Consider the following 57,671-nt stretch of genomic DNA (forward strand, 5'->3'; position numbering starts at 1 on the left):
CCGAGCGGAACGGCCGCTCACCTCGGCGGGTACGGTCGGCGCCATGCCCGAAGACCGCCGTGCGTCCGACGCCGCCGCGCCGGCTGCGACGACGGCCGGCCCGGGTGCGGTGCCGGCCGACCCTCGGGCGGTACTCGAACGCCCAGCGCCGCCCCCCGACGCCCTGCTGCGGTACGGCGACGACCCGGAGCACGTCGCCGACCTGCGGCTGCCCGCCGATCGACCCACCGGTCCGGCCCGCCCGCTGGTGATCGTCGTGCACGGCGGGTTCTGGCGGGCCGAGTACGACCGCCGGCACACCGGCCCGCTGGCGGCAGAGCTGGCCGACCGTGGCTACCCGGTGGTCCAACTGGAGTACCGCCGGACGGGGCAGCCGGGCGGTGGCTGGCCGGGCACCCTCGACGACGTGGCCACCGGGGTCACTGCGCTGCCCGCACTGGCCGAGCAGGCGTTGCCGGCCGGACGGACGGCACCGGGGCCGCCGATCCTGCTCGGGCACTCCGCCGGCGGGCACCTCGCGCTCTGGGCCGCGCTGCGCGCTCCGGAACGGGTACGCGGGGTGCTCGCCCTGGCGCCGGTGCTGGACCTCGCCGAGGCGTACCGGCTCGACCTGGACGGCGGCGCGGTCGCCGCGCTGCTCGGCGGCGGCCCCGAGGACGTCCCGGAGCGGTACGCGACCGCCGACCCGGCCCGCTCGGCGGCACCCGCGACCCGGATCTCGATCGTGCACGGCACCCTGGACCGGCAGGTACCGGTGCAGCCGAGCCGCCGGTACGCCGCCGAGGCCCGCCGGACCGGCGCTGACCTGCGCTTCGTCGAGTTGCCCGAGTGCGAGCATTTCGGGGTGATAGATCCGCTGTCCCGCGCGTGGCCGACGGTGTCGGCCGAGTTACATTGGCTAGCTGGATGATCAGGCGGCATTGACGCAGCATCGCGTTCCCGGTAGAACCCCGGGAGGACTGCGGCGCCCCAGGCCGCTCCGGGAGGGATCCGTGTCGCAGATGGACCGCAGACGAGCGCTCAAGTTGCTGGGCTCGCTCGGCGCGCTCGGCGCCACCGGGCTGACCGCCGCGTGCGGCGGGCAGGACGGCGTCGAGACCGAGGAGCCGATCAGCGACGAGCCGGTTCGGATCGGCATGATCGTCGCCCAGTCCGGCGTCTACAAGCCGATCGGCGACGAGATGCTGCGGGGCTTCCAGCTCTATCTCGACCTGAACGACCAGCGGCTCGGCGGGCACCCGGTCGACCTGGTCGTCGCCGACGAGGGCGAGACGCCCGAGTCGGGGCGGGCCGCCCTGGACGAGCTGGTCAAGCAGCGGGTGCTGGCGCTCACCGGAGTGGTCAACTCGTCCGTCATGCTCGGCATGCGGGACGCCGTCGAGCAGGCCAAGATCCCGCTGATCGGCTCCAACTCGTCCCCGTCGACGTTGCAGAGCGTCGTCTACATCTGGCGTACGTCGTACATCAACGACGAGCCGGGGCGGGCCCTGGCGCCGTACGTCAAGGACGCGGTCGGTGCGAACGGCAAGGTGGCGATCATCGCGCCGGACTACGACGCCGGCCGGGACTCGGTGCAGGGCTTCCGGCAGAGCTTCGGGGAGTCCGACGACCGGATCTCCGACCCGGTGATCTGGACGAAGTACTTCCCCGGCAAGCCGGACCGGAACGGCTTCGCCCCGTACATCGAGCAACTGGTCGAGCGGGACCCGGACGCGATCTACTGCTTCTACTCCGGTGAGGCGGCGATCGAGTTCCTGAAGAAGCTGCGTCAGGCCGGCTACCGCAACCGGATCTACGCGCCGGGCTTCCTCACCGAGGGACCGGTGCTCGGGCAGCTCAGGCAGCGCGACGCCGAGGGAATCGTCACCTCGCTGAACTACTCCGCCGACCTCAACAACGCGGCCAACCGCCGGTTCGCCTCGGCCTTCCGCAAGGCGCACGGCTCGACCCCCACCACCTACGCGATGGCCTCGTACGACGCCGCGCAGGTGCTCAGCAAGGGGATCCGGATCGCCGGCAACGACCTCAACCCGTTGCAGCTCAACCTGGCGCTCGGCCGGGTGGGGCAGATCGACAGCCCGCGCGGCCCGTGGCAGTTCAACCAGCCGCGTACGCCGCAGCAGAAGTGGTACCTGCGCGAGGTGAAGCTGGACGGGCAGGTGCTCTCCAACGTGCTGATCAACGAACTGGCGACGCTGGGCTGACCGGGAAACTGGACACGGGCCGATCGAGGGCTGGACGCGGGACTGACCGGGAGGCTGGACGGTGGGCTGGCCGGGAGAGTGGACGCGGGACTGACCGGGAGAGTGACGGTGCGGCCCCCGGCCGGGACAGACCGGGGGCCAGCGCAGGGCCGGAAACGGCTCAGTCGCGCAGTTCGGCGACGCAGCACTTGACGCTGCCGCCGCCCTTCTTCAGCTCGGCCAGTTCGACCGGTACCGGAAGATAGCCGGCGGCGGCGACCTTGGCCGCCATCCCACTGGCCTCGCTGTTCAGCACCACGTGCCGACCGTCGCTGACCAGGTTCAGCCCGAAGGCGAAGGCGTCCACCTCGTCGGCCCGGACCGCGTCCGGGAAGAGCTGGGCCAGTACCCGCTGGGCGGCCGTCGAGAACGCCTCCGGGAAGTACGCGATGTTGCCGTCGTCGAGCGGGGCGAGCGCGGTGTCCAGGTGGTAGAAGCGCGGGTCCACCAGCCGTAGCGAGACGACCGGGCGGCCGAGCACCTCCTGCGCCTCGGCGTGCGCGGCCGGCTCGGTGCGGAAGCCGTACCCGGCCAGGATCAGGCCGCCGTGCGCCTCCGGCAGGTAGGTGAAGTCGCCCTCACCCTCGTTGGTCTCGGCCGGCGCGACGAAGCGGGCGCCGTACGCCTCGTAGAAGGCCCGGTGCGCCGCCGCCTCGGCGGTGCGCTGCGGGTGCTTGAACCGGGCGCCGTAGACGGTGCCGTCCACCACGAAGGCGCCGTTGGCCGCGTAGACCATGTCCGGCAGCCCGGGTACCGGGTCGAGTTCGTGCACGGTGTGACCGAGGCCGAGCAGCGTCTCGCGCAGTCCGTGCCACTGCTTGACCGCCAGTTCCCGGTCGACCGGGGTGGCGGTGTCCATCCACGGGTTGATCGCGTACTCCACGGTGAAGTACTCCGGCGGGCACAGGAGATATGTCCGCTTTCTTGGGATCCTCGGCTGGTTCACGGATCCAAGGGTAGGTACCGTGCAGGTTTACTAACAGCCAGAACTGTTGCCTGGGAGAGGCGGAACGTTGCAGATCGACGACGTGGACCAGCGAATCATTGCGTCGCTCGTCGCCGACGCCCGAGCGTCGTACGCGGAGATCGGATCGCGGGTCTCGCTCTCCGCCCCGGCGGTGAAGCGCCGGGTCGACCGGCTGCGGGCGGCCGGGGTGATCCGGGGATTCACCACCGTCATCGACCCGGCGGCGGTCGGCTGGAACACCGAGGCGTTCGTGGAGCTGTTCTGCACCGGCCGGACCACCCCGACCCAGATCACCGTGGCAACCCGGCGACACCCCGAGGTGGTCGCCGCCTACACGGTCTCCGGCGAGGCCGACGCGCTGGTACACCTCCGGGCGGCCGACATCGCCCACCTGGAGCAGGCCCTCGAACGGCTACGCGCCGAGCCCTTCGTCACCTCGACCCGCAGCATGATCGTGCTGTCCCGGCTGGTCGACTCGCCGACCGTGGTCGCCGCCCCGGACTGACCGGCCTCACCGTGATCGCCGCCCCGGACTGACCGGCCTCACCGTGATCGCCGCCTCGGACCGACCGGCGTTACCGGGCATCGCCGGGCCGACCGCTCTCCGGGCACTGTGCGGCATCGGGAACCCGGCCGGGAACGCGGGCGCGGGCCGGCGCGTCGAACCGCGCATGACACGCGAACGGGGAACTCGATCCGCCGACCGGGCGTCCCGGTCCGGCGCAGGCGTTCGTACCGCGCTGGTCGCCGGTCTGGCGCTGACCGGCACCCTGCTCACCGGCTGCACCTCCGACCCGGATCCCACGCCGACGCCGCCGCAGCGCGACACCGGGGTACCGGCCAGCGGGCTCCGGCTCGTCTCCTTCGACTCCTGCGCGAGCGCGCTGGCCGGGCTCAGGTCCGCCGCCAGGGCGTACGTCGGACCGTACGGCTTCGTCGGCGGCGGCTGGGGCCGCCCCGAGTTCCAGGCCACCGACGGCGGGGCCCAGCGGGCCGCCGGTGCCGACGCGGCAGCGGCGCGCGAGAACGCGGCGGCGCCCGGGGCCGGGCCCGGATACTCGGGCACCAACACGCACGAGGCCGGCGTCGACGAGCCGGACCTGGTGAAGACCGACGGCCGGCGGATCGTCACCGTCGACCGGGGAACGCTGCGGGTGGTGGATCCGGCGAGCCGACGGTTGACCGGCACGTTGAAGCTCGACGCCGACCCGAACGTCGGCTGGGCCGAAAGCAACCTGCTGCTGCACGGCGACCGGGCCCTGGTGCTGGTCCGGGACCACGGCGTGGTCGAGCAGGGGGTGGCCCGGCGGCCCGCGCCCGGCGTACCGCCGATCGACGAGCAGGTCATCGTCGGGCCCCGGCTGATCCTGGTCGACCTGGCCGGCGCCCCGAAGGTCGTCGGCAACTACCGGATCGACGGCTCGCTGGTCGACGCCCGCCAGGTCGGCGGGACCGCCCGGGTGGTGGTCCGGTCCGGGCCCCGGCTCGACTTCCCGCTGAACAAGGGGGAGGGCCCGGTCAACGAGAAGAAGAACCTGGCCGCCAACCGGAAGATCGTCGACCAGGCTCCGATCGACGCCTGGCTGCCCCGCTACCAGACCAGCAGCGGCGGGCAGAGCAGCACCGGACGGGTCGGCTGCGACCGGCTGAGCCGCCCTGCGGTCTACTCCGGCACCTCGCTGGTCACCCTGCTCAGCTTCGACCTCGGCGCCGCCGCCCTCGGTGACGGCGACCCGGTGACCGTGGCCGCCGACGGCGACACCGTCTACAGCAACGGGCCCCGGCTCTATCTCGCCAGCGACCAGCGCTGGCGGGTGCTGCCGGCGCTGACCGCCGCCGACCGGGCGCCCGACCCGAAGGACGAGCAGACCGACATCTACCAGTTCGACACCTCCGGCCCCGGCCGGCCCCGCTACGTCACCGCCGCCACCCTGCCCGGCTGGCTGGTCAACCAGTACGCGATCTCGGAGTGGGACGGGCACCTGCGGGTGGCCACCACCAGCGGGCGTACCTGGGGACAGAACCCGAAGTCCAGTTCCGCGGTGTACGTGCTGCGTGCCGACGGCCGTACGCTGACCGAGACCGGCCGGGTCACCGGGCTGGGCAAGGGCGAACGCATCTACAGCGTGCGGTTCGCCGAGGGCATCGGCTACGTGGTGACCTTCCGGCAGACCGATCCGCTCTACACCGTGGACCTGCGCGATCCCGGCAAGCCGAAGGTCACCGGCGAGCTGAAGATCACCGGGTACTCGTCGTACCTGCACCCGGTCGGGAACGGGCGGTTGATCGGGGTCGGCCAGGAGGCGGACCGGCAGGGGCGGACCGAGGGCAGTCAGGTCTCCCTCTTCGACGTCTCCGACCTGGCCAAGCCGACCCGGATCGCCCAGCACCACGTCCGGTACGGCCACTCCGAGGCCGAGTTCGACCCGCACGCGTTCCTCTACTGGCCGGCCACCAACACGCTGGTGGTGCCCCTGACGACGTACGGGCCGACGGGGATCGACGGCAAGGGCACGCCCGGCGGCGGTGCGCTGGTGCTCCGGGTGGCCGACGGCGGCTTCACCGAGGCCGGTCTGGTCGAGCACGCCGAGGCGCGGACCGCCGAGACGAGCGGGATGATCCGCCGCTCGCTGGTGGTCGACGGGGTGCTCTGGACCGTCTCCGACGGCGCCATCAAGGCAACCGACCTGGGCACGCTCGGCACGCTGGGCGTGATCCGGATCTGACCCGGGCGGGCGGCGAACAGGCCGCACAGCAGGATCCGCGCACCGGGCCGGGCGTGCCGGTGACCCTCCGGCAGGGTTACAGGTACATCCCGGTCCGGTGCTCGCCCGGCTCACGGTGCTGCGGCTTGTCGCCCTCGCCGAAGAAGCGCCGGCCGCCGAACTCGCCGTGCAGCCGGTCGTCCAGCTCGTCGGCGAGCCCGGTCATCACCTGCACGGCGAGCATCAGGTGGGTGGCCTGGAAGTTGCGGCCGAAGACCGGGATCGAGGCCCAGACGGTGTCGTTGGTGCAGTAGAGCCGGCCGATCGGCATCCGGTTGGTCAGCTCGGAGAGCTTGACGTACAACTGCTCGGTCGGCTCGACCTCGGTGAGCACCGGGGAGAAGACGTCGACCAGCGGGGGGTTGTCCCGGACCCGGACGAAGACCATCGCCGAACCGGCCCGGATGCCGATGTCGCCGTCGGAGTCGACCTGGAGCTGGTCCGCCGACGACTTCAGCATCGCCGAGACCACCGTCCGGACCCGGTCCTCCAGGGCCAGCGCGTCGTTGCCGCTCTGCGCGGCCCGGGCCGCCGCCAGCGCCTCGTCGAGGTCGAGGTCGGCACCCGGATCGGCGCTGTCCTCGGGCCGGGCGGTGCCGAGCGGTTCGACCGCGACCGGCTCGTCGGACTCGTCGTGCACCAGGAAGACCAGGAACGCCGGATGGGGTGCGCCGTACACGTCCCGCAGGGTGCGCGAGACCGTGGTGGCGAGCCGGACCGCCTCGGACGTGTTCGCCCGCATTCCGAAGTGCCCGCCGGAGCCCTCGACCACACCGGGCGGCGACCAGCCGAGCGCGATCATGTCGGCGATCGCGGCCCGGTCCAGCCGGTACCCCTGCGGCAGTGCGCTGTTGCCCACCGCCCGCAGGTCGACCTGGCCGTCCTCGCCGACCTCGATGCTCACCGAGTAGACCGCGTCGCCGGTGCCGGAGGCGGTGGGGTCGAGGGTCAGCGCGATCTGCGTACCGATCGGCAGGCTGCGCAGTTGGGCGGCGAGCGCCCGGGCGAACTCCTGCCACGCCTCGGTCACCTTCACCCGGAGATCCGCCGTGGTGGGTTCGTCGAGCAGGATCGACTCGTAGTGTTCGGCCGAGTTCCCCCCGGTCTTCCCGTCCGCCGGCGCCGCAGAGTTGTCAACCGCCATAATCGCCTCCGTCCGTCAGGGCACCGCACACCCTACCCAGCGGACCGGTTGGCCGGGATAGTGCGGACCCCGATCAGACACTAGAGGGCCGTGCCGACCGGGGTTCCGGCCGCCGCCCCTACCGGCGGGGGTTCGCGGCGAAGAACTCCCACATCGCGGCGGTGGCGTCGACGGCGGCCCGGTAGCCGCTCGCCGACGGCCAGGCGTGGCCCATCCCGTTCACCGTGTAGTCGACGATCCGGCTGCCGTCCGGGCAGGTGCTGGCCGTACGGTTCACCGTTCGGGCCTGGTCGACCCAGACCGGCTTCCCGACGGTGCAGCCCAGGTTCTTCTGCCAGCGCCCCAGTCCGCTGTACATCCGGGCGGAGTTGCGGTCGTCCCGGCCGATGAAGGTGATCAACGAAACCGGCCGGCCCGGCTTGTAGTTCGGGTCACTGGCGGCCGGACCGCTGGCGAAGGCGCCGCTGACCGGCGCGATCGCCGCGAACACCTCGGCCGCCTCGACCCCGAGGGCGTACGTCATCTCCGCGCCGGAGGAGAAGCCGGTGGCGTAGACCCGGGCCGGGTCGACTGACCACTCCTGCACCATCCGCTCGACCAGGGCCCGGACGAAGTTGACGTCGTCACCCTGCTCGGCCAGCCGGCTGAACTGCCGGTTCAGCGCCTGCGGATAGGCGACCAGGAAGCCCTCCCGGTCGGCGAGGGCGTCGAGCCCGCTGTCCTCGCGTACCGCTTCGGGACTCTGGTCGGTGCCGTGCAGCGCGACCACCAGCGGGATCGGCGTACCGGGGCGGTAGCCGGGCGGGGCGTGCACCGCCCAGGTCCGTTCGGTGCCGGCCCGGTCGAGGGCCAGGGTGTGGTTCCCGGGTGCCGGCGAGACCGCCGGCCGGGCGGCCCGGGACGGGCTCGGCGCGGTCTCCGGGCCGGCGGCGTCGTCCGCCGCGCCGCAGGCCGTGGTCGTGCCGACGACCGCCGTCAACGCGATCGCTGCCAGGATGGATCGTCCGACACTGCGCATCAGTTCCCCGTTCGATGTGCGGCTGCTGGTCGGGAGACTATGTCAAAATTGACATAGCAAGGCCGCTCCGGGAGATAACAGTTTGGCTACCGTCAGTGCGCTGGGATACGCCCTGCTCTGCGCCCTCCATCGCGGTCCGCTGACCGGTTACGAACTGGTCCAGCGGATGCGCAAGCCGATCGGCTACTACTGGACGGCCCAGCAGAGCCAGATCTATCCGGAGCTGGCCCGGCTCTCCGCGAACGGGCTCATCGAGCACGACGCCGAGGCCGGCCCCGGGCCACGACAGCGCAAGACGCACCGGCTCACCGCCGCCGGCCGGGAGGCGCTGGCCGGCTGGCTGGTCGAGCCGCCCGCACCCCGGGCCTTCCGGGACGAGACGCTGCTCAGGACGTACGCGCTGGCCGCCGCCGATCCGGAGGGGATGCGCGAGTTCTACCTCGCCGAGGCCGAGACGTACCAGCGCCGGCTCGACGCCTTCCAGGAACAGCACGCCGACCTGCTCAGCCGGCACGCGGACGATCCGTCGCATCCGCAGTTCGGCGCGTACGCAACCCTGGAGCTGGCGCTGGCCGGCACGCCGCCCCGGATCCGGTGGTGCCGGTGGATGGCCGAGCAGATGGCCGAACTCGCCCGCCGCCGCGAGCCGTCCGGCTAGCGCGTCGTCTTCGCGAGTCATCCGGCTAGCGCGCGTCGCCGCGAGTTGTCCGGCTCACTGCGCGTCGCCGCGAGTCGTCGGGGGAGCGGTTCGCCGCGAGTCGTCCGGATCGCGCGTCGCTGTGGTCGGCGGGAACGGCGGTGGGGCCGATCCGGACGGGCCGGCCCCACCGCGCCCGGGGCTACGGCTTGATCTGGTACGCCCGAATCACCGTCTGCCGCACCGAGTTGCCGGCCCGGTCGGTGGCGGTGGCCCGGAACGAGACGAAGCCCGGCCCCTCGGGATGCGTGACGGTCACCTGCCGGTCGGCACCGCTGCCGGCGACGGTCGCCCTGTGCCAGGTCACGCCGTCGTCGTACGAGACGTCGACGGTCACCGACCGAATCGGCGCGGTCACCGAGCCCGGCTGTGCCTGCACCGACACCGGTACGGTGAACCGCCGCCCGGCCGGCGCCACGTTGTACCCGTCCAGCGCGGGGCTGAACCGCAGCACGTGCAACGGCAGCCGTACCGGGGTGTCACCCGGCACGTGCCCGGACCGGAACATCCAGGCCGCCTCCACCCGGGTCGACAGGGTCGTCGGGGCACCACGGGTCGCGATCGCCTCGACCCGGTAGTCCGCCGTCGCCGGCGGCACCTCGAAGTCGCCACTGGTCCGGTCGGACTCGGCATGCTTGACACCGTTGCGGTACAGCGTCAGCTTCGCCGACTCGGTCCGCGCGAACCCGGGCCGGCCGTCACCATCGCCGAACATCGTCGACGACAGGCTCAGGGTGTCGCCGAGGCGGGTGTCCCAGGTCTCGGGGATTCGTGGACTGGCCAGGGTCGGCCCGAACACCGCGTGGTTCCAGTTCGCCCGGACCACCTTGCCGGCCCGGTGCCGGACCGGTGGCGGCCGCAGACCGGAAAGCTCCTCCTCACCGAACTCACCGTCCTGCAACTCCGCGAACTCGTGCTCCCACAGCACACCGCCCTCGGTGTTGTAGTACTCGGTCCGCTCGAAGGGCAGGTCGAACCGCATGATCTGCGCCCAGCTGTGCTCGGTGAGCCCGGGCACGCTCGGGAAGTCCATCGACCAGCCCCGGATGCCCGCACCGGACGCGTTCCGGGCATAGCGCGTCGGCACGGTGGCCAGCTCCGAATGCCGTACGTTCCGGGTGAAGCCGGCCGGCAGGGTGCCGTCGACGGCCCAGGCCAGGTTGTACTGGAACGGACTGTTGTAGTCGTCGCCCTCCGCGTCCGTCTTCGCCCAGAGGCTGCTCACCTCCCCGGCAAAGCCGGCCACCGGTGCACTCCCGTCGATCCTGCCGGTGTAGAGGCCGGTGAAGCTGCTGCTGAGTACGTCGATCGGAATGCGTTCACCCGTGTCGTCGACCATTTCGAGGCCCACCGTCGCGAACAGCAGGGTGGCGTCCGGGTTCGGCACCGTGACCGAGACCGGCCCGGCCCGCCGGGCGTCCACACCGACCGTGACCGGCCGACTGAGATCCAGCAGAGGTTGGGCCAGCAGGCTCATCTCCGGGTTCTCCGGGTCGGCGCCGCGTACGAAGCTCGACAGCAGATACCGGCCCTTCGGCAGCCGGATGGTGGCGGTGCCGTCGGCGTCGTACAGGTTGTAGCGGTCGGGCGGGCCGTCGAGGCGGTCGAGCGTCGTCCGGTAGTTGCCGGTCGCCGCGCCGCTGCGGTCCAGGTGCGAGACCGTCATCTCGTACGCCTCCGACTCGCGTTCCACCCCGAACGGGGTCCGTACCACCAGTTGTCCGGCGGTGCCGACCAGTTGTCCGGAGTAGCGGCCGTCCGGCCCGTCGAACCGGGTGTCGGCGGTGACGGTCACCCGCGCGGTGCCGCCCGCCGGCACGGTCACCGTCGACGGGCTGACCGTGAACGCCCCGGCCGGAGCCGCCGCCCCACCCGGGCCGGTGGCCTGCACCGTCAACGCCAGCGTCACCGGCTCGGTGCCGCCGTTGCGGTACGTCACCTCCTTGGCGATCGGCACGTCGTCGTCGTGCGGCCACAGCTGGCGGCCGAACCCGACGCTCGGCGGGTCTGCCGAGACCGTCTGGCCGATCGCCCGCGCCACGTCCACCCGGCCCGCACCCTGGGCGTACGCGTCCAGCCCGGGATTGGGTGCGGCGCTGCCCATCAGGGTCGACTTCAACTCGGCGGACCGCCACTGCGGATGTCGCTGCGCCAGGATCGCCGCCGCACCGGCCACGTGCGGCGCCGCCATCGAGGTCCCTTCCATCGTCACGTACGGCTCGCCCGGCTGACCCACGAGACCGTCCGGGCTCCGCGCCGCCACGATGTCGACGCCCGGCGCGGTGACGTCCGGCTTGAGGCCGCCGTCGCCGACCCGTGGTCCCCGGCTGGAGAACGGGGCGAGGTTGTCAGAGCCGTCCACCGCACCGACCGCCAGCGCCGCGTCGACGCCGGCCGGCGACGAGATCGACTCGTCCCGGCCACGGTTGCCGGCGGAGACCACGAAGAGCGTGCCGTGCTGTTCGGTCAGGGTCTGCACCGCCTGCTCGACCGGGTCGATCTCCGGGCCGTCCGGGGCGCCGAAACTCATGTTCACCACCGCGGCGCCCTGCTCGACGGCCCACTGCATGCCGGCCAGGATCCCGGAGTCGTAACACCCGTCCTGCGCGCACACCTTGCCGTCCAGCAGGTCCGCACCGGGCGCGCCGCCCCGGTACCTTCCGGCCGAGGCGGCGCCGGTACCCGCGATCGTCGAGGCTACGTGCGTACCGTGCCCGACCCGATCCTTGTCGTCCTCCGCGCCCTCGGTGAAGTTGGCCCGGGCGACGACCTGGCCGGCCAGGTCCGGGTGGCTGGCGTCGACGCCGGTGTCCAGCACCGCGACCTTCACCCCGGTCCCGTCCAGCCCCGCCTGCCAGGCGGCCGGCGCGCCGATCTGCGGCACGCTGCGGTCCAACACCGGCTGGCGCAGTCCGTCCAGCCACACCGTCGAGATCCCGCCGCGCAGGCCGCTGGCACCGGCCCCCTCGGCGATGCCCTGCCACAGGCCGGACAGCTCGGACCGCTCGGCCCGGACCGCGAGACCGCCGACAGCGGGCAGTTCCCGGACCACCTCGGCACCCTTACCCAGCACCGTGCTCCGGGCCGTGGCCCGACTTCCGTTCGTGGCCTGGTTTCCGTCCGTGGTCACGATCAGCGGAAGATCCTTGCGGCGGTCGTCGTAGCCGAGCTGGATCAGCCCGGTCACGTCGAAGAGCCGGGCGTCGACCCGGCCGGCCCGCACCAGCGGCTCCGCGTCCATGGGCAGTACGTGCAGGTGTCCGCCCGCCCGGCTGGTGAACGCCCGGATCCCGGAGCGCCCCGGGCCGGGCTCGAACGCGGCCGAACCGTCGGCCCGCACCTCCACCCGGTCTCCGGTAATCAACGTAACCGACCTGGCCGGGTCCGGCTGCCGCGCCGTACCGCCGGCCGGTGCGGCGGGCTTCGCCGGAGGAGCCCCGCTCGCCGGCCCGCCCGTCACAGCCGAAGAGACGACGAGAGCGGTGATCAACAGACCACCGCCCCATCGACCGATTCTTCGTCGCACGTGTCCTCCCCTGTCGCGAGAATGTCGCTGGACATTGAGGAAGACCGCTACGGGCGCGGGAAAGTCGCGCACCTACACCGGAAATCTGCCGACGGCCGATCCGCCGCCAACCGCTGCCCCGGTTCAGCGTCCCGGCGTCGGAGCGTCGGACGTGGCTCCGGCCCCGGATCCAGTCTCGCGGCCGGCTCCGGACTCGGCTTCGGCTTGGTCCGTCGGCCACTTGTCGGCGAGGGCGGCGAGGCCGGCCGCCGCGACCGCCGGGTCCGCGCCGCGACCGACCGCAACCCCGAGCAGGTACGCGGTGACCGGCGCACCGGGCCGGAGCACGTTGTGCGCCACGTCGCGAGCCAGATCGAGTACCTGTCGCACGTCGACCTCGGCCGGGTCGAGGCGCAGCTCAGCACAGGCTGCCGCCAGCCAGCGATCCATCACGTTCATCGAATCCACTCCTCGGCCCGGCGTACGTCGTCGTCAGTGTCGCAGTCGAACCAGGGCGGCGGACCCGACCCGGGCCACGCCACCTCGGTCACGGTCAGCTCGGCGATCAGGGCGCGCATCGACGTACCGGTGAGGACGCCGTCGCGCTCGGCGGCCAGCCGGGCCAGCGCGGCCCGCAGTGGCGCGACCCGCCAGATCCCGCAGAGGAACTGCCGGCGTCCGGCGTCGTCGACGTACACGACACCGTCGGCGGTGCCGACCCGCCGCAACTCGGTACGAAGTTGGCGTACCGCCTCGGCGGTCAGCAGCGGCAGGTCGGCGGCGAGCAGAGCGACGGTGCCCGCGCCTCCGGTCCCGGCGCCTCCGGTCCCGGCGCCTTCCGTCCCGACGCTCGCGTCGGCGTTGGCGTCTGCGGCCTCGTCGGCGTCGACGTTCACGTTGGCGGCCTCGTCGGCGTTCACGTTGGCGGCCTCGTCGGCGTCGGCGTCGGCGAGCAGGGTCAGGCCGGCGGCGGCTGCTGCGACCGGTCCGCCACCGGGCGGTTGCTCACGGGTGCCCCGTACCCCGGCCGGCAGGTCGTCGGTGCTGCCGACCACGATCCGGGGATCGGCGTCGGCGACCGCCGCGAGCACCCGGTCCCGCATCGGGCGGCCTCCGACCGGCAGCGCCGGCTTGTCCGCACCGCCCATCCGGCGGGCAGCCCCACCGGTCAGCACCACCGCCGCAAACCCGACCGGGTCCGGCTCGGCCGGCAGCCTGACCCCGTCGGCCGAATGGGTTCCGGCCGGCAGCCCGAATCCGTCGGCCGGCTGGGTTCCGACAGGCGGCCCGATTCCGGTCATCCGGTAACGGTAACCGGCACCCGGCGGCCCGGCCTCCTCGGAACTCTCAGACGACCGCGGCACATGCGGCGGTACGCCCGGTCGGCCTACCTCAGAGGTAATCGCCTACCGGCACAGGGACTGGCAAGCTCGACAGCGCAAAGCCTGGTCAGCACTGGAGGCACCCGATGGACACCCGAGTCACCGTCGAAGAACTGCTGCGCCGAATCGGTGCCGGCGACCCCGAGCGGGCCGCCGCGCTCTATGCAGAGACGGTCGACTGGCAGGTCAACTGGCCGGAGCCGACCCACCCGGCGGTGCCCTGGATCCGGCCCCGGTCCAGCCGGGCGGACGTCCTCGACCACCACCGGACCCTGGCCGCGAACAGCGTGCCCGGACAGGGCTCGGCCGCGATCGACCGAATCCTGGTGGACGGCCCGCACGCGGTGGTCACCGGCGAGACCGCGCAGACCGTACGGGCCACCGGAAAGCGGTTCAGCACCCGCTTCGCGCTGCACCTCACGGTCGAGGACGGGCTGATCGTCCGGCACCACGTCTACGAGGACAGCCTGGCCGTCGCCCTGGCCTTCGACGCCACCCCCACCGGGAGCACTGCCGAAGCGACCCCGACCGAGAGCGCTGCCCCCACCTCGACCGAGAGCACGGCCGCAGCAACCTCTAGCGAAAGTGCTGCCGGATAGGCCGTCCCACCCGATCTCGGCTGGTGCGGTGCGGGTCGTCACGGCTGGTCGCCGGTGGAGTCGGACGGGGACCCGGCAGCGCCGAACTCGGGATGGCCGTCGAGTACGGAGGGGCCGATGCCGGCCTGCAACGCCTCGGCGAGGAGCTGGGCGAACGAGTAGTCCGGCTGGGCCTCCAACGCGCGTTCCACCGCCACGCTGGCCAGCGCACCCTGCCCGGCCCGCCAGGCGGCGAAGCCGAGCAGCGCCGCCGGAGCGGGCACCAGGTCCGGCTCGGCCCGCCGCAGTACGTCCGTCCAGAGTGCGAGGTGCCAGTCCTCGCCGCCGGTCCGCTGCCAGGCGTCGTCCCGTACCGGCAGGTGCACCAGGAGCAGGCTGAGCCAGGCCAACTCGTCGTCGGTGAGCTGGCCGCCCGTGCGGTGCCGGTGCAGCGATTTGCGTACCGCCGCGCGGCCGGCCCGGCGCAGTGCCCGCCTGCCGAGCAGGTCACCGGGCGGGGCCTTGTCCAGCAGTTCGTTGAGGCGGGACTCCGCCCGCCGGGTCGCCTCCCGCATCGCCTCCCGGGCCGGCCCGTCGACCGGGGCGATCAGTCGGACCAGCCCGTCCCGGTCCGGCAGGGCGACCTGGCCGGCGAAGGTGGCCGCCGCGGCGAGCTGGGTGCTCGACGAGTCGAACCGGATGCCGTCGGCCGGGCAGCATCCGGCGTCGTCACAGGCGTACGACCAGTAGCGGTCGCCGGTCACCCGGAGCGCTTCCAGCACCGGCAGGCCGATCCCGCCGAGGGCAGCGGTCACCGCGCCGACCATCGGAGTGACCCGGGCCGGCTCGCCGTACCCGATGACGGTCGTGGTGTCGACGCCCTGCCGGGCGACGACCGCCGCGACCTGTTCGGCGGCCTCGCCCACCTCGGCGGGCGTGCCGCTCCCGGTGCTGGTCGCGGCCAGGTCGGGCAGGTCGCCACGGGCGACGAAGACCACCCGGTTGCCACGCAGCGCGATCACCACCAGGCTGTCGGCGGGGTGGAAACCCAGCAGGTACGGCACTGCTGCCAACAGATCCGCTGTCGAGCGGACGGTGAGCACGGCCCGATCGTTCGAGGTCATGCTGGCGAGCGTGGCCAACGGGGTGGTCGGCCGACGCCCCTGTGGACGACACGCCCGAAGCTGTCCACAGCTACTCACCGTAGTTCCGCTGCTCATCCCGCAAACGCGTTCCGCCGCGATGGGGCATCGAGTTTCGCGGCGGCCGGCGGAAGCCGATCGAGGACTAGTCGGCTCCGGGCCGCGATCGTCCAGTGTGGGTGGTTTTCGCGGGCTGATCGGGGTGCGGGAAGGACATAGAATTTCCGGCTGATGACGCAGAGTCCGGCTCCGCTCGGCACGGTGCACCTCGGTATCGACGTCGGCACGTCGAACACGGCAGCGGCCGTACGTGGCCGCGACCACGAGGTCCGACCGGTGCTGTTCGACGGTGCGCTGCTGCTCCCCTCGGCGGTCCTCGTCGACGGAGACACCGCCCTCGTCGGCCTGGACGCCCGGCACGCGGGGATCGCCCGTCCGGCGCTGCTGGAGCCGAACCCGAAGCGCTGCATCGACGACCGGATCGTGCTCCTCGGCGAGCAGGAGATACCCGTCGAGTCGCTGCTCGCCGCGATCCTGCGCCGGGTACGCGACGCCGCCGAGCAGACCACCGGCCCGGTCGACGCCGTGACCCTGACCTATCCGGCGACCTGGGGACCGCGTCGACTCGCCACCCTGACCGCCGCCGCTCGGCTCGCCGGGCTACCCGCGCCCACCACGGTTCACGAGCCGGTCTCCGCCGCCGCGCACTTCGTCGGGCTCCCCGACGTCGAACTTCCCGAGGGACAGCTCGCGCTCGTCTACGACCTCGGTGCGGGTACCTTCGACGCCACCCTGATCAGGCGGACCGGGAACGGCTTCGAGGTGGTCGCCAGCCAGGGCCTTCCGGACGCCGGAGGGCTGGACATCGACGCGGCGATCGTCGCCTCCGTCTCCGCCCACCTCCGCCCCGACGACGAGGCGTGGCGCTACCTGCGACAACCGCAGACTCCGGCAGACCTGCGGCACCGGCAACTGCTGACCGACGGCGTACGGACGGCGAAGGAGATGCTGTCCCGGACCTCGGCGACTTCGGTCTACGTACCGGTGCTGGACGTCGAGGTGCCGCTCGGCCGGGAACAGTTCGAGCGGCTCGCCCGGCCACTGCTGGACCGGACCGTGGCGGCCACCCGCGCCGTACTCCGGGACGCCGACGTCGCGGAGGCAGAGCTGTCGGCGATCTTCCTGGTCGGCGGCTCGACCCGGATCCCGCTCGTCGGCACCCTGCTGCACCGGGCGCTCGGCCGCCCACCCGTCGTACTCGACCAACCGGAACTCGCGGTCGCCTATGGCAGCGTCGTCGGCTCGGACCTGCTGGTCCGGTCGCCCGGTGCCCTCACCCGGGTGCTGCCGGCCGAGCCGCCGACGCCCGCCACGGATCCGCTGCCGGTCGACCGGGCGACGGGTGCCACGACCCTTCCGCTGCCGGTCGACGCGGCAACGGGTGCCGCCCCGACAGCGCCGCCCGGCCGGGGCGGATCCGGCACCCTGCCGTTGCCGGCCGGCCAGCCGGTACCGGCTGCCTCGGCCGTCCCGGCGGACGCGACCGACCCGACGTCGACCGCGTCGGTCACACGGCAGTCGTTCCAGCGGGCGGGGCGGTGGCTGGGGCGCCACCGGCGGTGGACCGCCGCCGCGCTCGGGCTGGTCCTGGTCGCGCTCGCCGGCTTCGTCTACGCGGCTGCGGACGGCCCGGGCGGGAACCCGGGCGCCGGTCCCACCGCCACCTCGACGAGCCGCCCACCGGCCGGCGGTGGCTCCGCGTCGGCGGCCCCGGTCGCCGCGTCGAGCCCGTCCCCCACCCCCCGCCGGGGCGTACCGGCGCCGTTCGTGGGGCGGTGGACCGGGCGGGTCAGCCAGCCGACCGGTGTCGTGAAGTCCTGGGGCCTGGCGATCACCCTCGCGACCGGGTCCGACGTCGGGAGATTCGTGATCGGCTCGCTGAGGTGCGAGGGCACCCTGACCGTGGTCGCACCGGCACCCACCGAACGCGAGCTGCACCTGCGCGCCCGGACCACCCGTGATCCCCAGTCCAAGTGCGTCGACGCGGGGGACTACACGTTGATCATCTCCGGTAGGAACCGGCTCGACATGTTCTGGCAGCAGTTCGGCGACCCGACCAACGTGGCGACCGCCACCCTGACCCGCTCCTGACGACCGACCCCGACGCCGGGAGCATGACCGACTCGACGCCGGGAAGCCTCACCGCGATGTCGAAGACGCCCGACCTCGACGCCCGAGACGTCAGACCTCCATGCCGGAGACGCCAGACCTCGACGCCGGAGACGCCGCGCGAGAGCGTACGGCCCCGGACCGGGGCCGGTTCAGGTGTGGAACTGCTGGCCGTGCAGTTCGACGGGGCCGTGCCGGTCGCCGGAGCGCGGCCGGAGTTCGACGGTCAGCTCGATGGCGGAAAGCACGTCGTAGCCGGCGCCGCGCAGGCAGCGCAGCGCCTCCACGTTGCGGGACTGCGGCTTCACGGTGAGCCGGGCCAGCCCGCGCCGCCGGGCCTCCTCGGCGACCTGGTCGAGCAGCGCCCGGCCGATCCCCCGGCCCCGGTGCGGGGCGGTCACCACCACCGGATCGACCCGGCCGTCCCGGCCGTCCATGAGCAGCCCGACCAGCCCGACCACCCCGGCGTCGCCCCGCTCGGCGACCCACATCCCGGACAAGTCCAGCCGGGTCAGGTACTCCTCGAAGGCCGCGCCCGGGTCGGTGCCGCCGAAGGTCGGATCGTCGTACAGCTCGCGGTGCTGCTCGGCCAGTTCGGCCCAGAGGCGCCGGCCGGCCTGATGGTCGGCGGGCCGGTACGGTCGGATCGAGGTGGCGGCCACCTTCTCATATCTACTCCGGATCGCCGCCCCGCGACACCTGGTTGGCCAACAGCGGCCCACGAACGGTTACCTTGCCCAGATGGACCTGGCGTACCTGCGGGAGCATCCCGGGCAACTTCCGCTGTTCCTCACCCACCAGCGGATCCGGGAGACGCCGGTGTCCGGGGGCGACATCTGCACCGCCACCCGGCTCACCCTGGACGACGGCAACTCCGTCTTCGCCAAGACCTGGCCGGAGGGCGCGGCGGAGGGCGTACCCGAGAATTTCTTCGCCACCGAGGCGGCCGGGCTGCGCTGGCTGCGCGCGGCCGGTGCCGTGCCGGTGCCGGAGGTGATCGCGGCGCTGCCGGAACTGCTGGCCCTGGAATGGGTGGAGCCGGGCGAGCCGACCGAGGCTGCGGCCCGGCGGTTCGGCGCCGAACTGGCCGCGCTGCACCGGACCGGCGCGGACACCTTCGGCGCCGACTGGCCGGGATTCGTCGGAGCGCTGCCGCAGGACAACACCGCGTCCGCCGGCCCGTGGCCGGTCTGGTTCGGCGAGCACCGGCTCGCGCCCTACCTGCGGCAGTCGGTCGACAACGGCGCACTCTCCGCGGCCGAGGTCACCCTGGTCGAGCTGGTGGTCTCCCGGATCGAGGAGTACGGCGGCGCCGAGCCGCCCGCCCGGATCCACGGTGACCTGTGGCCGGGCAACCTGCTGTGGGGCGCCGACGGCCGGGTCTGGCTGGTCGACCCGGCCGCGCACGGCGGGCACCGGGAGACCGACCTGGCCCAGCTCGCCCTCTTCGGCGGCGCACCGCACCTCGACACGATCCTGGACGCGTACCGGGAGGTGTGGCCGCTGGCCGACGGCTGGCAGGCACGGGTACCGGTGCACCAGCTCCACCTGCTGCTGGTGCACACCGCGCTGTTCGGCGCCACGTACCGGGGTGCGGTGGGTGCGGCGGCCCGCGCCGTACTGTCCGTCTGAACCACTGGCCGTGGCACCGGAGTCCCGGTGTGACGCCCGTAGTCGTCGGTCTGCCGCCCGTACTGTCGGCCTGACGCGCTACCGTCGAGCGATGACCATTCCCGTTCGATCCGGGCCCGTACGATCCGGGGCAGCACCGGACCGGACGTCGGCGGAACGGCCGGACGTCGGTGGCCTCGTCGACCGGTACGGCCGGGCCGCGACCGATCTCCGGGTCTCCCTCACCGACCGGTGCAACCTACGGTGCACCTACTGCATGCCGGCCGAGGGCCTGCCCTGGCTGCCGAAGTCGGAGGTGCTGACCGACGCCGAGATCATCCGTCTGGTCGGCGTGGCGGTACGCCTGCTCGGGGTGACCGAGGTCCGGTTCACCGGCGGCGAGCCGCTGATCCGCCCCGGGCTGCCGGACATCATCGCCGCCGTCGCCGCGCTCTCGCCCCGGCCGGTGCTCTCGCTGACCACCAACGGGATCGGGCTGGACCGGCTCGCCGGGCCACTGCGCGCCGCCGGGCTGGACCGGGTCAACGTCTCGCTGGACACCCTCGACCCGACCCGGTTCACCGAGCTGACCCGCCGCCCCCGGCTGGACGCCGTACTGGCCGGGCTGGCCGGGGCGGTGGCGGCCGGACTGGCCCCGGTGAAAATCAACTCGGTGCTGATGCGCGGGGTCAACGACGACGAGGCGCCGGAACTGCTCCGCTTCGCGCTGTCCCACGGCTACCAGCTCCGGTTCATCGAGCAGATGCCGTTGGACGCCCAACACGGCTGGGACCGGTCGACGATGGTCACCGCCGAGGAGATCCTCGCCGCGCTGCGGGCCGAGTTCACCCTGCTGCCCGACCCGGCCGAGCGGGGCGGGGCACCGGCGGAGACGTGGCTGGTGGAGGGCTGGACCGATGCCGCCGGCCGGCCGGCCCGGGTGGGCGTGATCGGCAGCGTCACCAGGCCGTTCTGCGGCGACTGCGACCGGACCAGGCTCACCGCCGACGGCCAGGTCCGGAACTGCCTCTTCGCGACCGAGGAGTCCGACCTGCGGGCGGCGCTGCGCGGCGGCGCCTCCGACGAGGAACTCGCCGACCGGTGGCGTACGGCGATGTGGGGCAAGCGGGCCGGGCACGGCATCGACGATCCGAGCTTCCTCCAACCGGTCCGGCCGATGTCGGCGATCGGCGGCTGACGATGACCTCGACAGCCGGGAAGACGACGCTGGTCGTACGCTACTTCGCCGCCGCCCGGGCCGCTGCCGGAGTCGCCGAGGAGACCCTGCCCGGCGGCGGCAGCCTCGACGAGCTGACCGGCGAACTCGCCGTCCGGCACGGAAGCCGGCTGGCCGGCGTGCTGTCGATGGCGAGCTTCCTCGTCGACGGTGTGGCCTGGCACGACCGGCAGGCGCCGCTGCCCGGCGGTGCGACGGTCGACGTACTGCCACCGTTCGCGGGCGGCTGAGCGCCGCCGTGTTCGGGGTGCTCGGCTTCGCGGGGACGTTGGCGCTGGTCACCGGCCTGATCCATCTCTACCTCTGGAAGCGGCTGGTCCGGGACACCACCCGGCCGGGGCGCTGGCGCCGGATCGGCGGTGTCACCGTCCTGGTGCTGGCGCTGCTCACCCCGGCGACGCTGGTCGGCACCCGGCAGGGCTTCTACTGGCTCGCCTGGCCGGGCTACCTCTGGCTGGCCGTCATGTTCTACCTGCTCGTGCTGCTGGCCGTGCTGGAGATCCCGATGCTGGCGACCCGACTGGTGCTGCGCCGGAGCCGGGCAGCCGCTCCCGCAGCGGTCCGTCCCGAGCCGACCCCGGCCGCGACGCCACCGCCCGTGCCGGCTTTACCGCCAACGCCGGGCACGCCGCCGACGCCGGCCTCACCGCCGGTGCCTACCCCACCGCCGGTGCCGACCGCGCCGCCGGAAGCCGACCACGAGCCGGGGCGGCGGCTGCTGCTCGCCCGGGGCGTCGCAATCTTCGCCGGGCTCACCGCGACCGGGATCGTCGGGTACGGCGTCCGCACCGCCCTCGGCCCGCCGCAGATCGACCGGGTCCGGATCCCGCTGGCCAAGCTGCCCCGGAGCATGGACGGCCTGCGCATCGCCACCGTCTCCGACATCCACATCGGACCGTTGACCGGCCGGGCGCACACCGAACGGATCGTGTCGATCATCAACCGGCTCGACGCCGACCTGGTGGCGGTGGTCGGCGACCTCGTGGACGGCACCGTCGGCGAACTCGGCCCCGCCGCCGCACCCCTGCGCGACCTCCGCTCCCGGTACGGCAGCTTCTTCGTCACCGGCAACCACGAGTACTACTCCGGGGCCGAGGAGTGGGTGGTCGAGCTGGACCGGATCGGGCTACGGGTGTTGCAGAACCGGCGCGAGGAGATCCTGGCCCGGGGCGGCGCCCTCGACCTCGCCGGGGTGAACGACCCGGCCGGCGAGGACCTCGGCAACGCCGCAGGACCCGACTTCGACGCCGCACTCGGTGGCCGCGACCCGAGCCGGCCGGTGGTGCTCCTCGCCCACCAACCGATCAACGTGTACGAGGCCGCGAAGCGCGGCGTCGACCTGCAACTGTCCGGGCACACCCACGGCGGCCAGATCGTGCCGTTCAGCCTGCTGGTCGGGTTGCAGCAGCCGGTCGTCTCCGGGCACGCCACCATCGACGGCACCCAGCTCTACGTCACCAACGGCGCCGGCTTCTGGGGTCCACCGGTCCGGGTCGGCGCCCCGCCCCAGGTAACCCTGGTCGAACTCCGCTCGCCCTGACTCCCGCCCGTCCCTCGTCGCCTGCGGCGAGATCGCGCTGTTTCCCTGACGTAGTGGCATCAGGCATCGGGCGAGACCACTACCTCGGCGAAAGAGTGCTCGTGTCGGAGCCAGCCCGGCGGCGTGCGGAAATCACACTCTCGCGTGGCGAGACGCGTTCGCCCGCAAGGTCGTGACAGGATGCGGCGTGTCTCCGTTGCGCGCCGCACCCGCTGACGGCTCCCCCACCGCCGCCGTGCCCTTCGTCGCGGACCTGCACATCCACTCGAAATACTCCCGCGCGTGCAGCCGCGACCTGACGATGCCGAACCTCAACTGGTGGGCCCGGCGTAAGGGAATCAGCCTGCTCGGCACCGGTGACTTCACCCACCCCGCCTGGTACGAGCACCTGCGCGAGACGCTGCACCCGGCCGAGCCGGGGCTGTACCGGCTCAGTCCGGAGGCGGAGCAGGACATCGCCCGGCGCCTGCCGCCCCGGCTGGCCAGCGTCGCCGAGGCCAGCCCGATGCGGTACATGCTCAGCGTCGAGATCTCCACCATCTACAAGCGGGACGACCGTACCCGCAAGGTGCACCACCTGATCTACCTGCCCGACCTGGACGCGGTGGCGCGGTTCAACGCCACGCTGGGCCGGATCGGCAACATCGGCTCCGACGGGCGGCCGATCCTCGGCCTGGACTCCCGGGACCTGCTGGAAATCACCCTGGAGGCCAGCCCGGACGGCTACCTGGTGCCGGCGCACATCTGGACCCCGTGGTTCTCCGCGCTCGGCTCCAAGTCCGGCTTCGACGCGATCGCGGACTGCTACGCCGACCTCGCCGAACACATCTTCGCGGTGGAGACCGGGCTCTCCTCCGACCCCGAGATGAACTGGCGGGTGTCCAGCCTGGACCGCTACCGGCTGGTCTCCAACTCGGACGCGCACTCGCCACCCGCGCTGGCCCGGGAGGCGACCGTCTTCGCCACCGACCTCGACTACTTCGCCGTACGCGAGGCGCTGCGTACCGGGGACGGGCTGGCCGGGACCATCGAGTTCTTCCCCGAGGAGGGCAAGTACCACGCGGACGGGCACCGGCTCTGCGGGGTCAACTGGGAGCCGCAGCGTACCCGGGAGGCGGGCGGGCGCTGCCCGGAGTGCGGCAAGCCGCTCACGGTCGGGGTACTCAGCCGGGTCGAGGATCTCGCGGACCGGCCGGACGGGCACCGGCCGGCGAACGCGCCGCAGGTCACCCACCTGATCCAGCTCGCCGAGATCCTCGGTGAGATCAACAATGTCGGGCCGAAGTCGAAGACGGTCGAGGGCCAGCTCAACACCCTGGTCGCCGGCCTCGGCGCCGAGTTGGACATCCTCACCGTCACGCCGCTCGACGAGATCCGCAAGGTCGGCGGCGAGGTCTTCGCCGAAGCGATCGAGCGGCTCCGGCGCGGCCAGGTACGCCGGATCCCCGGCTACGACGGCGAGTACGGCGTGATCACCCTCTTCGAGCCCGGTGAACTGCGCGCCGGCTCCGGCGGTGGTGGTGGCCGGGGCGGCGCGGGGCAGGTGGAGACGCTCTTTGCGGACGCGCTCTTCGACGTACCCGTGCCGCGACAGCGACCGCCCACGGAGCCCAAGGCGCCGTCCCGGGCCGCCCGGTCGGCGTCCCCGGCGCCCGCCGCACCGGCCGAGCCGCGCCGCCGGCCCCGGGCCGCCGCCCCGCCGGCCGAACCCGCGCCGCCGCTGGCCCCGCCGCCGTCGCCGCACGAGCCGTTCGAGCCGATGCTGGCCGGCATGGAGGAGGTCGGCACCGGGCTGCTGGACCGGCTCGACGCGATGCAGCGGGTCGCCGCCTCCGCACCGGGCGGGCCGCTGCTGATCGTGGCCGGCCCCGGCACCGGCAAGACCCGCACCCTCACCCACCGGATCGCCTACCTCTGCGCCGAACTGAACGTCTATCCGGAACACTGCCTGGCGATCACCTTCACCCGGCGGGCCGCCGAGGAGCTGCGGCACCGGCTGGACGGGCTGCTCGGGCCGGTCGCCGAGGACGTCACCGTCGGCACCTTCCACTCGCTCGGCCTGACCATCCTGCGGGAGAACGCCCGGGCCGCCGGGCTGCCGGACACCTTCCGGATCGCCGACGACACCGAGCGGGCGACCGCCCGGGCCGAGGCCGGCGACGACGACGCCGCCTACGTCAAGCTGCTGCGCGGCCAGGACCTGGTCGACCTGGACGAGCTGGTAGGCCTGCCGGTGGCGCTGCTGCGCGACGACGAGGAGCTGGTCGCACGGTACCGGGACCGGTGGCGGTGGATCTTCGTCGACGAGTACCAGGACGTGGACGCGACGCAGTACGAGCTGCTCCGGCTGCTCAGCCCGGCCGACGGCAACCTCTGCGCGATCGGCGACCCCGACCAGGCGATCTACTCGTTCCGGGGCGCCGACGTGGCGTACTTCCTGCGGTTCTCGGAGGACTTCGTCGACGCCCGGCTGGTCCGGCTGACCCGCAACTACCGCTCGTCGGCGCCGATCCTGGCCGCCGCCGGACAGGCGATCGCGCCCTCCACCCTGGTCCGGGGCCGGCGGCTGGACCCGGCCCGGCTCGACCCGGAGGCGCCGCTGGTCGGCCGCTATCCCGCCGCCTCCGTCGCGGACGAGGCCGACTTCGTGGTACGCACCGTCGACGAACTCGTCGGCGGGCTGTCGCACCGCTCGCTCGACTCGGGTCGGATCGACGGCCGGACCACCGACGTCTCGTTCTCCGACATCGCCGTGCTGTACCGCACCGACGCCCAGGCGGCACCGATCCTGGACGCGCTGGCCAGGGCGAACATCCCGGTGCAGAAGCGTTCACACAACCGGCTGCGGGACCGGCCCGGCGTCTCGGTGATCGCCCGCGAGCTGCGGCACGCCGACGGTCTCGGCGGCTCGGTCGCCGCCCGCGTACGCCTGGCCGGCCAGGTACTCGCCGAGCGGCACGCCACCCCGACCCTGGACGCCACCGGCGGCATCGGCCCCGACGACATCTGGACGGCTGCCGACCTGCTCACCCCGCTCGCCCGGCGCTGCGGCGACGACCTGGAACTGTTCCTGTCCCAGTTGGCCACCGGCGCCGAGGTCGACGCGCTCGACCCGCGCGCGGAGGCGGTCACCCTGCTCACCCTGCACGCCGCCAAGGGCCTGGAGTTCCCGGTGGTCTTCCTGCCCGGCTGCGAGGACGGGCTGCTGCCGCTGCGCTGGCCCGGCTCGACGCCGACCGACGAGGAGGTGGCGGAGGAGCGCCGGCTCTTCTTCGTCGGGCTGACCCGGGCGCAGGACCGGCTCTACCTCAGCCACGTCGGCCGGCGACTGCGGCACGGCCAGGAGCGGGACTGCGTACCGTCGCCGTTCTTCGACGCGATCGACCCCGGACTCTTCGAACGGCTCGGCGACAACGCACCCCGCCGGCCGAAGGACCGGCAACTCCGGCTGCTCTGATCCGCTGGTCCGGGTTCGCCGGGCTGCCGCCGTTGCCCGCCTGCTGCCGTTGCTCCGTCTTCGGAGTTCGTCGGCTGCCGGCGTTTCGGTGCTGGTGGCTGCGCGTCGGATGCTGTCGTTGCTCGGTCAGCCGGATTCGTCGGCTGCCGGCGTTCCGGTGCTGGTGGCTGCGCGTCGGACGGGGCGGTCAGGCGGCGAGGAGGACGGCGCCGAACGCGCCGGTCAGCATCGCCGGCCCGTGTGGCAGGTGGTGGCGGCGGTCGATCCGACGCAGCCGGAGCAGCACGGCGGCGTACCCGCTGGCCAGCAGCAGGCCGGCCAGCGCGCCGGTCAACGTCGTACCTCCGCCGTACCAGCCGGTGACGAGGCCGAGCCCGAGCGCGAGCTTGGCGTCGCCCGGCCCCAGGCCACCGGGGGAGAGCAGCACCAGCCCCAGGTACGCCCCGGCGAGCGCCAGCGCGCAGGCCACCGCGACCGCGTACCGGCCGAACTCGCCGGAGCCGACCGCGGCCACCCCGAGCAGCCCGGCGGCACCGGCCGCCGCAGGCAGGGTCAACCGATCGGGAAGTCGACGCACCGCCACGTCGACGAAGCCGAGCACGATGCCGAAGCCGGCGATCCAGAGGTGGGCCAGCAGCGGAAGCGGCTCCTCGACCCGGGCGGCGAGCGCGGCGAACACGATCCCGGCGAGCACGGCGAACACCATCCCGGCGACCACCCCGACCCGGCCGGCGCTCGGGCAGCCGACGGCCCCGGCACTGTCCGCCCGGACTTCCCGAGAATCCCCGGCGGGTACGGCGTACCGGACGACCTGTCGGCGCAGCAGCGGTCCGAGCAGGACTCCGAGGAGTCCGGCCGCCGCCACCACGCCCGGGTTCACGTCCCGGCCCGCTCCCGGGTCGCGCGAGCGCGTGGGCGTTCGGTCGAAACGACCAGGGCGACGCCGAGCACGATCACCGCACCGCCGAGCAGCACCTGTCCGGTCACCGACTCGTCCAGCAGCAGCGCGCCGAGGCTGACCGCGACCACCGGGTTGACGTAGGCGTACGTCGCCACCAACGAGATCGACGCGTTCTGCAGCAGCCAGACGTACGCGGTGAAGGCGACCAGCGAGCCGGCCACGCTGAGGTAGCCGAGCGCCAGCCACGAACGGGTCGAGACCGCGCCGAGGTCGAGGCCGTGCGCCTCGCCCCGGGCCGCCCCGAGTACGGCGAGCGCGGCCGAGCCGGCGAGCATCTCGTACACGGTCGCCACGAAGGGGTCCCGGGGCATGTCGAGCCGGCCGGAGACGAACGAGCCGACGGACCAGCAGACGGCGGCACCGACGACGGTCAACGCCCCGACGACCGGGGCCGCGCCGGCACCTCCGGTCGGCAGTACCAGCAGTACCAGACCGGCGAAGCCCGCGCTCACCCCGAGCAGGGTGGCCAGCCCGGGCCGGTCACCGGTGCCGGCCCGGAGCACCACCACCAGCAGCGGCACGATGGCGACGAGCAGCGCGGCGATTCCGGAGGAGACCGCGATCGACGGTGGGCCGGACTCGGCGAGTACGACCAGTCCGTTGCCGCCGGCCAGCAGCAGTACCCCGACCAGGGCCGCGCTGCCCAGTTGCCGTCGGGTCACCCGCAGCGCGCCCGGACCGCGCCACAGCCGCAGCACCACCGCCAGTACCCCGGCGGCGACCGCGAATCGTGCACACGCCGACAGCAGCGGCGGCAGGGTCTCCACGGCGACCCGGATGCCGAGGTAGGTGGAGCCCCAGACCAGGTAGACGATGCCCAGCGCGATCCAGACCAGCGCGGCCCGCGCCGTCGGCGGCTCGCCGGACCTGGCTGCCAAGGGCTCGGTCGGTGCGGCGGGCTGGTCCGCATGGCCGGACCCCGCCGGCGTCTCCGGGCGGGCCGGTGGGGCGACTCCGGCCGGCGACTCCGGACGCTCGCCCGCAGCGGCGTGCACCGAGTCGGCCGGGGCGGCCCGGATCTGGTCGACCGGGGCGGCGCCGACCGGCGGAATTGGCGCGCTTCCGGGAGGTGAGCCCATCGGGGGGTCACGCTACGGTGACCACAGCAGGCTCGTCCCGGGCGAGTGGCGAGCCTCTCACCGATCCGTACCAGGAGGACAGTCGATGGCCAACTACGGACCGCCCGGCGGGCCGGGGTACGGCCCGCCGTCGCAGCCGTGGCACGATCCCGACCGACAGGGCACCGACGAGTACGGTCAGCCGGTCGACCCCTGGGGCGATCAGGACCAGTCGGGCGGGTCGGGCCACTGGGGCGGTGGACCGGCTTCCGCGCCACCCGGTGGCCCCGGCTCTCCGGTCAGCCACCCCGGCTACCCGGCCGGACATCCGGGGCCAACCGGTCCCGGCGCGGCGCCGACCTCCGGCGCTCCGGGCACGGGTTACCCGCCAGTTTCCGGTGCTCCCGGCGCCGGGTACCTGCCGACCCGGCGGCACGACCTGGGCCAGGCGCCGGCGCCGCACCCCCCGGGCGGGTCCGCGCCGTTCGGCCCGCCGCCCGCCGGCTGGAGCACGTCCGACCCGGACCCGGTCTGGGCTACACCGGCCGCCGACCCCTCCTGGTCCACCTCGGCGCCCGACCCGATGCCGAAGGGCGGCGGCAACCGGGCCTTCGTCGCCGTACTGGTCGGGCTTGTGGTGCTGGTCCTCGGCGGTGCCGCGATCGGCGTCTACCTCTTCGCGCAGGACGAGCCGCCCTCCGAGGCCCAGCCGCCGGCCAGCGAGCAGACCGGGGGCCCGGTCGAGGAGTCCAGCGCGCCGCCCGAGCCGGCGCCGACGACCGCGCAGGCCGAGCCGTCCACCGACGCGCGGTTCGTCAAGGCTGGCCAGTGCGTCCGGAACGAGGGTACGGAGGCGACGCCGAAGTTGGCGATCACGAGCTGCGCGCCGCAGACCTACGAGGTGCTCGCCCGGTACAACGGGGCCACCACCGGCGCCCCGGACGCCAAGACCAAATGCGCCCAGGTGCAGAACTACACGAACTTCTACTTCTTCAACAGCGAGCTGGACGAACTGGACTTCGTGCTCTGTCTTCGGAAACGATAGTTGCCGGGGTGCCTCCACCCGGCACTCCGACGACGTGCGCGGAGGTTCGACCGACCCGACGCGTACGACCCGCGCCCACCCCGACCCCTGCGCCAGCCATCCCAGGTTTCCGTACCGCAGTCGGAGCGCGCGGCCCGACCCTGGAGAAGCATGTCGATTTACGGTACGCCCGCCGGAGGGCAGCCGCCCGAAGAGTCCGACCGGTCCCCCTCGTCGAGCCCGCCGGCAGATGGCTACCCGCCCGCACCGCCGCCGCCCCCAGGCAGCTATCCACCGGGCAGCTACCCGCCGAGCCCGGGCCAGCCGCCGGCACCGAACGCCGGTCAGCCGCCTCCGGCACCGCCGACCCCGGGTTATCCGCCGGTCGGTGGCCATTCACCAGCCGGTGGCTACCCGCCGCCTCCGCCGCCGCCGCCGGGCGGCGGCTATCCGCAGCCGAGCGACGCGCCGAACCCCGAGTGGGCCGCGCCGAACCCGGAGTGGAGCCAGCCGCCGTCGAGCGGTGCACCGAGTCCGGCGTGGGGACAACCGCCGTCCAGCGGCGGACCGACCCCGGCCTGGGGGCAACCGCCGACGAGTGGCGGACCGGCGCCGACCTGGGGGCAGCCACCGTCCAGCGGCGGGCCGGGTTCCGAGTGGGCGCCGCCGCCGTCGAGCGGGGGACCGCAGCAACCGGGGTACCCGGGACCGACCGACCAGCCGCAGTCGGCTCCGCCCGGCGTCCCGTACGGCGGTCCGTACCAGGCCCCCGGCGTCCCGTACGGCGGTCCCGGTGCACCGGGTGCCCCGTACGGCGCACCGCTCGGCCCGCCCGGGGTGCCGGGGGCACCACTCGGCCCGCCCGGAGCGCCGCCGAAGAAGGGCAGCGGACTGAAGATCGCCCTCATCGTGGGTGGCATCGTCCTGCTGCTGCTCTGCGCCTGTCTCGGCGGCGGCGTGTGGTGGTTGGTCGACCGGGCCGGCAACGACTCGGGGCCGGGCATCGGAGCACCACCGCCCAACAGTTCGGCGCGGCCGACTCCCAGCCGTCCCGACAGCGCGCCGCAGTCCCCGTCCGAGCGGTACGTCAAGGGCGACTGCCTGGTCAACGACGGTACGGACGACTCGCCGAAGATCCGCAAGGTGCCCTGTGGACCGAACACCTACGAGGTGCTGTCCCGGATCCCGTTCACCACGGACGCGGACCAGTGCAAGGAGGACCCGATCTTCGGCGCACCGGAGGCGGACGCGAACTACGTCCAGGACGACCCGCTGGACCTGAGCGACTACGTGCTCTGCCTGAAGCGGCGCTGACCAGGCCGGCTGAGGAACGCGCTGACCAGCGCTGACCGGCCACGGTAGGTAAAACTAGGACCGTCTAGCATCCACGCTAGACGGTCCTAGTTTCTGCTCGACGGGCTCTCGTTGCCCGGCGCCCCGACCGAGCGACCGGCGCGACACGAATACACCGATCTACGGATGTCTAGCGGTGCGGCTAGACGGCCCGATAGCGTGCGATACGTGGATCCGGTCCGCAACCCGTACGCGCCTGGCGCCGGTCAGCGCCCGCCCGAACTCGCCGGGCGGGGCCGCGAACTCGAGGTCTTCGACATCGTGTTGGAGCGGATCGCCCGAGGGCGCCCCGAACGCAGCCTGGTCCTCACCGGCCTGCGCGGCGTCGGCAAGACCGTACTGCTCAACACGCTCAGGTCACAGGCGATCAACCGACTGTGGGGCACCGGCAAGATCGAGGCGCGGCCGGACCAGTCGATCCGCCGCCCGGTGGCCGCCGCCCTGCACATGGCGATCCGGGAGCTGGCACCCCGGCACCGGGCGCCCGACCGGATCGACGACTTCCTCGGCGTACTCAAGGCGTTCGCGCTGCGTACCGCTCCGGCCGGGTCCGGTTCGAGTGGTCGGGGTGCCGGGGCGGGCCGGCTGCGGGACCGCTGGCAGCCCGGCATCGACGTACCGGCGGCGAGCGGCCGGGCGGACTCCGGCGACATCGAGATCGACCTGGTCGAACTCTTCACCGACGCGGCCGAGGTCGCCGCCGACGTCGGTACCGGGGTCGCCGTCTTCCTCGACGAGATGCAGGATCTCGGCCCCGAGGACGTCTCCGGGCTCTGCGCCGCCTGCCACGAGCTGTCCCAGCTCGGCGCACCCCTGATCGTGGTCGGCGCCGGGCTGCCGCACCTGCCGGCGGTGCTCTCCGCAGCCAAGTCCTACTCGGAGCGGCTCTTCCGCTACCAGCGGATCGACCGGCTGGACCGGATCGCCGCCGACCAGGCACTCTGCGCCCCCGCAGCCAGGGAGCAGGTCGAGTACGAGCCGAAGGCGCTGGACCTGCTCTACGAGAAGTCCGGCGGCTACCCGTACTTCGTCCAGGCGTACGGGAAGGCCACCTGGGATTCGGCGCCCCGGTCACCGGTGACGGCGGCCGACGTACGGGTCGCCGCGCCGGAGGCCGAGGCGGAGTTGGCGGTCGGGTTCTTCGGGTCCCGCTTCGAGCGGGCGACTCCGGCGGAACGGGAGTACATGCGGGCGATGGCCGCACTCTCCCTGGTCGAGCCGCCGGACGGCGAGGACGGCACCGGTGGCGGTCCCCGGGACGACATGGACGCCGCCGTCTCCACCGCCGAGATCGCCCGGTCGCTCGGGCGCAAGCCGGCCAGCCTCTCGCCGGCAAGGGACGCGCTGATCAAGAAGGGGCTGATCTACTCGGGCGAGCGGGGCACGGTGGCGTTCACGGTGCCGCACTTCGGCCGGTACCTGCGCACCCAGCCGGCCTGACCACCACCGCTCGACGCGCCACCTGGCCGGCCCGGTGCGGCGGCCGGGATCAGATCTGGGACCAGGGTGCCGGGAAGGTCACCTCGCCGCTCGGTACCGGGTCGTCGCTGCCGTCCACCGAGGGCAGCACCAGCGCCTGCCACGGATCGCCCAGCCCCGACCAGGGGCTGGTCAGCCCGAACCGGGCGGCGGGCTCGAATCCGAACCGCCGGTAGTAGGCGGGGTTACCGAGCACCACCACGAGTCGTTCGCCGAGTTCGGCGGCGGCGTCCAGGGCGGCCCGGACGACGTCCTGGCCGTACCCACGACGCTGTCGGGACGGCCGGACCGCGACCGGGCCGAGCGCCAGTGCCGGAACACCGCCCGGCCACACGTCGACCCGGGTCAGCAGGGCGTAGCCGACGAGTTCGCCGTCGACTTCGGCCACCATGGACAGCTCGGGCAGCCAGGCGTCGCTGGCCCGCAGCGCCTCGACGAGTCGCACCTCCGCGGGCAGCCGGGTGTCCGGGCTGGCGAACGCCTCGGCCACCAGACGGTTGATCGCCACGCCGTCGGCCGGCCCCTCCGCCCGGAGCCGCACAGTCGTCACAGTTCGCGACGGTACCGCGACCGCGCCGTCCAGTCTCCCACTTCGACGGGTGAAAGACGGTGCGAACGGGTAAGACTTGACCCATGAAACCCGTACGCACCGTGGCCCGTACCCTGTTGAGCACGATCTTCGTGGTCAGCGGCGCCCGCGCCGTGGCCAACCCCGAAGCGCACGTGGAGCGGGCGAAGCGGGTGACGGACCGGGTCGCCCCGCTGTTGCAGGGCGTCCACGAGGGAATTCCGACCGATACGCAGAGCCTGGTCCGGCTGCACGGCGCCACGCAGCTCCTCGGCGGGCTGATGCTGGCCACCGGGCACTTCACCCGACCGGCCGCCGCGCTGCTGGCCGGCACGCTGGTGCCGACCACGATCGCCGGGCACCCGTTCTGGGACCACCCGGACCCGGCGGAGCGCCGGACCCACCAGATCCACTTCATGAAGAACCTCGGGCTGATGGGTGGGCTGCTGCTCGCTGCGGCGGACACCGAGGGCCGGCCCGGGCTGGGCTGGCGCACCAGTCACGCGGTGGGTGACGGCCGTCGACGGGTACGCCGGGCGGTGCGCAGTGCGCGGCGTGACGCACGCATCGCCGTACGGTCCGCAGCGGCGGCCCGGAAGCTGCCCGGCTGACTCCGCCGACCTCGGGTCGGGTCACTCCGACGGCTTCCACCGCGCTGACCTGCGGAGCCGGTCTGACCAGTGGATTCACCCTGGTACGGCGAGGGTGACCGGAGGTCGATCGGCCCACGGTCCATGCCGGACATATGCTAGTTTCACCTGACTGAGCGGCTGTGAATCACCTGAACCGCACTCCCTGCGTTAACGCGGTGGAAATGTCGCGAACCAGTGTGGGATCGGACACGGTCGCATAACGCAGGAGGCATTCGAGTGACCCACCGTTCTAGGCTCCTTGGAGGACCTGGGCGGAAGACCGACATTGGTACGGGGGTGGCCACGCCATGCCGGCGACCGTCGAAAGACGGCTAGGCCGCCTCGCCCCAGTCCGCCGCTTTGCTCGTGGAATCGACCGTCGAGCAGTCGTACGGATCGGCGTCGTCGCCGTCGTCTGCTATGCCGCGTGGCTCGCCATCGCCACGTTCGGACGGCCGTACAACTTCTTCGACATGAAGATCTACCACGGCGCGGTGGTCTGGTGGGCGGGCGGACACGAGCTCTACGAATTCATCGCACCCAGGACCACCCTCGGCTTCACCTATCCACCCTTCGCCGGTCTGGTCATGCTGCCGATGGCGAGCATCCCGCTCGGCCTCGCCGGCTGGGTCAACATCGTCGCCAGTGTCGCCACGATCGCGATCGTGCTCGCCGCGCTGCTCAAGCCGATCACCGACCGGCTCGGCTGGTCGCTCTGGTTCACCCTCGGCATCGCGGTACCGATGGCGGTCGCCATCGAGCCGGCCCGGGAGACGCTCGGCTACGGCCAGGTCAACCTGCTGCTGTTCGGTCTCGTCATGGCCGACCTGGTGGCGCTGCGCTGGCGGGCCCGGCGCGGCAGCCGGATCACCGCCGCCGACGGTCCGCTGCGCCGGCTCTTCTTCAGCGGCGCCTGGGCCGGCGTCGGGATCGGCCTGGCCACCTCGATCAAGCTCACCCCCGCGCTCTTCGTCGTCTACCTGCTGATCACCCGGCAGTGGCGGGCCGCGATGACCGCGGTGGGCACCGGGATCGCCGTCACGGTCGGCACCTTCGCGATCGCCGGTCGTGAGTCGACGACGTACTTCATGTCGGTGCTCTGGCAGACCGAGCGGGTCGGTGCCGCCGACATGACGCCGAACCAGTCGCTGGCCGGGGTGCTCGCCCGACTGTACGACTCGATCGAGACGCCCACCCTGCTCTGGCTCGCGTTCGCGATGCTGCTGCTGGCGGTCGGACTCTCCCGTGCCTCGCACTCGCACGCCGACGGCGACGAGTTGACCGCCTTCACCCTGGTCGGGCTCACCACCAACGTGATCAGCCCGATCTCCTGGTCGCACCACCTGGTCTGGGTCATCCCGGCGATCCTGATCCTCGCCGACGCGGCGAGCCGGCGCAGGTCGGCCAGCCGGGGCCCCGGACCGCGCAATCCACTCGCGGCCGGCTCCGGCCCGGCCGGGATCACCGGGCTGCGCGCACCGATCTGGTTCCCCACCCTGACCGGTCTCCGGCACGGTGGCGCCGCCGTCGGGCTCTACCTGCTCTTCCTGATCTCACCGATCTGGCCGTACGAGCACCAACTGCCGGAGGTGTCGCACTACCAGGACGGCTTCTTCGGCGCGCTGATGGAGAACTCCCTGGCTCTGGCAGTGATCCTGCTGGTCGCCGCGCTGCCGTGGCGGCCCGGTGCCGAGCCGGCGTTCTATCCCGAACACGGCCGTCTCGACCGCCGCCTCGCCGCCAGCCAGCGGTAACGACACGTTCCACCCGACGACGTAGCGTTCCGACGGACAACGGAGCGTTGCGACGGATGACGGAGGGATCCGGCTGAGGACGGAGCGTTCCGGCGGAGGACGCGACGGTCCAGCCGGAACGGTCCATGGTCCAGCCGGAACGGTCGGTCTGGAACGGTCAGCCGGTGACGAGGTGGTCCCGCGCCATGAAGCGATTCCGCCGGTCGTCGGGTGACGGCCGGCGGGCGCCCCGGGTCAGGGACAGTTCACCCACTCCTCGGTGCCGTCGGCGAAGAGCTGCCGCTTCCACACCGGCAACCGGGCCTTGACCTCGTCGACCAGCCGGGCACAGGCCGCGAACGCCGCGCCCCGGTGCGCGGTGCTCACCGCCGCCACCAGGGCCACGTCGCCGATCTCCAGCGGGCCGAGCCGGTGCGAGACCGCCACCGCGTGTACGTCCGGATCGGCCGCGATCTCGGCGGCCACCTCCCGCAGCACGTCGGCCGCGCTCGGGTGGCCCTCGTACTCCAGCCGGAGCACCGACCGGCCGTGGTCGTGGTCGCGTACGACGCCCTGGAAGGAGACCACCGCACCGGCGCCGGCATCGCCGACCGTGGACTCGTGGAAGGCCACGTCCAGCGGTGCGGTGCCGACCGCCGTGTACAGCCGACCGGCCGGCGGCACGGCTCCGGCGTCGACGGCCGACTCGCTCCGTACGCTCATCTCACACTCCTCGCTGGGGGCGTTCTCCGGGCAGCAACGGCAGTGGTACGACCGGCACCTGGTCGCCCGGCTCGCCCTGCGTGCCCGGTGCGATGACGGCGAACCCGGCCGCTCCGGCCAGCCCGCGCAGCATCGCCGAGCCGACGTGCCGGACCGGAGTGGCGGTGTTCGTGGCGGGGTCGACCCGGACCAGTGCCAGATGGGTGTGGTCGCCCCGACCGGGCACCGGCTCGGCCAGCGTCACCCGGGGCAGTTCCGGCATCACCCGGCCGCGCAGCCCGGCCAGCAGCGGGGCCACCAGCGACACGATCGCGACGATCGCCGACTGTGGGTTGCCGGGCAGCCCGGCGACGAACCGGACCCGGCCGTCCGGCCCGGTCACCCGGGCGAGCAGCATCGGAAAACCCGGGCGTACGGCCACGGTGTTGACGACGTAGCCCGCGCCCAGCTCGCGCAGGGCCGGGTGCAGGTGGTCGACCGGGCCGTGCATGGTGCCACCGGTGGTGCAGACCAGGTCGGCGGTGGCGAGGCCCTGGCGGAGCGCCTCGACGTGCGCCTCCAGGGTGTCGGCGACCGGCCCGACAACGTCGGCGGAGGTGATCTCGCACCCGTACCGGCGCAGCCAGGCGGGGACGGCGGGGCCGAGCGAGTCGCGTACCCGGCCGGCGCCGGGGCGGCCGACGGTGAGCAGCTCGTCACCGAAGATGATCAGGGCGGCCCGGGGCGCCCGGCGCACCCGGAGGGTGTCGTAGCCGCAGGAGGCGGCCAGCCCGATCACGCCGGGGTCGACCGGGGTACCGGCCGGCAGCAGCTCCTCGCCCGCCTGCGCCTCCTCGCCGGCGGCCCGCCACTCTGGCGCCGACCGCAGCGTGCCGGCGACCAGTCCGTCGGCGGTACGCGTCGACTCCTCGACCCGGAGCACCCCGGTCGCGCCGTCCGGCAGCATCGCCCCGGTGGCGATCTCGACGGCGGTGCCCTCCTCGGGCAGCGGCGGCGGAGTGCTGCCGGCGAGTACCCGGCCGACGAGCCGCCACGGCCCGGTGCCGCGTACCGCCCAGCCGTCCACGCTCGACGTCGGGAACGCGGGCAGGTCGGTGAGGTTGGTCAGCGGCTCGGCCAGGGTCTGCCCGTCGACCTCGGCAACCGGCAGCTCGACGGGGGGCGGTGCGGCGGACCGACCTGCCTCGTACACCCGGGACCGGGCCTCCGCCCAGTTCGTGGTCGTCGGATCGGCGGCGACGGCGGCCTCGGTACTCACGCCGCTCCGCCCGTTCCGAGTCGGGCGCGCTGCCGCGCGCTGCTCACGTTCACCGTCCGAGCCTATCGTCGCGGCCGGACGGCCCGCCGAGGAGTTCAGTCGGTACGCGGGTGGTCGCCGCCCCGGAGCTGGTCGACCGCGTGCCCCAGGATCGGCCCGAGTACGGCGAGTCCGTCCCTGGCGCCGCCGGTGGAGCCGGGCAGGTTCACCACCAGCATCCGGCCGAGCACCCCGGCCAGCCCCCGGGAGAGTGCTGCCGTCGGTACCTTGTCCCGGCTGTGTGCCCGGATCGCCTCGGCGATGCCCGGGATCTCGTAGTCGAGCAGCGCGCGGGTCACCTCGGGAGTCCGGTCGGTCGGGTTGATGCCGGTACCGCCGCTGGTCAGCACGACGTCGACGCCGTCGGCCGCCGCGCGGCGCAGCTCGGTGCCGACCGGTTCGCCGTCGGGTACCACCACCGGCTCGTCGACCTGGCAGCCGAGCTTCGTCAGCCCCTCGACCAGCAGCGGGCCGCTGGTGTCGGCGTAGACGCCGGTGGCGGCCCGGTTGGAGGCGACCACCACCCTGGCCCGGATCACGGCCGGTCCTCGGGGCGGGTCCAGTCGCCGGTCTTGCCGCCTTCCTTGCGCAGCACGCGTACCCCCTCGATCGAGGCCGCCGGGTCGACGGCCTTGACCATGTCGATCAGCGCGAGCCCGGCGGTGGCCACGGCGGTCAGCGCCTCCATCTCGACGCCGGTCCGGTCGGCGGTCCGGACCGTCGCGGTGATCTCCACCGTGTCCGCACCCGGCACCAGGTCGACGGTGACGCCGTGCAGCGCGATCGGGTGGCAGAGCGGGATCAGGTCCGGGGTGCGTTTCGCGCCCATGATGCCGGCGAGCCTGCCGACGGCGAGCGCGTCGCCCTTGGGCAGCCCGTCCCGGCGCAGCAGCTCGATGACCTCGGCCGTGGTACGCAGTCGGCCGGCGGCGACGGCCCGGCGCACCGAGACCGACTTGGCGGAGACGTCGACCATCCGAGCCGCTCCGGCGGAATCGACGTGGGTGAGGTGCGCGGACTCGGTCACCCTCCGGAGCTTAGAGGACGGCCGTCCCACACGCGGTCGAGAAGACCGGCGGAACGACCTCCGCAGCGGCGACGACCTGCGACGACCGGAAGCCGAATCTCGATCGGTCAACCCCAAGGCACACAAAAAGGACGAGTCGCGCGGTGACCCTGCGCAGTCCGTCGACCAACATACGAAAACATTTACCAGCGTCATTGCTTGCGATACGCGCTAAGCAGTGTCTTATTCGCCTGCAATGAGGAGATAATCCAGGATTGCGGATTTGTTGCCGGCGCCGAAACGCAGGGTCAACAGCTCGACACGAAGCGAGTTTTACCAGGTCAGCCGATGGAGCACGCCAGCCGACTCACCGAGACTCGACGCCAATCAGTCGGAGTGCGGCACATCGAACGTCCACCCCACCAGCCCGCCAGCGCCGAACGACCAGCCTCCTGCGACCACTGGATCAGATCTTTCCCCGGAACCGGCGGAACGGGTATCCCCGAGGGAATCAAGCATCGTCACTCCCTAACGTTAGTGCACGTGCGAGACCTAGCGCTCTCAGTTTCCATATCCGGACAGAGCGTGACGAATCAGTCGCTAGTTGACTAATACTGATTATAGCGACATTTATCGTCGCTAAGCAGCCCGAACTCCCTTAAGCTTTGCCCATCGATCGAACGTAACGCGCAATCAGGGATCATTCCCCGATTTCGGGCGTGGGCAAATGCTTGCAGCGAAGGGAGTCGCCACAATGCGCGGCAGCGAGTGGTACTGAGAGCGACAGACCATCACACCGACCGCGTTCGGTTGCTACGGTTACCAAGGCATTCGGTCTCGGTGACACTCAGGAACCGACGTGAGTCAGGCACAGCGACGCGACAACGGGACTGATCAGCGGCTCCTGCCGCTCATCGGTCTCGTCGCTGTTTGCGCCGGCAGCGCCATCGCCCTCTCCATCGTGGACGTCGTCACCAGCCCGCCCAGGTCGGTCAGCCAACTGGTCATGGTGGCGGCACTGGTCTTCACGGTGGTGATCAGCGCCACCGTGAAAGCTCCGATCCGGATCCGCTCGGCCACCCAGGCCATCACCTGGAACGAGACCGCTATCGTCATCGGTATCGCCGTGGCACCAACCTCGTGGATGGTGCTGTGCACGGGGATCGGCCTCGCCATCGTGGTGCGTCTTCTCCACCTGCCGTTGATCAAAGCGGTCTTCACCATCAGCAAGAACACGTTGATGGTGGCGGCGGCCGGCACCACCCTGACAGCCCTCGGCTGGAGCTGGCCACCCTCGGAAGTACAGCGGATGGTGGTGCCCCTGGCCGCAGCCTTCGCCGTACTGGTGGTGCTCGACGAAGCCATCGCCATCCCGGTGATCGCCATCGCCAGCCGGACGAAGATCCGCAATCAGTTCAGCGCCAACTGGGACCTCAGGCTCATCGGTTTCCTGATGCGCTTCGTCGTCGCCGTCTCCACGCTGGTCCTCCTGATGGTGGAGACCTGGCTGCTGGTGGCCGTTCCACCGCTGGCGCTCAGCCTGCACCTGGCGTACTCGACACGGGTGCGGGCCCGGGCCGAGCGGCAGGCATGGCAGGACCTGGCGCACACCACCGACGCGCTCAACGTGGTGGACATCAACGCCGTACTGCACACCGCCGTCGCCCGGGCCGCCAACCTGTTCAGCGCCGACGAGGTCGAGGTCGAACTGCGGGAGAGCAGGCGTACGGTCCGGGGCAACAGCGAAGCGGTCACGTACGACTGCTTCACGACCAAGCCCTCCACGATCGATGCCTCGGTGATCCCGATCGAGATGAAGGGGCACGACGGCAGCGACATCGGAGTACTGCGGCTGCGCTTCCGGGGCCCGGTCAAGCTCTCCGAGCGGGAGCAGTACACCCTGCGTACCTTCGCCTCGGCGCTCTGCACGGCGATCCGCAACGCCTCCGCGTACGCCGAGTTGAACCGGGTGGCCGAGGAGCACGCGCACGCCGCCGCGCACGACGCGCTGACCGGCCTGGCGAACCGGCGACACCTGCTCGACCGGGGCGCCGAACAGCTCGGCCAGCGCCGCACCGAGGGTGTCGTCGCACTGCTGCTGATCGACCTCAACCACTTCAAGGAGGTCAACGACACGCTCGGGCACGCGGCCGGCGACCGGGTGTTGATCCAGGTGGCCGAACGGCTGCGCACCGCGGTACACGGCGAGGACCTGGTCGCCCGGCTCGGTGGGGACGAGTTCGCGGTGCTCTTCCACGGCCTGCCCGCGCCGGCGGTCGCCGCGCACCGGGCCGAGGCACTGCTCACCGCCCTGCACGAGCCGATCGAGCTGGACGGAATGCGGATCAGCGTCGAGGCCAGCGGGGGCATCGCGGTCGCGCCGAGCAGCGGCGGCATGACCGAGCTGCTGCGCCGGGCCGACGTGGCGATGTACCAGGCGAAGCGGGCCGGGCGGCGGATCGCCACCTACGCCCCGGCCCGGGACACCGCCGACCTCGGGCGGCTCTCGCTCGGCGGCGACCTGCGCCGGGCAGTGGCCGACCAGGAGTTCACCGTCAACTTCCAGCCGATCGTGGACCTCGGCAGCGGCGAGGTGGTGGCCGCCGAGGCGCTGGCCCGGTGGCGGCATCCGGCCCGGGGCACCATCGACCCGCTCCGGTTCCTGGAGACGGTCGAGCGGTCCGGGCTGCTGCCCGCGTTCGCGGAGGCCGTACTCGACCAGTCGCTGATCGCCGTCAACACCTGGCGGGAGGCCGGCTTCGACCTGCCGGTGGCGGTGAACGTCTCGCCGCGCAGTCTGCTGGACGCCCGGTTCCCGGGTTCCGTACTCGCCCGGCTGCGGGCGCACGACCTGCCGCCCGACCGGCTGGTGCTGGAGCTGACCGAGACGCTGACGCTCAGCCAGCTCGAAGTGGTCGACCAGGTGCTCGGGCAGTTGCGGGACGCGGGGATCCAACTCGCGCTGGACGACTTCGGCACCGGGTACTCGTCGCTGTCGGTGCTTTCCCGGATCCCCGTACACGAGTTGAAGATCGACCGTGGTTTCGTCACCGCGATGGAGACCTCGGCGGAGGCGGCTGCGGTGATCCGGTCCACCGTCGACCTGGGCCGCAGTCTCAACCTGAGCGTGGTCGCCGAGGGCGTGGAGAGCGAACCGCAGCGCCGCGCGCTCTGGGAGCTGGGCTGCGCCGCCGGCCAGGGCCACCTCTTCGCCCGGCCGATGCCGGCCGCCCGACTGCTCGCCGCCCTGCACCAGGGCGCCGGTGGCCGACCCGGCACGCTCGCGCCCGCGCTGCACGACGAGGGCGCCGTGGTCCGGCTCTCCCCCGGCCGGCGTTCCGGGCCGCGCCGGGTGGAACGGCTGCCACACCTGCCGGCCTGAACGCCGCGCGCGACCGGAAGGTTCTGCGACACTTGCCCGCGTGACTGCGGCGGAAAAACAGACCGGTGGCCTGGACGGTGCGGCAGAGCCGGCGGGCCGACAGTTCTGGCGCCGGGTCGACCGGGCTGCCGGCGGGCTCGCCGCCGACCTGGTGCTCTATCTGCTCGCCACCGGCTTCGCCGCCGTCACCGCGGTCACCTCCACCCTGCTGCCGCACCGGGCCTGGGGCGCGGTCGCCGCCGTCGGCTACCTGGCCGCCACGATCGCGGTACTCGGGCAACTGCTGGCCCGGCGCCGTCGGCCCGAGTCCCGGCTGGCCGGTACCGGCGCCCGGGCGGTGCTGACCGTCGTCACCTGGGCGGGCACCGCCCTGCTGCCGCTGGTCTGGCAGGCCGTCGAACGGGTCGGCGGCCGGCTCGACCGGGCCCAGGAGGAGGTGCTGGTGGTCGAGCACTCCGGCGCCCGACTGCTCGACTCCGGCACGCCCTACCTGACCAGGGACGCCATCGCCGCCCTGCCCGGCGGCGAGCAGTTGCTCGGCTACACCCCGTACCAGCCGGGCATGGCGCTCTTCGGGCTGCCCCGCGCCCTCGCCGGCACCGCGTGGTGGACCGACGCCCGGATCTGGTTCGCCGTCGCCACCGCCGTCGCGCTCGGCCTGGCCGTTATGCTGCTCCGCCGACCGGCCCCGACGATCTCCGCCGCGTCCCCCGTCGCCGACCGGTCCGGCGCGGCGACGGCCGGGCGGGCCGCCGCCCGGGACGCGGCGCTGGTCCGGGCGGTGCAGCTCGCGACGGTACTGCCGGTCTGCGCGCTGACCCTGGCGACCGGCGGTGACGACCTGCCGGTGCTCGCCCTCTGCCTGCTCGCCCTCGCCTACGCCGCCCGGGACCGGTACCTCGGCGCCGGGCTGGCGGTCGGGCTGGCGGCGGCGTTGAAGCTCTTCGCCTGGCCGGTCGCGCTGGTGCTGCTGGTGCACGCCGTCCTCCAGGGCCGCCGGGCCGGACTGCGGCTCGCCGTCGGGGCGCTCGGCCTGCCGATCGTCGCGCTGGTCCCGGCCCAACTCGTCGACTCGGCGGCGCTGGTCGAGAACGTGCTGCGCTTCCCGCTCGGCCACGGCCTGGTCAGCAGCCCGGCCGCGTCGCCGTTCCCCGGGTACCTGATCGCGCAGGCGCTGCCCGGCGGCCGGGTGATCGCCGCCGGGCTGCTGGTCGCGGCCGGACTGCTGATCGCCGTCCTGCTCCTCCGCCGTCCGCCGCGCACGGCCGCCTCCGCCGCGCTGTTCTGCGGGTACGGGCTGCTGGCCGCGATCCTGCTGATGCCGTCGACCCGGTTCGGGTACCTGCTCTACCCGGTCGCCTTCCTGGCCTGGGTCCCCGCGCTCCGGCTCGCCCGCGTCCCGGCCGACCCGACGGAATCCCGCCCGGCGCCGGTGCCGACAGCCGTCCCGTGAACCCGCCCCGCCCCGACGGGTCCGACCGGCCAAACGGGTCCAACCGGCCCGACGAGTTCGACCAACCCGACGAACCCGACGAGCCGGCCGCACTGCCCGCCCGGCCGGGCTGGGACGTCTTCGTCGCGGTCGCCCTGGGCGGGGCGCTCGGCTCGGCCGGCCGGTACGGGCTGGTCGTGCTCTGGCCGCACGCCACCACCGGCGTACCGTGGGCGACCCTGGTGACGAATCTTTCCGGCTGCGCCCTGATCGGCCTGCTGATGCGGCTCGTCACCACCGCCGCCGCCCCGCACCGGCTGGTCCGGCCGTTCCTCGGCACCGGAATCCTCGGCGGCTTCACCACGTTCTCCACGTACGCGGTGGAGACCCGGGGACTGTTCGCCGCCGACCGGCCCGGGGTCGCGGTCGGCTACCTGCTCGGCACGCTCGTCGGAGCGCTCGTCGCCGTACGCCTCGGCATCCGGGCGGCCGACCTGGCCAGGCGGGGCCGACGATGCTGACCTGGGCCGCGGTACTGGTCGGCGGCGCGGTCGGGGCACTGTGCCGGTTCACCGTCAACTGGCTGGTCGAACGCCGGTCCCGCCCCGCGCCCTGGGCCACCTTCGCGGTCAACGTCGTCGGCTCGCTCGTGCTGGGCCTGCTCGCCGGCACCGGTACGGCGCTGCCGGGCTGGGTCGGCGCACTTGTCGGTACCGGCTTCTGCGGTGCGCTGACCACCTACTCGACGTTCGGCTACGAGACCGTGGAGCTGTCCCGCAGCGGGCCGGGCGGACGCGGCCGGGCGGCACTGAACGTGCTGGCCACCCTCGTCGTCGGGCTCGCCGCCGCCGCCCTCGGCTGGCAACTCGGCAACCTGACCTGATCTACGGGCGGCCGACGGAACCCTTCCGCGCGTCCGGCGGGCAGGGTTTCTGTGGCGTCTGGCGAGCGGGACGGGCCGGCGGGGCGTAGACCTGAGGCATGAGCGCGACCTATCAGGATCGGGCGGAGGCCGGTGCCGTACTGGCCGATCGGCTCGCCTCGGTCGACGGCGACCCCGACGTCGTCGTCCTCGGGCTGGTCCGCGGCGGCGTGCCGGTGGCGGCGGCGGTGGCGGAACGGCTCGGCGCCCCGCTGGACGTACTCGTGGTGCGGAAGCTGGGCCTGCCGGAGGCGCCGGAGGTGGCCTTCGGTGCCGTCGGGCCGGGCGGACTGCGGGTACTCAACGAGGAGATCGCCGACCGGTTGGCGCCGGCGGAGGTGGACGCGGTGGTCCGGGCCGAGATCGCCGAGTTGGAGCGCCGGGAGGGGCTCTACCGGCAGGGCCGGCAGCCGCTGCGGCTGGACGGCCGGATCGCGGTGATCGTCGACGACGGGCTGGCCACCGGTGCCACCGCCCGGGCGGCCGTCGGAGTCGCCCGACAACTGGGCGCCCGGCGGGTGCTGGTCGCCGTCCCGGTCGGCGCGCCGGAGGCGTACGCGGTGCTCAGCCGTACCGCCGACGAGGTGGTCTGTCCCGAGCGGCCGGCCGACTTCGGCGCCGTCAGCCGCTACTACGACGACTTCCACGAGGTGTCGGATGCCGAAGTGGTGGACGCACTGACAGGAAGTCGGTGATTCGACCGGGTACCGTCGAGTGATGCAGATGACCTGTCCCAAGTGTCGTGGCGACATGCGCCAGTACGAGCGCAGCGGCGTCACGGTTGACCAGTGCACCGAATGCCGTGGCATCTTCCTCGACCGGGGCGAGTTGGAGAAGCTGTTCGAGGCCGAGGCCAACTGGAGCCAGCAGACCCCGGCGGCGCAGCACGCGCCGGCCCCCGGTGGCAGTTACCCTCCGCCGCCGCCGGCACCGCACCAGCCCGCCTACGGTGGTCCGAGCCACGTCCCGCCGCCGCCACCGCCGCCGCCCGCGCACGGTTACCCGCCGGCACCCGCTCCGGCGTACGGCCAGCACGGGCAGCCGCACCACGGCTACCACGGGCACTACCGGCACAAGAAGCGGAAGAGCTTCCTGAACGACTTCTTCGACTGATCGGCCCCACCGGCGGGACGGCACCGGTCTCCACCGGGAGACCGGACCCCGATCCGGCCGGCTGAGGCGAATCCTGCGAATCCCCGTGCCCGGGCAACGAACTCCGCGCGTCACCGACGGGCGGGCGTACGTTCCTGAGTGCGGGGATTCCGCTTTCGGCGGGAGGTGAGTGGGCTGGACGGGTCAGGGGCCGGGTCCGTCGACGCGACCCCGGCTGCGGGTACCGGCCTGCCGGCGCGGGCGGCGGTGCCGCAGCGGGCGCTCGGTGCGGCGTACGACCGGATCACCTCGACCGTCGACGGCCTCGCCGACGCCGACCTGCTCCGGCCGACCCGCTGCCGGGGGTGGTTGGTCGTCGACCTGCTCCTGCATCTCGTCCTCGACGCCCAGCGGGCGCTGGTGGCGCTCGCCAGTCCGGCGGTCGGCCCGGCCGACGTGGACGCGGTGAGCTACTGGCGGTCGCCGGACGACCCGACCGAGGGCCGACACGCCACCTGGGTACGCCGGTCCGCCGCCGCCTTCGACCGGCCGGGCGGGGTGGTCCGGCTCTGGACCGACACCGCACCGGCGGCTGCCCGGGCGGCTGCCTCGGCCGACCCGCTCGGGTACCTCACCACCCAGGGTCACGTGCTGGCCGTGCCCGAGTTCGTCGCCACCCTGGTCACCGAGGCGGTGGTGCACCACCTCGACCTGACGGTGGACCTCCCGGACGCGCCGGCCCCGGACCCGGCCGGTGTCGCCGTCGCGGTGGCGACCCTGGACGGGCTGCTCAGCGACGAGGCGATCCGCCCCGCCGACTGGTCGGACGTCGACTACCTGTTGAAGGGGACCGGACGACTGCCGCTGACCGCGCACGACCGGATGGTGCTCGGCGAGGCCGCCGGCTGGTTCCCGCTGCTCGGGTGAGCCATGCCTGTCGGCCGGTGCCCCCCGGGGGATGGTTCGGTCCCCGCCTCGGGTTGGCCGTGCGTGACGGTCAGGTCGGGCACGATCACCACCGGGGGTGTGGGATCAGACGATCGCCATGTCCACGAAGCGCGAGAGGTGGAGCTGGGCGGCCACCGTCACGGTGTCGGTCGGGCCGTTCCGGTGCTTGGCGACGATGAAGTCCGCCTCGCCGGCCCGGGGCGACTCCTTGTCGTAGTAGTCGTCGCGGTGCAGCAGGATGACAACGTCCGCATCCTGCTCAATCGAGCCACTTTCGCGCAGATCGGACAGTTGAGGACGCTTGTCGGTACGCTGCTCCGGGCCACGGTTGAGCTGACTGACCGCGATCACCGGGCACTCGACCTCCTTGGCCAGCAGCTTGAGCCCTCGGGACAGCTCCGCGACCTCCTGCTGCCGGCTCTCGGTGCGCTTCGGCGAACTCATCAGCTGGAGATAGTCGACCACGATCATCTTGAGGTCGTGCCGTTGCTTGAGCCGCCGGGCCTTCGCCCGGATCTCCATCAGGTTCATGTTGGGGGTGTCGTCGACGAAGAGCGGCGCCTCGCTGATCTCGCCCATCCGGCGGGCCAGCTTGGTCCAGTCGTCGTCCGAGAGCTGCCCGCTGCGCAGTACGTGCAGCGGCACCCGGGCCTCGGCCGAGAGGAGTCGCATCACGATCTCGACCTTGCTCATTTCCAGCGAGAAGATCGCGCTCGCACAGTTGTGTCTGATGGCGGCATTCCGGGCAAAGTCCATCGAAGCAGTTGATTTGCCAAGACCGGGGCGTCCCGCCACAATCACCAACTGCCCCGGATGCAGCCCGTTGAGCAGCCGGTCCAGGTCGGTGAAGCCGGTCGGTACGCCGGTCATCACGCCACCCTGCGCGCCGACCGCCTCGATCTCGTCCAGCGTCGGCTGGAGCATGTCGGCGAGCACCGCGAAGTCCTCGCTGACCCGCTTCTCGGTGACGTCGTAGATCGCCTGCTGGGCCAGGTCCACCACGTCGTCGACGTCCCGCCCGCCGCCGCCGGCCGACCCGTAGCCGAGCTGGACGATCCGGGTACCCGCCTCGACCAGCCGCCGCAGCACCGCACGCTCGCCGACGATCCGGGCGTAGTAGGAGGCGTTGGCGGCCGTCGGCACGCTGGCGATCAGCGTGTGCAGGTAGGGTGCGCCGCCGATCCGGGCCAGGTCGCCGGAGTCGGCGAGCGCGGCGGCGACGGTGATGGCGTCGGCGGGCTCGCCCCGGCCGTAGAGGTCCAGGATCGCGTCGAAGACGGTCGCGTGCACCGGCCGGTAGAAGTCGTTGGACTTCAGGATCTCGACGACGTCGGCGATGGCGTCCTTGGAGAGCAGCATGCCGCCGAGCACGCACTGCTCGGCGGCGATGTCCTGCGGTGGGGTCTTGTCGAACCCGCCGTCGCGCGGCGGCCCGTTGGAGGGTGGCGCGGACGGACGCGAATCCCCACGGACCTCGTCGGTGACCGACACGGGCATCCCCCTCCACCACACCGGCTGGCTCCAGCGAACCGCCGACGTACGACATTTCTCGGCTGACCGGGGCTCCGGTCGGTTGCCGGTCTCGTCCCCCGCTCCGGCCCGGCCGGCGACCGGCGGGCCGTACCGCTCGGCCCTGGCCGGCCAACTCGACCGGGGGATGTCGGCACGGGCGGCAGGGTCAGGGGGCAACGATACGGAGGTCGAGGTCAGGGACTCAACCACTGCGGTGGACACAACTCGGGACAACCTGTGGACGGCTGCCGGCGGGGTGTGTGCAGCCCTGTGCACAGGCTGTGGACAACGATTGGGGAAGATAGCCTGGAGCAGGCCTGACCTGCGACGACTCGGTCCCCAGCATGTGGAGGAAAGAAACAGGTCAAATTCGGGCTACCGGGACGGCGTATCATCGGGCGACGGCAATCTTGCGTACGGCTACTCGCGAACGACGTACCAGACTCCTCGCGATCGACTAACCAGAAAGGTCACGCCTCGGCTGTGGACCATCGGGATCGGGGTGAGCTCGCCCGACAAGAGTGGCAGGACAGTGGCGGCCGGACCGACCCGGCCACGCCCTGGCCCGCTGACCCGTACTCGCGTCCTGACGGCACCTATCGCACCCCGAGCCGGCGTCGGGCGCGGGGGCGCGGCGCGCCGGATCCGGTCGACAGCTACACGCCGTCCTGGGCCCGGGAGTCCACCGAACCGCTCCAGCCCGGCGCCGCCCGACCGTACGCCGACACCTCCGGCTGGTCCGCCGACGCCGAGCCGGAGCGCCGCGACGGAGGCCGGCACCACCGCGCCGACCGGGCCGCCGAGCCGGTTGCCGAGACCGGCCCGGTTGCCGACACCGGGCCGGCGGGGCGCCGACGGGTGGCCCCGGAGGTCGCCTGGGACAGCAGCGGCGACTACTGGCGCAACTCCGGCGGTACGAATGCCGACCCGGCGGGTGACGAAACAGCGGGCGGGGAGACTGCCGACGACCACTGGCGCGGTAGTGGTGGCAGCGTCGGCTGGCGGCGCGGCGCGGCGACCGGGGCGACCGACACCGGGACCGACCCGAGCGGCGGGACCGGTACCAGTGGCAGGACCGACCCGAGCGGGACGGGTACGAGTGACGCGACCGGACTCGGTGGCGGAGGCGGCAGCGGCGGGTTCACCGGTACCCCGGCCACCGGGCGGCGTGCGGCACGTCGGGCCGGCGGCGGTCGGCACTCGGACGAGCCCGACGACTGGGCCGCCGCCGCACCCACCAGCGGGTGGATAGCCGCCGCGCCCACCACCACCGGCGGCTGGGTCGACGCACCCACCAGTGGCGGTTGGATCGCCGACGCACCCACCTCCGGCGGTTGGGCCGCAGCCGCCCCCACCACCGGGGCCGGCGCGAACGGCGGCGTGCTGGGCGAACGTTCCACGGCACCACGGCGCGGCCGGCGGCGCCGGGCCGAGGCGGACGACGATCCGACGGCCGTACCCACATCGGGCTGGGGCGTCGGGGCCGCCGATCCGCCGTCGGGAGAGACCGGCCGGCACGACCGACCTAACCGGGCCGACACCGCGGTCAACTGGCTGGACGGGCTCGACGGGTCCCGGCCGGGCCGGCGGAGCCGGGCCGGTGCGCCGGGTGGCGACCGGGAGCGGACCGCACCGGACGGCGCGGCACCGCGTGCTCCGGGGCGTCGACGCCGGGCCGAGCCGGCCGCAGGGGAAGCCGAGGATTCGACCGGCTCCGCGCAGCCCGTCGGGCGGCAACGCTCCCGGCATCGCGCCGCCGACGAGACGACGCCGGCCACGGAGCAGCCGGAATCCACCGGGCGAACCCCGGAGACCGAAGAGTCGAGGGCCACCGCCCGCTGGGTGCGCTCGCCCAGCGAGAGCGACCCGGACAGTGGCACCGGACGCCGGTCACGCCGGTCCGACCAGGGCGGCGCGACGGCACGCCGACGGGTACGCGAACCGGACGCCGAGCCGATCCGGTCCGACCAGGGCGGCGCGACGGCACGCCGACGGGTACGCGAACCGGACGCCGAGCCGGTTCGCCGCGACCGCGACGCCGGACCGGTACGCCGGGTCGGCGACGACCGGGCCGGGCGGGGCCGACACGCCGATCCCGGGCCGGAAGCCCGCGCCGAAGCTCCGGGCTGGCGTACGGACCCGGGGCCGTGGGACCGGCTCACCGACACCGGCATGATCGACCGGGTGACCGACCCCGAGCCGCCGGGCGGTTCCGGCGCCGGCCGCCGCCGTGACCGGGGCGGCGAGACCGGACAGTGGGACGGGTTCACCGACACCGGCCAGTGGGACCGGTTCACCGACACCACCGAGTGGCGGCACGGCGAACTCGCCGGACTGGCCCGGGACACCGGCCCCGGGCGGGAGAACACCGCCGACGGCGGATCCGGGCAGGCCGGCCGTACCGAGCCGGACGGTGGTGACGCCTTCTGGTCCGGTACCCGGCTGGCCGGTGACGACCCGCGCTGGATGGGCATTCCGGAGTCCGCCCCGCGTTCACCGGCCGTCGCGTACCCACCGCTGCCGGACCGGCCGGTGTCGCCGGCACGTCGGACGGGCGACTCCGTGTCACCGCCACGGCGACGGGCCGCCACGGCATCAGCATCGGCATCGGCACCTGTACGGGGCCGGGCCGGTGCGGTGGGCTCGACCCGGAGCGTCAGCGGAGCGGGTACGACGACCAGGCGCCGGCCGGCCACCGGCAACCCACTGCCCTCGGCGACCCGGACGGGGCGGCCCAGCCCGCTCAGTCGACGACTCGAAGACGACCTGCTCGACCCGCAGCCCAGCGGCCCACTGACCGCCGTCCTCTACACCGCCGCCTGGTACGCGGTCGCCGTGCTCGCGGTCTTCGTCTGGGTACTCACGCTCGACGCGAGTGTGCCGGTGGACTGCGTACCCGGCACCGCCGGTGCCTGTGAGTCGGAGCGGAGCCAGGCGATCTCCGCGCTGCTGGCCGGAACACCACGGTTCCTCGCCGCGCTGGCGACCGGTCTCGTGGTCGCCGCCCTGATGCGCTGGTTCAACCGCACCTGGCGGGCGGTGACCGTCGGGCTCTCCGCCGCCGTGGTCGGTGGTGGGCTGTCCACCGTGATCTTCAGCGCGATCAGCGGTCAGCCGCTCGGCTGAGTTCTGCCGCCACCGGCTCGCGGGGGCCGCGCCGGCAGGTGGGGTGGTGGTGTGGTGAACGGCTCGACCGCGCTGCGCGTCGAGAACCTGCCGTTCGGTTCGGTCAACGGACAGCTCCGCCAGCAGCAGGTTCTGGTCGGGAAGACAGTTCCGGGGTGCCGTCCGATCGGACGGCACCCCGGAATCTCGCTGTCGCCTGCTCGGCTACTTGCCCGGAACGACCTTCAGGTCGAACCGCGCGGTGACCTCCGGGTGCAGCTTGACCCGCACCTGGTGGCTGCCGACCGACTTGATGGCGCCGGGCATCTCCAGCCGACGCCGGTCGAGGGACGGCCCGCCGGCCGCCTTCACCGCGTCCACCACGTCGCCGGGGGTCACCGAACCGAAGAGCCGCCCGCCGTTGCCGGCGCGCGCGGTCAGGTTGACCTTGAGGCCCTCGATCTGGGCCTTCACCTCGTTGGCGTGGCCGAGGTCGCGAATCTCCCGGGCCGCACGGGCCCGCCGGATGACCGTGACCTGCTTCTCCGCGCCCTTGGTCCAGGCGATCGCGAAGCCCTGCGGCAGCAGGTAGTTACGGCCGTAGCCGTCCTTGACCTCGACGATGTCGCCGGGGGCACCGAGGCCCGATACCTCCTGGGTCAGGATGATCTTCATTTCGGCGCCTCCTCTCAGCGGGCCGTGGCCGTGTACGGCAGGAGCGCCATCTCGCGGGCGTTCTTGACCGCACGGGCGATCTGCCGCTGCTGCTGGGAGGTGACCCCGGTCACCCGCCGAGCGCGGATCTTGCCGCGGTCGGAGATGAACTTGCGCAGCAGCGCGGTGTCCTTGTAGTCGATGTAGGTGATCCCGTCCTTGTCGAGCGGGTTCACCTTCTTCTTCGGCTTGCGCAGTGCCGCAGCCTTCGCCATTGCTCTTGCTCCTGGTTTGCGATCTCGGGTGTTCGGCACCCGAATCAGAACGGGGGCTCGTCGTCGAAGTTTCCGCCGCCCGAACCGGACGAACGCGAGGAGGCCGGAGCCGCCGAGGCCCACGGGTCGTCGAAGTTGCCTCCGCCGCCCTGGCCACCGCCGCCGCCACCACCGCCGGAGGCACCGAATCCGCCACCACCGCCGCCGGAGCGCGACATCTTCTGCACCTTCGCCGTGGCGTACCGCAGCGACGGGCCGATCTCGTCGACCTCCAGCTCGATGACGGTGCGCTTCTCGCCCTCGCGGGTCTCGTAGGACCGCTGCCGGAGCCGGCCCGACACGATCACCCGAGCGCCACGCTGCAACGACTCGGCGACGTGCTCGGCTGCCTGCCGCCACACGGTGCAGGCGAGGAACAGCGGCTCGCCGTCCTTCCACTCACCGGATGCCTTGTCCATGAACCGGGGCGTCGAGGCGACCCGGAACTTGGCGACCGCGGCACCGGACGGGGTGAAACGCAACTCGGGGTCATCGGTCAGGTTGCCGATGACCGTGATGGTGGTATCTCCTGCCATGACCATCTCCTCGCGCACTCATCAGTCCCTGCAAGGCTGCCAGAGCAGTACGACAGGTCTGGTGAGGCTGATCCGGGCGTGCCGGGAAACGCGTCAGCGCGTCTCCGGCCGGATGACCTTGGTGCGCAGCACGGACTCGTTGAGTCGGAGCTGCCGGTCCAGCTCGGCCACCGCCGCAGGCGTCGCCTGCAGGTCGATGACGGCGTAGATCCCCTCGGCCTTCTTGTCGATCTCGAACGCGAGGCGGCGCCGCCCCCACACGTCGAGCTTCTCCACCGAGCCACCCGCGGTCCGGATCACGTTGAGGTACGTGTCGAGCGACGGGGCGACGGTGCGCTCCTCGAGGCTTGGGTCGAGGATGACCATGATCTCGTAATGACGCAAGACGTGCTCACCTCCTCTGGGCTAGCGGCCACGGTCCTTCCGTGGCAGGAGGTCATGCGTCGTTGCCGCGCGGTCTCGGGAGGGATCCCGTCGCGCCACGGACAACCTGAGCAGAATACCCGGTGCACCGGTACCGGGCGTCGTCGGACCCCTGCGTCCCGCCGGTGCGCCCGGGGGCGACAAGAGCCTCCTCCGGCGCGGTGACCGGAGGAGGCTCTTCGACGCAGAGCCGCGGGGCGCATCCCGTCCGCATTCTTTGGGTGGGACCTGGGGAGGAACGACCACACCGATGAGTTGGACGGAAGGCGCCCCGCGGAGCCTATTGTATTGTCATCTTACGCGATAACAGTCTGAGTTGTGCGTTGAGCGAAAATCGCCCGATTTGCTCCTGTCGAGACTCCCGCCACAGCAACGGCGGCCACCAGCGCCGACAGGGAGAGCAGCCCGGCGGGCCGGATCGGGTCGGCGTACCAGGACGGCGGCAGCCCCGCCGGGTCGGTCCGGCGGCGGAGGATGGCTGCCCGGCACCGCGTACTGCGGCGCCCCGGCGCTCCGGGGGTCGGCCACATCGGGACCATGCGGCACCGACCCCACCTCGGCCCGCCCGACCGACCCGGCGGGGAAAACCTGGACCGGCGCGACCGCCCCGGAACGTGACCGCTTCGCGCCGACCGCGACACCGGACAGCAGCGGCGGTGTGTCCGCGACGAGCGCGGCGACCGCTACGGCGGCGCGGCGGCGTCGGAGCGACAGGGCCACGTCTTCCCTCTCCCGGCACGGTCCGTGCACTCGGCACGGCTCCTGGATCGATCCCGCCCGTACGCCGGGCGAACGGATCTCACCTGGAAGAACGATTCATCAGCCGGCCGGTGACGCGCCGGCTCGCACGCGCCACCGCACCAGCTCCAGCACGGCACGGGCGCCGGCTGCCGCGCGGCACCGCACCGGCCCGGCGCGGTACGAGCGGCGGTCATCGGGCGGTACGGCACCGGCCGGCCGGACCGGAGAGGTGCGCCCGTCCCCGCCCGGCCGGCCGGCGCGACGTAGGCTCGCCTTCATGCGTATCGGAGCCCATGTCGACGCCACGGATCCGTTGGACGAGGCGGCCCTCCGGAAGGCGGACGCGGTCCAGTTCTTCCTCGCCGATCCGCAGAAGGACTGGAAGACACCACAACCACGACCCGACGCCGCCCAGCTCCGCGACTCCGAGGTGGACGTCTACATCCACGCGCCGTACGTCATCAACCTCGCCACCACCAACAACCGGATCCGCATCCCGAGCCGCAAGCTCCTGCTCGGGCACGCCACCGCCGCCGCCGCGGTCGGCGCGAAGGGCCTGATCGTGCACGGCGGGCACGTCAACGCGGGCGACGACATCACGGTCGGCTTCGACAACTGGCGCAAGGCGTTCGCCCAGGCCGCCGAGTCCGGTGGGCACGGCGTTCCGGTACTCATCGAGAACACCGCCGGCGGTGACAACGCCTGCGCCCGACGGTTCGACAACCTGGCCCGGCTCTGGGACGCCGTGGGCGAGTACGACGTCGGCTTCTGCCTGGACACCTGCCACGCGCACGCCGGTGGCGAGGACCTGCTGGACATCGTCGACCGGGTACTCGCGATCACCGGCCGGATCGACCTGATCCACGCCAACGGCTCGAAGGACGCCTTCGACTCTGGCCGGGACCGCCACGAGAACCTGACCGACGGCACCATCGACCCGGAGCTGGTGGTCGCGGTGATCCGCGCGGCCGGCGCTCCCGTCATCGTCGAGACTCCGGGTGGGGCCGACGGTCAGGCCACGGACATCGCCTATCTCCGCGACCGCGTGGGCCGGTAGGGGGCGCTAGCCGATGTCGACGGACCAGTCCGACGCCGCCAACGACACGGCGCGGTCCACCGCGCCCACCAGCACCGCCACCCCTGAGCCGCCCGGCACCGGTACCCCGGACCGGAGCCCCGACCGGGCGAGCGAGCCCGGCCCGGCCACCGGAGCGACGCCGGCCGAGCAGCAGCCGGAGTCGGGCGCGGCGGCCGGAGTGTTGCCGGCCGAGCAGCAGCCGGAGTCCGGTGCGGCGGCCGGACCTGCGCCGGACGCAGAGCTGGACACCGCACGGACCGACAAGCCACACACCACCGACAAGCCGCGAACCATCGACTCGGCGGAAAGCAACGGCTCGACACAGACCACCGACTCGACGCAGGCCACGAGGCCGGTGGACGGGAGGCCGAGCAGCACGCCGGAGAAGCCGGCCGAGCCCGGCAGCACGCCAGGCAAGCCGGTCGAGCCCGGCGGCGACGACGGCAGCGGGACCGACGCGAAGAAGGTGGACGGAGCCGAGCCCGAGACGGCCGCCGGGACCGGGGACAAGGCACCGAACGGGACCGATACCGAGCAGCAGGACGGCAAGGGCAAGGAGAAGAGCGAGGCCGACAAGGAAGAGAAGGACAAGGGGAAGAAGGAGAAGAAGGGCGGCAAGGAGGGCAAGGACAAGGCGACGGACGGTACGGAGCCGGCGAAGCCCGCCGACCCCTTCACCTCGTTCGGGCCCGCTCCGGAGGTGGTACCGGGCCGGGTCGGGCGGATCGGTCGGGCGGTGAGGCGTCGGCTGGTACACGAGTGGAGCCTGGCCGGGCTCGGTGCGCTGGTCCTGGCGGTCCTGATGACCTGGCCGACCCTGCGCTACCCACGGCACACCCTGCCGCAGGACACCTGGGACCCGACCCTCCAGGCCTGGCAGGTCGCCTGGTCCGGGCACATCCTGCTGACCAAGCCGGCCCAGCTCTGGCAGAGCAACGCCTTCTTCCCGGAGACCTGGACCTTCGCCTTCTCCGACACGCTGCTCGGGTACGCGCCGGCCGGCATGATCGGTCAGGGACCGGAGGCGGCGATCCTCCGGTACAACATCCTGTTCGTGCTGGCGCACGCGCTCGCGCTGGTCGGGGCGTACGCGCTGGTGCGGCAGCTCGGGTCGGGGCGGATCGGCGCCGTGGTGGCCGGGGTCGGCTTCGCGTACGCGCCGTGGCTGCTCGGACAGGCCGGTCACCTGCACGTGATCTCCAACGGCGGCATTCCGCTCGCCCTCGCCATGCTGGCCCGGGGACACGGCTGGTCGCTGCGGCACGGCTACCGGCCCGAGCGCCGTCGCTCCGGCTGGGCGTTGGCCGGCTGGCTTGTCGCTGCCTGGCAGCTCAGCCTCGGCTTCGGCATCGGCCTGGTCTTCGCGTACGTGATGGGTCTGATCACGGTCGTGGTGCTGCTGAGCTGGCTGGTCCGGCGGATCCTGCGCCGGACGCGGCAGCCGGTCGGATTCCGGCTGCTGCTGGCCGACTTCTGGGGCGGCGCGGCCTTCGCGGCGACCGGCGCCCTGCTGGCGATCCCCTACTTCAAGGTCGCCGAACTGCACCCCAACGCCCGGCGCACCGCCGAGGAGCTGCACAACTACTCGCCGCCGCCGGGTGGCTTCCTCACCGCTCCGCCGGAGTCGCTGATCTGGGGCGACCTGCACGAGCCGGTGCGCTCCGGGCTGCCGGGGTTGCCGGAGACCACCCTGTTGCCGGGGTACGTCCTCTTCGCGCTCGCCCTCGCCGGCCTGTTCTTCTCGATCTGGACGGTACGCCAGCGGCTGCTGCTGCTGGTGGCCGTACTCGCCGCCGGGGTGCTGGCGATGGGCAGCCGGTTCTTCGGCGGCACCTGGACCTACCTCCCGCTCTTCGAGCACGTACCCGGATGGGACGGGCTGCGTACGCCGGGTCGGCTGATGATCTGGGTGACGCTGCTGCTCGGCGTTCTCGCCGCCGGCTCGGTCGGCGCGTTCGCGGAACGGGCCCGGCAGATCTCGGCCGCCGAACGGGTGCCGCCCCGGCCGGGGCCGTTCCTCCGGCTGGTCACCCTGCTGCCGATCGTGCTGGTGCTGGCCGAAGGGCTGAACAGCACGCCGCATCCGGTGGTACCGGTGCAGCCAGCGGCGATGCGGGTGGCCAACGGCCCGCTGCTGGTGCTGCCGTCGGACCAGAAGACCGACCAGCACGTGATGCTCTGGTCGACCAGCCGGTTCCAGGACATCGTCAACGGCGGCAGCGGGTTCACCCCGACCCGGCTGGCCGAGGTACGCCAGGCCACGGCGAACTTCCCCGACCAGGCGAGCATCGACTACCTGCGCAACATGGGCGTACGAACGGTGGTCGTGCTCCGGGACCGGGTGGCCGGTACCCCGTTGCAGGCCACCGTCGACCTGCCGGTCGACACCCTCGGGATCAGCCGGGAGGACGTCGGAGAGACGGTGGTCTACCGACTCTGACCCCGCCGCCTGTCGGCTCCGGTCCCGCCTGTCGGCTCCGGTCCCGGCGGGTGGCTCCGGTCCCGGCGGGTGGCTCCGGTCCCGGCCCGGCGGGTCCGATCCGGTGGGCCGGGCGGGTGCCGGTCAGGTCGCCTGGGCGGGGGTGCGGGTCGGCTGTTCCGGGATGCTCCGCATCCGGCGCAGCCAGGACGCGTCCAGGGCGCCGTCGTAGACCCCGCCGTCGGGGTCGTCGAGGTAGGTGCTCCGGACCGGGTCGCCCTCGGGCCGCAGGATGTCCCGGACGACGAGCACGCAGAGCACCACGACGGTGGTCAGCCGCAGCGTGGCGGCGAAGACGAAGACGCCCTCGGGGAAGACCTGCTTGCCGCCGGCCCCGAGCAGCTCGCCGTAGAACGCGACGAAGTAGCCGACCTCGGCGAACTGCCAGGCGAGGAAGGCGCCCCAGCGCGGCCGGGCCAGCACCAGCAGCGGCAGCAGCCAGAGGTTGAACTGCTGGGACCACACCTTGCTGAAGATCAGGAAGACCGCGACCATCAGGAAGACCAGCGCGGCCAGCCGGGGCCGGCGCTTGGCGAAGAGCGCCAGTGCGCCGATCGCGAGGAACGCGACGGTGATCAACGCGTACGACACGGTGTTCAGGGTCGGGATGTTGTTGCTGAGCCACTGGAACGGCCCCTGGTCGCCGGGGCTGCCGCTGTTCCACTTGCTGTCCAGATAGCGGCCGATATACCAGAGCGTGCCCCAGTCGACCGCCCGTTCACTGTTGAGGTCGAAGAAGCGTCGCCAGTTCTCCGGGTAGAGGATCGCGATCGGCAGGTTCACGGCCACGATCGTGACGACCGCCGAGGTGATCGTCACCAGCATCTCCCTGACCCGCGCGGTACGCAGCCCCAGCAGGAAGAGCGGCCAGAGCACGAAGAGCGGCCACAGTTTCGCGGAGGTGGCCAGGCCGAGCAGGATGCCGGCGGCCAGGGGTTGTCGTTTCGCCCAGGCGTACATGCCGATCGCGGCGAGCCCGATGGCCAGCAGGTCCCAGTTGACGGTGGCGGTGACCAGCAGCGCGGGGGAGAGCGCGAACATCGCGGCGTCCCACGGCCGGCGGCGGCGCAGCGCCAGGATCATCGCCACGGTCGCCACCGCGAGCGCCCCGAGAACCAGCGCGTTCAGGTTGTAGAACCACTGCGCCTGGTTGATCTCCGGCCGGTCCACCCCGATGTTGTGCACCGGCAGGCCGAGCGCGCCCATGAAGTATCCGGTGACGACCGGGTACTCGACCGGGTGGTCCCGGTAGGGGACCTTGCCCTCGTTGAGCCCTTCGGCGTAGTAGAGCGCGAGCACGTCCGTGTAGCAGAACCGGGTGTACTGGACGTTGTTCTGCCAGGCACCGTCCTGGCAGGGCGACTTCTGCACCCAGTGCAGGGCCAGGGTGAGGCAGGTCAGCGCCAGTACGATCCGGGCGGCCGTCCAGAACCGGCCGCTCCACTGGGTGCCCCGGCGCTCCACGCCGCTGGCGTGGGCACCGATCGGTCCGCCGATGACCTCGGAGAGCCCCCGGACGAAGCCGTCCGACCGGGACGGGTGGTCGGCGTTTTCAGGTTCGTCGATGCCAGCCGGCGACTGCGCGCTCATGAACAGGCATCCTGCCGTACCGGCCCGGGTTCCGTCCGGCCCGGTCCGCCGTGTCGGCGGATGGAGTCGAAAACGAGGCCGGCGGCCGGGTCCTGGGACCCGGCCGCCGGCCGTATCGATCGATGACACTCAGTGCCCTGTGGTGCCGGGCCGGAGTCGGTGGCTAGCCGTCGC

Annotated in this window: 49 protein-coding genes (1 of these 49 running past the window's edge); 27 read left to right on the forward strand and 22 right to left on the reverse strand. The window is 72.8% G+C overall.

The genetic code is table 11. From position 1 onward, the window contains the following. The first annotated feature begins 109 nt into the window (after nucleotides 1–109). Both Pen02_RS19425 and Pen02_RS19430 read left to right on the forward strand, forming a co-directional pair. Nucleotides 110–910 carry an alpha/beta hydrolase family protein gene (locus tag Pen02_RS19425; protein WP_203867742.1) on the forward strand — a complete coding sequence of 267 codons (801 nt, stop codon included), beginning with the start codon at nucleotides 110–112 and terminating at the stop codon, nucleotides 908–910. A gap of 82 nt (nucleotides 911–992) precedes the next feature. Further along, a complete protein-coding gene (locus tag Pen02_RS19430) occupies nucleotides 993–2,204 on the forward strand; it encodes an ABC transporter substrate-binding protein (protein ID WP_203867518.1) in 1,212 nt (403 codons plus the stop codon). A 160-nt stretch (nucleotides 2,205–2,364) separates the two neighbouring features. On the opposite strand, the gene ddaH is transcribed toward Pen02_RS19430, so the two are convergent. Continuing rightward, entirely contained in the window at nucleotides 2,365–3,189 is an 825-nt protein-coding gene (ddaH, locus tag Pen02_RS19435) for a dimethylargininase (protein ID WP_239140968.1), read from the reverse strand. Between the two features lie 67 nt (nucleotides 3,190–3,256). On the opposite strand from ddaH, the gene Pen02_RS19440 reads away from it, so the two are divergent. Together Pen02_RS19440 and Pen02_RS19445 are read left to right on the forward strand one after the other, a co-directional pair. After that, nucleotides 3,257–3,715, forward strand: a complete 459-nt coding sequence (locus tag Pen02_RS19440) for an Lrp/AsnC family transcriptional regulator (protein WP_203867519.1) — start codon at nucleotides 3,257–3,259, stop codon at nucleotides 3,713–3,715. 166 nt (nucleotides 3,716–3,881) lie between these two features. Beyond that, nucleotides 3,882–5,936, forward strand: a complete 2,055-nt coding sequence (locus tag Pen02_RS19445) for a beta-propeller domain-containing protein (RefSeq protein WP_203867520.1) — start codon at nucleotides 3,882–3,884, stop codon at nucleotides 5,934–5,936. 76 nt (nucleotides 5,937–6,012) lie between these two features. Here Pen02_RS19445 and Pen02_RS19450 read toward each other — a convergent pair whose 3' ends face one another. Continuing rightward, complete coding sequence (locus Pen02_RS19450) at nucleotides 6,013–7,119, reverse strand: T3SS (YopN, CesT) and YbjN peptide-binding chaperone 1 (protein ID WP_203867521.1); 1,107 nt, start codon at nucleotides 7,117–7,119, stop codon at nucleotides 6,013–6,015. A 118-nt stretch (nucleotides 7,120–7,237) separates the two neighbouring features. Further along, nucleotides 7,238–8,137 (reverse strand): extracellular catalytic domain type 1 short-chain-length polyhydroxyalkanoate depolymerase, encoded by a 900-nt coding sequence (locus Pen02_RS19455; RefSeq protein ID WP_203867522.1) that lies wholly within the window; start codon nucleotides 8,135–8,137, stop codon nucleotides 7,238–7,240. An 82-nt stretch (nucleotides 8,138–8,219) separates the two neighbouring features. Here Pen02_RS19455 and Pen02_RS19460 point away from each other — a divergent pair, with 82 nt between their 5' ends. Beyond that, nucleotides 8,220–8,795, forward strand: a complete 576-nt coding sequence (locus Pen02_RS19460; protein ID WP_203867523.1) for a PadR family transcriptional regulator — start codon at nucleotides 8,220–8,222, stop codon at nucleotides 8,793–8,795. A gap of 181 nt (nucleotides 8,796–8,976) precedes the next feature. Here Pen02_RS19460 and Pen02_RS19465 read toward each other — a convergent pair whose 3' ends face one another. The 3 genes from Pen02_RS19465 to Pen02_RS19475 all read right to left on the reverse strand — a co-directional run bounded on the left by Pen02_RS19465 (nucleotide 8,977) and on the right by Pen02_RS19475 (nucleotide 13,487). Further along, entirely contained in the window at nucleotides 8,977–12,198 is a 3,222-nt protein-coding gene (locus Pen02_RS19465; RefSeq protein ID WP_239140970.1) for a S8 family serine peptidase, read from the reverse strand. A gap of 285 nt (nucleotides 12,199–12,483) precedes the next feature. Next, nucleotides 12,484–12,798, reverse strand: coding sequence for a DUF6457 domain-containing protein (locus Pen02_RS19470; RefSeq protein ID WP_239140972.1), 315 nt, complete (start codon nucleotides 12,796–12,798; stop codon nucleotides 12,484–12,486). Then, nucleotides 12,795–13,487, reverse strand: a complete 693-nt coding sequence (locus tag Pen02_RS19475; protein ID WP_239141028.1) for an NTP transferase domain-containing protein — start codon at nucleotides 13,485–13,487, stop codon at nucleotides 12,795–12,797. Before Pen02_RS19475 ends, Pen02_RS19470 begins: the two co-directional genes overlap by 4 nt. Nucleotides 13,488–13,807: 320 nt before the next feature. On the opposite strand from Pen02_RS19475, the gene Pen02_RS19480 reads away from it, so the two are divergent. Further along, nucleotides 13,808–14,320, forward strand: a complete 513-nt coding sequence (locus Pen02_RS19480; protein WP_203867525.1) for a nuclear transport factor 2 family protein — start codon at nucleotides 13,808–13,810, stop codon at nucleotides 14,318–14,320. A 38-nt stretch (nucleotides 14,321–14,358) separates the two neighbouring features. On the opposite strand, the gene Pen02_RS19485 is transcribed toward Pen02_RS19480, so the two are convergent. Further along, complete coding sequence (locus Pen02_RS19485) at nucleotides 14,359–15,423, reverse strand: DUF4192 domain-containing protein (protein ID WP_203867526.1); 1,065 nt, start codon at nucleotides 15,421–15,423, stop codon at nucleotides 14,359–14,361. A 249-nt stretch (nucleotides 15,424–15,672) separates the two neighbouring features. On the opposite strand from Pen02_RS19485, the gene Pen02_RS19490 reads away from it, so the two are divergent. Next, entirely contained in the window at nucleotides 15,673–17,592 is a 1,920-nt protein-coding gene (locus Pen02_RS19490) for an Hsp70 family protein (RefSeq protein WP_203867527.1), read from the forward strand. A 170-nt stretch (nucleotides 17,593–17,762) separates the two neighbouring features. Here Pen02_RS19490 and Pen02_RS19495 read toward each other — a convergent pair whose 3' ends face one another. Further along, nucleotides 17,763–18,272: a GNAT family N-acetyltransferase gene (locus tag Pen02_RS19495; protein ID WP_239140974.1), complete on the reverse strand. Its 510-nt coding sequence runs from the start codon at nucleotides 18,270–18,272 to the stop codon at nucleotides 17,763–17,765. Nucleotides 18,273–18,351: 79 nt separating this feature from the next. On the opposite strand from Pen02_RS19495, the gene Pen02_RS19500 reads away from it, so the two are divergent. From Pen02_RS19500 to Pen02_RS19520, 5 genes are all read left to right on the forward strand, one after another. Further along, complete coding sequence (locus tag Pen02_RS19500; protein ID WP_203867528.1) at nucleotides 18,352–19,242, forward strand: fructosamine kinase family protein; 891 nt, start codon at nucleotides 18,352–18,354, stop codon at nucleotides 19,240–19,242. Between the two features lie 91 nt (nucleotides 19,243–19,333). After that, nucleotides 19,334–20,419, forward strand: coding sequence for a GTP 3',8-cyclase MoaA (moaA, locus tag Pen02_RS19505; RefSeq protein ID WP_203867529.1), 1,086 nt, complete (start codon nucleotides 19,334–19,336; stop codon nucleotides 20,417–20,419). A 2-nt stretch (nucleotides 20,420–20,421) separates the two neighbouring features. Next, nucleotides 20,422–20,688: a MoaD/ThiS family protein gene (locus Pen02_RS19510; RefSeq protein WP_203867530.1), complete on the forward strand. Its 267-nt coding sequence runs from the start codon at nucleotides 20,422–20,424 to the stop codon at nucleotides 20,686–20,688. An 8-nt stretch (nucleotides 20,689–20,696) separates the two neighbouring features. Beyond that, nucleotides 20,697–21,998 carry a metallophosphoesterase gene (locus tag Pen02_RS19515; RefSeq protein ID WP_203867531.1) on the forward strand — a complete coding sequence of 434 codons (1,302 nt, stop codon included), beginning with the start codon at nucleotides 20,697–20,699 and terminating at the stop codon, nucleotides 21,996–21,998. Between the two features lie 187 nt (nucleotides 21,999–22,185). Continuing rightward, nucleotides 22,186–25,455, forward strand: a complete 3,270-nt coding sequence (locus Pen02_RS19520) for a UvrD-helicase domain-containing protein (RefSeq protein WP_203867532.1) — start codon at nucleotides 22,186–22,188, stop codon at nucleotides 25,453–25,455. A 187-nt stretch (nucleotides 25,456–25,642) separates the two neighbouring features. On the opposite strand, the gene Pen02_RS19525 is transcribed toward Pen02_RS19520, so the two are convergent. Then, nucleotides 25,643–26,335 (reverse strand): prepilin peptidase, encoded by a 693-nt coding sequence (locus Pen02_RS19525; RefSeq protein ID WP_203867533.1) that lies wholly within the window; start codon nucleotides 26,333–26,335, stop codon nucleotides 25,643–25,645. Next, nucleotides 26,332–27,495 (reverse strand): EamA family transporter, encoded by a 1,164-nt coding sequence (locus tag Pen02_RS19530; protein ID WP_203867534.1) that lies wholly within the window; start codon nucleotides 27,493–27,495, stop codon nucleotides 26,332–26,334. Before Pen02_RS19530 ends, Pen02_RS19525 begins: the two co-directional genes overlap by 4 nt. 85 nt (nucleotides 27,496–27,580) lie before the next feature. Here Pen02_RS19530 and Pen02_RS19535 point away from each other — a divergent pair, with 85 nt between their 5' ends. From Pen02_RS19535 to Pen02_RS19545, 3 genes are all read left to right on the forward strand, one after another. Next, nucleotides 27,581–28,519, forward strand: a complete 939-nt coding sequence (locus Pen02_RS19535; RefSeq protein WP_203867535.1) for an LppU/SCO3897 family protein — start codon at nucleotides 27,581–27,583, stop codon at nucleotides 28,517–28,519. Nucleotides 28,520–28,669: 150 nt separating this feature from the next. Then, nucleotides 28,670–29,812, forward strand: coding sequence for an LppU/SCO3897 family protein (locus Pen02_RS41875; protein WP_239140976.1), 1,143 nt, complete (start codon nucleotides 28,670–28,672; stop codon nucleotides 29,810–29,812). Between the two features lie 207 nt (nucleotides 29,813–30,019). Next, the gene (locus Pen02_RS19545; RefSeq protein ID WP_203867536.1) at nucleotides 30,020–31,291 is read left to right on the forward strand and encodes an ATP-binding protein; all 1,272 of its coding nucleotides are present in this window, start codon (nucleotides 30,020–30,022) and stop codon (nucleotides 31,289–31,291) included. A gap of 49 nt (nucleotides 31,292–31,340) precedes the next feature. Here the strand turns inward: Pen02_RS19545 and Pen02_RS19550 are convergent, their stop codons facing one another. Beyond that, entirely contained in the window at nucleotides 31,341–31,880 is a 540-nt protein-coding gene (locus Pen02_RS19550; RefSeq protein ID WP_203867537.1) for a GNAT family N-acetyltransferase, read from the reverse strand. A gap of 83 nt (nucleotides 31,881–31,963) precedes the next feature. On the opposite strand from Pen02_RS19550, the gene Pen02_RS19555 reads away from it, so the two are divergent. Continuing rightward, entirely contained in the window at nucleotides 31,964–32,509 is a 546-nt protein-coding gene (locus Pen02_RS19555; protein ID WP_203867538.1) for a DoxX family protein, read from the forward strand. 329 nt (nucleotides 32,510–32,838) lie between these two features. Continuing rightward, nucleotides 32,839–34,284: a glycosyltransferase 87 family protein gene (locus Pen02_RS19560; protein WP_203867539.1), complete on the forward strand. Its 1,446-nt coding sequence runs from the start codon at nucleotides 32,839–32,841 to the stop codon at nucleotides 34,282–34,284. 234 nt (nucleotides 34,285–34,518) lie between these two features. Here Pen02_RS19560 and Pen02_RS19565 read toward each other — a convergent pair whose 3' ends face one another. From Pen02_RS19565 to moaC, 4 genes are all read right to left on the reverse strand, one after another. Beyond that, the gene (locus tag Pen02_RS19565; RefSeq protein ID WP_203867540.1) at nucleotides 34,519–34,986 is read right to left on the reverse strand and encodes a molybdenum cofactor biosynthesis protein MoaE; all 468 of its coding nucleotides are present in this window, start codon (nucleotides 34,984–34,986) and stop codon (nucleotides 34,519–34,521) included. Between the two features lies 1 nt (nucleotide 34,987). After that, complete coding sequence (locus Pen02_RS19570; protein ID WP_203867541.1) at nucleotides 34,988–36,244, reverse strand: molybdopterin molybdotransferase MoeA; 1,257 nt, start codon at nucleotides 36,242–36,244, stop codon at nucleotides 34,988–34,990. Nucleotides 36,245–36,339: 95 nt separating this feature from the next. Continuing rightward, nucleotides 36,340–36,822 (reverse strand): MogA/MoaB family molybdenum cofactor biosynthesis protein, encoded by a 483-nt coding sequence (locus Pen02_RS19575; protein WP_203867542.1) that lies wholly within the window; start codon nucleotides 36,820–36,822, stop codon nucleotides 36,340–36,342. Beyond that, nucleotides 36,819–37,310 carry a cyclic pyranopterin monophosphate synthase MoaC gene (moaC, locus tag Pen02_RS19580; RefSeq protein WP_203867543.1) on the reverse strand — a complete coding sequence of 164 codons (492 nt, stop codon included), beginning with the start codon at nucleotides 37,308–37,310 and terminating at the stop codon, nucleotides 36,819–36,821. The genes Pen02_RS19575 and moaC overlap by 4 nt, the downstream gene beginning before the upstream one ends. A gap of 838 nt (nucleotides 37,311–38,148) precedes the next feature. On the opposite strand from moaC, the gene Pen02_RS19585 reads away from it, so the two are divergent. The 7 genes from Pen02_RS19585 (at nucleotide 38,149) to Pen02_RS19615 (ending at nucleotide 45,044) form a co-directional block, all read left to right on the forward strand. Beyond that, entirely contained in the window at nucleotides 38,149–40,671 is a 2,523-nt protein-coding gene (locus tag Pen02_RS19585) for a putative bifunctional diguanylate cyclase/phosphodiesterase (protein WP_203867544.1), read from the forward strand. A gap of 40 nt (nucleotides 40,672–40,711) precedes the next feature. Beyond that, a complete protein-coding gene (locus Pen02_RS19590; RefSeq protein ID WP_372445632.1) occupies nucleotides 40,712–42,124 on the forward strand; it encodes a glycosyltransferase 87 family protein in 1,413 nt (470 codons plus the stop codon). Then, nucleotides 42,121–42,624 (forward strand): fluoride efflux transporter CrcB, encoded by a 504-nt coding sequence (gene crcB / locus Pen02_RS19595; protein WP_203867545.1) that lies wholly within the window; start codon nucleotides 42,121–42,123, stop codon nucleotides 42,622–42,624. The genes Pen02_RS19590 and crcB (Pen02_RS19595) overlap by 4 nt, the downstream gene beginning before the upstream one ends. After that, the gene (gene crcB, locus Pen02_RS19600) at nucleotides 42,618–42,986 is read left to right on the forward strand and encodes a fluoride efflux transporter CrcB (protein WP_307837724.1); all 369 of its coding nucleotides are present in this window, start codon (nucleotides 42,618–42,620) and stop codon (nucleotides 42,984–42,986) included. The genes crcB (Pen02_RS19595) and crcB (Pen02_RS19600) overlap by 7 nt, the downstream gene beginning before the upstream one ends. Before the next feature lie 98 nt (nucleotides 42,987–43,084). Next, complete coding sequence (locus tag Pen02_RS19605; RefSeq protein WP_203867546.1) at nucleotides 43,085–43,720, forward strand: phosphoribosyltransferase; 636 nt, start codon at nucleotides 43,085–43,087, stop codon at nucleotides 43,718–43,720. A gap of 19 nt (nucleotides 43,721–43,739) precedes the next feature. Then, nucleotides 43,740–44,138, forward strand: coding sequence for a TFIIB-type zinc ribbon-containing protein (locus Pen02_RS19610; RefSeq protein WP_203867547.1), 399 nt, complete (start codon nucleotides 43,740–43,742; stop codon nucleotides 44,136–44,138). Between the two features lie 165 nt (nucleotides 44,139–44,303). After that, complete coding sequence (locus Pen02_RS19615) at nucleotides 44,304–45,044, forward strand: maleylpyruvate isomerase N-terminal domain-containing protein (RefSeq protein ID WP_239140982.1); 741 nt, start codon at nucleotides 44,304–44,306, stop codon at nucleotides 45,042–45,044. Nucleotides 45,045–45,149: 105 nt separating this feature from the next. Here Pen02_RS19615 and dnaB read toward each other — a convergent pair whose 3' ends face one another. Next, a complete protein-coding gene (dnaB, locus tag Pen02_RS19620; RefSeq protein WP_203867750.1) occupies nucleotides 45,150–46,556 on the reverse strand; it encodes a replicative DNA helicase in 1,407 nt (468 codons plus the stop codon). Between the two features lie 504 nt (nucleotides 46,557–47,060). Here dnaB and Pen02_RS19625 point away from each other — a divergent pair. After that, nucleotides 47,061–49,703, forward strand: a complete 2,643-nt coding sequence (locus Pen02_RS19625; RefSeq protein ID WP_203867548.1) for a hypothetical protein — start codon at nucleotides 47,061–47,063, stop codon at nucleotides 49,701–49,703. 204 nt (nucleotides 49,704–49,907) lie between these two features. Here the strand turns inward: Pen02_RS19625 and rplI are convergent, their stop codons facing one another. The 4 genes from rplI to rpsF form a co-directional block, all read right to left on the reverse strand. Continuing rightward, the gene (gene rplI, locus Pen02_RS19630; RefSeq protein WP_203867549.1) at nucleotides 49,908–50,357 is read right to left on the reverse strand and encodes a 50S ribosomal protein L9; all 450 of its coding nucleotides are present in this window, start codon (nucleotides 50,355–50,357) and stop codon (nucleotides 49,908–49,910) included. A gap of 14 nt (nucleotides 50,358–50,371) precedes the next feature. Then, entirely contained in the window at nucleotides 50,372–50,611 is a 240-nt protein-coding gene (gene rpsR, locus Pen02_RS19635; RefSeq protein ID WP_007073789.1) for a 30S ribosomal protein S18, read from the reverse strand. Between the two features lie 44 nt (nucleotides 50,612–50,655). Continuing rightward, entirely contained in the window at nucleotides 50,656–51,204 is a 549-nt protein-coding gene (locus tag Pen02_RS19640) for a single-stranded DNA-binding protein (protein ID WP_203867550.1), read from the reverse strand. A gap of 75 nt (nucleotides 51,205–51,279) precedes the next feature. After that, on the reverse strand, nucleotides 51,280–51,570 hold the full coding sequence (rpsF, locus tag Pen02_RS19645; protein ID WP_101368798.1) for a 30S ribosomal protein S6: 291 nt from the start codon (nucleotides 51,568–51,570) through the stop codon (nucleotides 51,280–51,282). Nucleotides 51,571–52,627: 1,057 nt separating this feature from the next. On the opposite strand from rpsF, the gene Pen02_RS19650 reads away from it, so the two are divergent. Together Pen02_RS19650 and Pen02_RS19655 are read left to right on the forward strand one after the other, a co-directional pair. After that, entirely contained in the window at nucleotides 52,628–53,407 is a 780-nt protein-coding gene (locus tag Pen02_RS19650; RefSeq protein WP_203867551.1) for a deoxyribonuclease IV, read from the forward strand. Nucleotides 53,408–53,420: 13 nt separating this feature from the next. Continuing rightward, nucleotides 53,421–55,868 (forward strand): hypothetical protein, encoded by a 2,448-nt coding sequence (locus Pen02_RS19655; protein ID WP_239140984.1) that lies wholly within the window; start codon nucleotides 53,421–53,423, stop codon nucleotides 55,866–55,868. 123 nt (nucleotides 55,869–55,991) lie between these two features. On the opposite strand, the gene Pen02_RS19660 is transcribed toward Pen02_RS19655, so the two are convergent. Together Pen02_RS19660 and Pen02_RS19665 are read right to left on the reverse strand one after the other, a co-directional pair. After that, nucleotides 55,992–57,497, reverse strand: coding sequence for a glycosyltransferase family 87 protein (locus Pen02_RS19660; RefSeq protein WP_203867552.1), 1,506 nt, complete (start codon nucleotides 57,495–57,497; stop codon nucleotides 55,992–55,994). Nucleotides 57,498–57,660: 163 nt separating this feature from the next. Continuing rightward, nucleotides 57,661–57,671, reverse strand: the 3' portion of a protein-coding gene (locus Pen02_RS19665) for a transglycosylase domain-containing protein (RefSeq protein WP_203867553.1). The gene runs 2,893 nt beyond the window's last position; only the last 11 of its 2,904 coding nucleotides appear in the window; the start codon falls outside the window, past its right edge; it ends in the stop codon at nucleotides 57,661–57,663.

This window comes from Plantactinospora endophytica (genome assembly GCF_016862915.1).
GTDB lineage: Bacteria > Actinomycetota > Actinomycetes > Mycobacteriales > Micromonosporaceae > Plantactinospora > Plantactinospora endophytica.

What these genes read in the sequence shown, in the direction of transcription:
- Pen02_RS19490 (WP_203867527.1), top strand. Translation starts at nt 15,673, where the DNA reads ATGACGCAGAGTCCGGCTCCGCTCGGCACGGTGCACCTCGGTATCGAC.
- Pen02_RS19530 (WP_203867534.1), bottom strand. Translation starts at nt 27,495, where the DNA reads ATGGGCTCACCTCCCGGAAGCGCGCCAATTCCGCCGGTCGGCGCCGCC.
- rplI (WP_203867549.1), bottom strand. Translation starts at nt 50,357, where the DNA reads ATGAAGATCATCCTGACCCAGGAGGTATCGGGCCTCGGTGCCCCCGGC.
- Pen02_RS19480 (WP_203867525.1), top strand. Translation starts at nt 13,808, where the DNA reads ATGGACACCCGAGTCACCGTCGAAGAACTGCTGCGCCGAATCGGTGCC.
- Pen02_RS19445 (WP_203867520.1), top strand. Translation starts at nt 3,882, where the DNA reads ATGACACGCGAACGGGGAACTCGATCCGCCGACCGGGCGTCCCGGTCC.
- Pen02_RS19535 (WP_203867535.1), top strand. Translation starts at nt 27,581, where the DNA reads ATGGCCAACTACGGACCGCCCGGCGGGCCGGGGTACGGCCCGCCGTCG.
- Pen02_RS19510 (WP_203867530.1), top strand. Translation starts at nt 20,422, where the DNA reads ATGACCTCGACAGCCGGGAAGACGACGCTGGTCGTACGCTACTTCGCC.
- moaA (WP_203867529.1), top strand. Translation starts at nt 19,334, where the DNA reads ATGACCATTCCCGTTCGATCCGGGCCCGTACGATCCGGGGCAGCACCG.
- Pen02_RS19605 (WP_203867546.1), top strand. Translation starts at nt 43,085, where the DNA reads ATGAGCGCGACCTATCAGGATCGGGCGGAGGCCGGTGCCGTACTGGCC.
- Pen02_RS19485 (WP_203867526.1), bottom strand. Translation starts at nt 15,423, where the DNA reads ATGACCTCGAACGATCGGGCCGTGCTCACCGTCCGCTCGACAGCGGAT.
- rpsR (WP_007073789.1), bottom strand. Translation starts at nt 50,611, where the DNA reads ATGGCGAAGGCTGCGGCACTGCGCAAGCCGAAGAAGAAGGTGAACCCG.
- Pen02_RS19655 (WP_239140984.1), top strand. Translation starts at nt 53,421, where the DNA reads ATGTCGACGGACCAGTCCGACGCCGCCAACGACACGGCGCGGTCCACC.
- Pen02_RS19565 (WP_203867540.1), bottom strand. Translation starts at nt 34,986, where the DNA reads ATGAGCGTACGGAGCGAGTCGGCCGTCGACGCCGGAGCCGTGCCGCCG.
- Pen02_RS19500 (WP_203867528.1), top strand. Translation starts at nt 18,352, where the DNA reads ATGGACCTGGCGTACCTGCGGGAGCATCCCGGGCAACTTCCGCTGTTC.
- Pen02_RS41875 (WP_239140976.1), top strand. Translation starts at nt 28,670, where the DNA reads ATGTCGATTTACGGTACGCCCGCCGGAGGGCAGCCGCCCGAAGAGTCC.
- Pen02_RS19560 (WP_203867539.1), top strand. Translation starts at nt 32,839, where the DNA reads ATGCCGGCGACCGTCGAAAGACGGCTAGGCCGCCTCGCCCCAGTCCGC.
- Pen02_RS19450 (WP_203867521.1), bottom strand. Translation starts at nt 7,119, where the DNA reads ATGGCGGTTGACAACTCTGCGGCGCCGGCGGACGGGAAGACCGGGGGG.
- Pen02_RS19470 (WP_239140972.1), bottom strand. Translation starts at nt 12,798, where the DNA reads ATGAACGTGATGGATCGCTGGCTGGCGGCAGCCTGTGCTGAGCTGCGC.
- Pen02_RS19650 (WP_203867551.1), top strand. Translation starts at nt 52,628, where the DNA reads ATGCGTATCGGAGCCCATGTCGACGCCACGGATCCGTTGGACGAGGCG.
- crcB (WP_307837724.1), top strand. Translation starts at nt 42,618, where the DNA reads ATGCTGACCTGGGCCGCGGTACTGGTCGGCGGCGCGGTCGGGGCACTG.
- Pen02_RS19475 (WP_239141028.1), bottom strand. Translation starts at nt 13,487, where the DNA reads ATGGGCGGTGCGGACAAGCCGGCGCTGCCGGTCGGAGGCCGCCCGATG.
- Pen02_RS19660 (WP_203867552.1), bottom strand. Translation starts at nt 57,497, where the DNA reads ATGAGCGCGCAGTCGCCGGCTGGCATCGACGAACCTGAAAACGCCGAC.
- Pen02_RS19455 (WP_203867522.1), bottom strand. Translation starts at nt 8,137, where the DNA reads ATGCGCAGTGTCGGACGATCCATCCTGGCAGCGATCGCGTTGACGGCG.
- Pen02_RS19555 (WP_203867538.1), top strand. Translation starts at nt 31,964, where the DNA reads ATGAAACCCGTACGCACCGTGGCCCGTACCCTGTTGAGCACGATCTTC.